Origin of the sequence: Endoryza foliicola (assembly GCF_050589245.1) — a bacterium.
In the GTDB taxonomy this organism is placed as follows: domain Bacteria; phylum Bacteroidota; class Bacteroidia; order Chitinophagales; family Chitinophagaceae; genus Endoryza; species Endoryza foliicola.
Window position 1 is genome coordinate 288358 of record NZ_JBOBEW010000005.1, and the last position, 57253, is coordinate 345610.

Below are 57253 nucleotides of genomic sequence, written 5' to 3' on the forward strand. Positions count from 1 at the left end.
TGCACTAATTGCAGCTTCTACGCCACATTCTTTTGCCCAACTTATCAATAAATCTACCGTTTCTTTTGTTATGTGATTTTTAGAAAAATCATAAATGATGTCTCCATGTGTTCTTGAATAATTTTCAAAACGATTAGCTTCACTCTCAAACAAGCTTTTCAAGTGGATGCTTTTCATTTTAGAAAAATGATCATTCAATTTAGACCACGACGCGGTGTTGGTTGGATTGATAGAAGGTAACATAGCTCTTTTATAATTGCTGCGAAATTACGAAAACAAGACCAACATATTATTCTAATATAAGTGCTTTCTTATATTTTGTAGAAATAAACAACTGTTCGCTTGTGCTTCACTTACTAGAAAAAGATTTTGATGCGTTATGAAGGCAACTAACCCTTCAAATATCCAAATCTATGAAGCAAATTCAACTCATTTTAGCTACTTTTTTTCCGCTTCTAATCGTTTTTACCGCAGAAGCAAATCACTCTAGTAGTTTTGGAGTGAACAGTGTTGTAATAAAGAGTTTTGTTGCTTCATCTGATGGGAAGACCACTAAAGTTGCATGGGAACTTGAAGAACTCGACCTTGATGTAACTTGCGCCTTAGAGCGCAGTGTGGATGGGATGAAGTTTTACACAGTAACAAGCTATGAGTTACAAAAAGGCTTTTCTGGCGCTATGAAAGCGACAGATGAGAACGTTAAACCTGGTACTTATTTTTATCGCTTATTCGTTTCGAAAAATGGATATCTCCCATTTGTATCAAACGTTGTAACGATCAAAATTGAAGGCAATCCTTTTTCAGAACAACATTTTAAAGTGCAGAATCCATTTCAAAGCAGTATTCAAATTTCCGGTGTTTGGCCCACAGCAAATACCATTGTAGAAATAGCCGATATGTTTGGTCATGTGCGCCAAGTAAGTACATTTCAATCGGCAGGTGGCGACAATCAAGCTACCATTACAACTTCGGGTTTAGGTAACGGTATTTATATTCTTCGCGTTAAAGAAGCCACTATTAACGGAAGAACGTTGTTTACAAAACGAGTTATGAAACAGGCATCCAGCGCCGCTTTCTAAATTTTTCTCAGTAAACTGAACGTATAAGGGCGTACCTATGGGGCGCCCTTTACGATTTTTTAATCTGTTCAAGTGTATAGTCAACCATCTCCTTTGTAACATCTAAATGCAATACCAATCGAACTTGCATAGGAGCCATAGCAATAGCTAGAATTCCTTTCTCCTTCAAAGACGCCACTACTGAAGCTCCCGAATGAGGCGCTGCCACTTCAAAAATGATGATATTGGTTTTTACCGGATACACTTCTTTGCAATATTGTTTGTGACTAATTGCGTCGGCAATTAATTGCGCGTGCGCATGGTCGTCAGCCAATCGATCAATATGATGATCCAGTGCATAAACACCGGCTGCTGCCATATACCCGGCTTGCCTCAAACCACCTCCCATCACTTTTCGAATCCTTCTCGATTTTTTAATATAAGCTGCTGAGCCCATCAAAATACTTCCCATTGGGCATCCCAATCCTTTGTTCAAGCAAATTGAAATGCTGTCGAATTTCTCTCCAATTTCATGCGGGAGTTGCCCTGCAGCAACCATCGCGTTGAACAATCGAGCTCCGTCTAAATGAAGTTTTAAATCATGTTTTTCGCACACCGCTTTTATTTCGGCTAAACTGTTTAGATCATAATAATTTCCGCCACCTCTGTTGGTACTGTTTTCTAAACTTACCAAACGAGAAATGGGACGGTGAATATCATCGGGGTTTATCGCTTCTTCAATTTGATGCGCTTTTAGCTTCCCTTGAACGCCTTCCAAAAGTTTGACCTGACAACCGGCGTTTACAGCAATACCTCCTCCTTCATATAAATATACATGCGATGTTTTCTCACATATTACTTCGTCGCCCGGATTGGTATGAGCACGAATTCCAATTTGATTACTCATGGTGCCACTGGGGCAGTACAAAGCAGCTTCCATCCTAAAGAGTTCTGCAGCTTTTTTTTCTAAAGCATTTACAGTGGGGTCTTCACCAAATACATCATCACCAACGGAAGCTTTTACAATGGATTCCATCATAGCAGGGGTTGGCTTGGTAAAAGTGTCGGAACGAAAATCAACAATCATTTTCATTTTTTTTAAGTACATAAACAGCACCCTAAATGTATTGAAAATCACGGATATAGGTTTTGGTTGGCAGCCCCCTTGTCAAAAAAAAGTAAAAATTTTCCATCTGTACGGTTAAACTTTCAAGCATGGTTCCATTCCTAGGAACGTTGATTTTTTCCAGAAAACACAAAAAAATTAAAGCCATGAAATCAAAAATGTCAGTACTCTTTAGCGCATCTGTAGCGCTGCTATTAATGTTCAGTTCTTGTAAAAAGGAAAACAGTGCTACAAGCGCTTCTGTAACAGATGAAGAAGCTCAAGTAATGTCGTCTGAAAACGCCGAAGCAGACGGCTACGTTGAAGATGCCGATGAAATGGGCTTTTCAATGAATTCAGATGTTGAAACAATTACCAATTCAGAGTCAAAAGTAATTGATGCAACACCTGGACAACTAGGTTGGAGAATAGACCTGTTCACTGATCTTCAATTCAAAATAGGATTGTGTACGACTATCGAAGCAAGTTCTTATGATTCCGTATACCCTAAAACAATTACTGTAAATTATGGGTCAGGCTGTATTTGCAAAGATGGAAAATTTAGAAAAGGAAGTATAAGTTTTGAATTCTCTGCACCGCTGCGCAAACCTGGATCAGTTCTGAAGATTACCTTCAACGACTATTTCGTAAATCGTGTAAGTGTAAAAGGAACAAGAACCATTACCAATCTCAGCTCAAATGGTGTAGTTAAATTTAGTACTTCTATTGAAGGTGGGTCTTTAACTTGGCCAAGCGGAAGAACCATCACTTACGAATCAAGCAAAACCTTCACACAAACTGTAGGAATGGATACGCGTACTGTACGTGATGACGTATATTCTATCGACATCTATACAAAAACAGTATACGCAAACGGAAAAACGGTGATCAAAACAAGTGAGTCTCCTATTATCAAGCCAATTGCATGTGATTGGAGAGTGAAAGGGGTATTGAAAATTCAAATCAATGATCGGACCTTGTTTTTAGACTATGGTAACGGTGATTGCGATAACAAAGCAGTCTTATCATGGGGCACTAATTCAAAAGAAATCACACTCCCTTAATCAATACAGTTGATACTTCAGCAAGCAGGCTTTCGAGCCTGCTTTTTTTGTGAATTTATACTACGGATTCTACGATTCTACCCAAATACATTAGGCTTATAACAGGAAAAAACTGTCAAAAAAAGCCTTTGATTTATGTCAAATTTAGAAGTTTTCATTTAGGCTCAACCCTAGAGAGTCCTTTAAAGATGCCCGAATTTGCTTCAGAAAAGTGCAAAAGCTATGACCGTATATTTACTTGGCTGTATAAACCTATATTATGAAAGCAGCAAACTTACTCTTAACACTGATCATAATATCCTATTCCAATAAAACCATTCTGGCGCAATGTTCAACAGCCGGACCTCGAACAGCTGGTACCGTTACAAACAACTCTTCTATTGGCACAATTGCTTGGAGTGGTTCCGGTAATATTTCCACTTCTAACAATAGCTATGCATCTGCATCTATTGCGCTTGGAGTTTTTTCTTCAGCCACTTCAAATTACATGTGGGCCAACAATTTCGGTTTTACGATACCAACGGGAGCAGTAATCTGTGGAGTGGTAGTTCAAGTGGAACGGAGCGCCGGAGGTTTGGGACTTGGCTCCTCTATTTCGGATCAAAATGTGCGCTTGGTTCAAGGTGGCTCCATTGTAGGAAATAACAAAGCCATTGGTACTGCCTGGGGCGGTTCTGACGCCACAGTTTCTTATGGAGCTTCAAATGATCTGTGGGGCAGTACATGGACGGCTTCAGACTTCAATGCTTCCAATTTTGGGCTGGTAATTGCGACCCAATTTTCGACGGGTATTGCAGCACTAACTCTTTCAAGTAATATTGATTATGTTGCCGTTACAGTGCATTACCAAGTGCTAACACCGGTAGGGTACAAGAACCTGTCTGCAACGGCGATTAGCGGAGGGCGAGTATCAATTAAGTGGGAGACTAGTTTTGAAAAAGACAATGACTTTTTCGTTGTGGAAAAGAACAATGCCGGTTCATGGCAAAAGTTGACCCAAATAATGCCTTCGAAGTTGAATACCAATGGAGCAAAGTATGAGGTTATTGATCCACTCCCCTCTGTAATGAATGAATATCGTATCAAACAGGTGGATGTCAATGGCCGCTTTGTTATAAGCAATGTTGTAACCGCAAGGGTTGATCAACCTTCATTTCAATTTAGTATCGCTCCAAATCCCGTTGCTGAAATTTTAACGATGAAATGGAATGCTCCTTTGAAATTTATTCAGATTCATAATGAAGCGGGTTTACTGATTCAAACAATTCCTATAAATTCCAATTCAAGAAACATGATGGTATCTACAGCCAATCTAAAGAAAGGGATTTACTATTTGAGGTTTACAGGAGATGGGTATAGCTATAACAAGTCATTTGTTAGGTTGTAGTTTGGGTAACTTGTTTTAATTCTTGGTGCATCATTATGGCAACTACTATAAACAGTAGGTTTTTTACAATGTATTGCCCAACAATTGTAAAAACAAATGGTGCGTTTTTAAAACATATTTCTGGGAATAGAAAGAGTGGAACAAAAGTTCCGATAATATGAATAGTAAACGCATAAAATAGCAGTCTACCAGGTCTCAATAAAAAGAAGGAAAGTCCGATGGCTGTTTCAAAAACAGCGAGCAATTTAACGGCAAAAGAGGCCGGAATGATATGGCAACAAATTGTTTCTATTGTCATTCCGGCTAATTGTTCGGCAGGGCTTAATCCGGGAAAAAACTTCAATACGCCAAACCAGCAATACATTATTCCTAAACTCCACTTCAATAATTTTAACGGCTCCTTCATCTGTTTTGTTTAATAGTTTCAAATCTATCAGAAGCATAGATTAACAAAAGTAAGTATTATCAATTTGTGACCTGATTGTTATCATACTCTGATCAAATACTTGGCTTAGTAAAAGAAGGACTTTGCTCCGTCTTTTTTCTTAATTTTCGGTTGAAATTGAAAACCAATGGATTCACGTCGATCTTTTTTGAAGAAAACCGCTGTTATGAGCTCCGGAACAGCACTTCTCAACAGCCTACCTCCCGGATTGAAAAATGCGCTGGCAATTAACGCCCCTGAAGGCTCAACATACTTAGACGCAGAACATGTAGTTTTCTTGATGCAAGAAAATCGATCATTCGATCATTGCTTTGGCACGTTGAAAGGCGTTAGAGGGTTCAATGATCCGAGAACGGTTACATTACCCAATAAGCTGCCTGTTTGGTTTCAACCGCTAAATTCGAATACGGTACAAGTTCCTTTTCGTCTCGACATGGTGAATTCAAAAGCTACTTGGATGAATTCCCTTCCTCATTCCTGGTCGAATCAGGTAGATGCTCGAAACAATGGGAAATACGATGGTTGGTTAACTGCGAAAAAACACGGCAATAAAGACTATAATGATATTCCGGTTACCCTTGGCTACTTTAATAGGCAAGACATTCCTTTCTATTATGCATTAGCAGACTCGTTTACGGTTTGTGATCATAATTTTTGCTCTTCTCTCACAGGCACTACTCCCAATCGTTTGTATTTCTGGTCGGGAACCATTCGAAAATCCATCGATCCTAAAAGCATGGCACATGTTTGGAATGGCGACTCAGATTATGGTAAGGAGGTGGAATGGGAAACTTATCCGGAGAAACTGGAAAAGGCAGGAGTGTCGTGGAAAGTATATCAGAACGAAATAAGTGTAGGAGTAGGGTTCAATGGAGAAGAAGATGCTTGGTTGGGAAATTTCACTGATAATCCTTTAGAGTTTTTTAAACAATACAATACCTACTACTCTGCAGAACATCAGAAAGAAATTCAACGTGCATTGCCCAAAATTGAACAAGAACTTAAAGATATTGAAGCCAAACTCAATACAGATATAACTGAGTCTGAAAGAAAAAAGTTGACGGCAGCTTACAAAAGTAAAGTTGAGTGGATTGATGCATACAAGAAGCGACAATTACAGTTCAAAGAAAAAGGTTTCGAATCGGAATTTGCAAAAGCAATTCACGATAAAGCATTTACAACAAACAAAAGCGACATCAACTATCACTCGCTCGAAGATTTAGTGTTTGAAGACGGCGGCGAAAAGCGTAGTATGAAAATTCCCAAAGGGGACATTCTTCATCAATTCAGACAGGATGTAAAAACAGGCAACCTGCCTACTGTTTCATGGTTGGTAGCACCCGAGCGTTTCTCAGATCATCCGGATAGCCCATGGTATGGAGCCTGGTACATTAGCGAAGTATTCAATATCCTCACAGAAAATCCGGAAATATGGAAGAAGACCATTTTTGTAATTACATATGATGAAAATGATGGTCAGTTCGATCACCTCGCCCCATTTACTCCACCAAACCCTTATCGCCCCAATTCAGGCAAAACATCCGAAGGAATAGATGTAAAAAATGAATACGTTACTCACGAACAACAATCCGACTATCGAAATTCACGAGAAAGCCCAATAGGACTTGGATTTAGAGTGCCATTAATTATTTGCTCGCCCTGGTCAAAGGGTGGCTGGGTGAATTCACAAGTATTCGATCATACTTCATCCATACAGTTTTTGGAACATTTTCTCGACAAGAAATGGGGAAAGAAAGTGGTAGAAACGAATATCACAGATTGGAGAAGAACCATTTCCGGAAACTTGACTTCGGCGTTTCGACCGATTGCTGTTGATTCTACAAAGAATCCAAACCCAGTTGAAAAAGATCCTTTTTTGCAATCAATTTTTAATGCTCAATTTAAAAAGGTGCCTGATGGTTATCAAACAATTACAACTACGGAGCTGATCAACAAAACCGCAGTTGAATTAAAATCGTATTTGCCCGAGCAAGAAAAAGGGATAAAGCCCGCTAATGCATTGAAATACGAAATGATTGCTGATGCCTGGTACGACAATTCAAACAATGAATTAATTCTCTCGTTAGGTTCAGGAACAGATTTGTTTGGAAAGGAAAGTTTAGGTGTGCCATTCACTGCCTACGCAAAAAATTCATTTCGGAATGAAGCAAGATACAATCGATCTTATGCTGTTAGATCGGGAGATACCATCAGAGACCGATGGATGCTCGCCGGTTTCCCAAATGAACAATATCAAGTAGAACTTTTGGGACCTGATGGATTTTACAGAGAATTTGAAGGGTCGGCGGCCGATCCTAAATTGAAAATAAAATCAGGGTATCGTACCGACGGTAAATCGAAATGGTTAGTTTTAGAATGTACCAACAATACTGAGGAAATTCTGAGTTTACTGATTGTTGATCCGGTATATAAAAAGAATGCCACCAAATTTAGAATCGTGCCCGCTACTACCAGAAAGCCATTTACTGAATTGCTGATAAATACCGACGCATACAATGGTTGGTATGATATTACCATAACATTAAAGGGATATAATGGCTACTTAAGACGGTATGCCGGAAAAGTTGAGAATGGTAAGGAGTCGACAACCGATCCATTGATGGGTAAGGAAGTTTAAACTAAAAAGAGGCGGTTAACACCGCCTCTTTTTATCATCAGATAGAATCCGATTTATTTTTTTAGTACTCTTTCAAAGAGTTTAAAGATTCGTTTGTATTCGTCCGTCCAACTACTTGGTTCAACAAAACCGTGATCTTCCATAGGGTAGGAGGCTAATTCCCAATTATCTTTCCCTAATTCAATCAATCTTTGGGCAAGCTTTACCGCATCTTGGTAATGCACATTTACATCAACCATTCCGTGGCAAATAAGCAAGTCGCCTTTCAATCCATTCGCAAAATAGAGCGGACTGCTTCTTTTGTAGGCGATGCTATCATTGGCGGGTTCATTCAAAATATTAGCGGTATAGCCATAATTGTATTGAGCCCAATCCGTTACCGGTCTTAATGCAGCACCGGCGCTGAATACATTGGGTTCAGTAAACAAGGCCATAAGAGAGATAAAACCACCATAAGACCCTCCGTATACCCCAATATGGGCAGGATTTACACCATAATTTTTTACCAAATAAGAAACGGCATCTACATGATCTGATAGGTCTTTTCCTCCCATATGACGATAGATTCCGGTTCTCCAATCGCGCCCGTAACCTGCACTTCCGCGATAGTCAATGTCCATAACAGTGTAGCCATTATCTGCCAACATGTTATTGAACATATACTCTCTGAAATAAGAACTCCACCATTTATGGGCATTTTGCAAGTATCCTGCACCGTGTACAAACAATACTGCCGGCTTGTTGGGGTGCGGATTCTGTGGCGTATAAATTCTAGCATACACCATCTTCCCGTCAGCTGCAGGGAAGCTTATTACTTCCGGATCTCTCCAGGCATAAGACTTAAACAAGTCCGATTGTGCTTTATTTGTAATTTGTTTCGCTACTGCGCCCGGTTTGTTTTCTTGCAAATACAGTTCCCAAGGCTTGTTCGTATACGAATAAAGAATGGCCAACCATTTTTCATCGGGAGACAGTGTAACTTGGTTAGCTCCTGTCATAGTTGTCAGTTTCTCTTTCTTTCCATCAACAATGCTTAAACGATAATAATGTTGTTCGCCTGGATGTACTTCGTTAGTGGTGATATAAAAATATTTTCTGTCTTTGGACAAAAGTGCAGACTGAATTTCAAAATTGCCACTACTAAGCGCAGTTGTTTGCTTGGTTGCGAAATTGTAGGTGTATAAGTGAGAATAGCCGGTTTTTTCGGATTGAAACCAAAAAATTTGGTCATCAATCCACCCAATATTAGCACCAAATCCGATACCGGGGCCGGCAACCCAGGCTTCATCTCTTTGGCGATCCAATAGACTAAGGGTTGCAGTTGCGGTATCCCATTTTAATAGCCATCTGTCTTTGTTGTCACTTGCTCTTACATCCAATACACAATTTCCTCCTTTCAATGACCAACTAAAACTTCCTGAAGAGAGGGTTCTCACAGTTGCAGCCTTTTGCTTTCTCTCTAATTCTTTAGGATAGTCTTTTAGGTAGTCTGGTAAATCTTTGCTCCCCTCAATATTGTCGATTTTCAAGTTATAAACAGTGTCTTTCACTCGGTCATAAATGAAAAATTCAAAACTTGCTTGAGCTCCCCCAACTTTTGTTCTTGCATTAAGATCAGTTGTATATCCTGATTCTGTTACATAGCTAGGTACAATTGTTGAATGCTGATTTGCGGCTTGCTTCATCAAACGGTAACTCACAAAACGTCCGTCTGGGCTAATTCCAAGACCTGACATGAATTTGTCATCGATTGAAATGGAACGTAACGATTCTGTTTTGAAGGATCTATTGTATTTATCTGTGGCTTCTCTTTTGTCTTTGCGTTCTTTTAAAATATCGAATACTTGCAATTGGTCGTTTTTTAACCAATTGTCTTGACTGTTTGCATTCGAACTCCCCGATTCCCCTCTGCCACCTCTCTGACCTTGAAAAACTGCAGGTGCATCAGATGCCCCAGAGGATCTGATATTGGTGAGTTGCTCTGTTTCTCCGGTAGCAATCGTCCATGCATACATATTTTGATTGCGGATATAAACCACCCTGCTATCATTAAAGGAAAACTGGGCACCTAGTTCAACTTCAACCGTTTTAGTAATATAGATTTTCTTTCCGGTTTTGATTTCTTCATAAACAACATCACCATTTTTTTGATATACCATTGCAGTTCTGGCGGCATTGTAGGTGATTCTAGAAATTTGATTCTTTTCGAATACTTCCTTACCACTTAGTTGACTTGGAGATAAATTGGTAGTACTGATAAAATAAACGGAATCTGCAGGACCACTAGTAGGGTTCCAATTAAAATAAAGGGTTTTACTGTCGTTACTCCATTCTGGCGCACTAGGTTGAGTGCCCATCCATTGAGGATTTTTCATGATTTTCTCAACTGAAAGTGGGCCCAATTGCGCGAAGCTAGATCCGGCAATCAATAAACTGGCAAGTCCGAAAAGCAGTTTTCTCATAAATTTTAGTTTGGACTACAAATCTAAGTTTTACGAATGCAAACCGCTCACCGTTATCCGATTATTCAACCGTTGGCATAAAATAATGTGAACAAGAGCGTTGTCTTGGAATTGTGCTGTTCCGAGTAGTATCCCTAATAAAAAGGTGGGGCCCCATTTGAAAATGGGGCCCGTGTCCTTGATTTATCAAACAAAAAACTAACTATTTAAATCTGAGATTGAGTGAAAGATTGTATGCTTCTAATCCGGTAGTTTGCTGGTACATCCCTGTTCGTAGTTCCAGCATGTTCCAGTTTTTGATTCCAAACACCCCTTTCGGAGGTGCAATACGAACATTGATACCGGCATACTGACTGTTCATTGCCGCATAGTCGTAGTTGCTTGTGTAGTATGTTTCAGTTAAAGCATGTTCGGAATAGGGTCTGAAATAATTGGATGCGGTTTGAGTGTAGAACCGGTAAAAAGGACTCACTGATACAAACTGCGTTAATTTAACCGGCAACTCTAAACTAGCACTGTGCGAAGTTACCCCCCAGTTGTCGGTGTAAAATCGATAAAAGGAGCGGAGTATAAAGCGATCACTCAAATAGTAATTGGCTCTCACGCCAATCGGTAATTTAAATCTGCTGCTCGGCAAGTTTTCAACTTTTACAGTTCCATCTGTAAAGTAAACCCGGTGGAAAGGAAGCCCTAAATAGCCATTTTGGCCAACAAAGTCGCCTACCAACGCAACCTGCAATTTCTTATTGATAACCTGACTTACCGAGTAAGAAAGATCGAACGTATTTCTAGATTCACTAGGAATTCCGCTGCTGGCTTCACTTGATGAATTCACTCTAATTGTTCTACCACTGGCCGTGGTAATAGTACTATAAGTAGGAGTACTCGATTCTGTTGGAGCGAATTCGGATGGTTGAATCATTTTTACACGATCGAAATAGACTTGTGCCTTTAATGAAACTTCTCGGTTCTCATCAAAGGAGCGCTTCGCAAAACTTACATTGGCCCCATACGACTTGTAGTTGTATTCATTTGAATAGGTCAGCCCGAAACCGGTTTCCTGCCTTTTGGCATCATTGATGATTTTCCAAGTTACAGAGGGATAAATTCGTGTTCCCCCTGTTGCCGAAGCTCCTGTTTTCGAAACATAGGCTGAGGAAGCGGCGGTATGATGATCAATTCCTAGTTCCCAATCAACCGTCTTCTTTCTACCGTACAAATCATAACGGGCTAACTTTAGTTGCACTATATTCGAAACATCGGTTAATCGCTGCGTTCCGATACCTCCTGTAATAGCACTGTGGTTACCGGTTTGAGAGTAGTAACTTGATAGTATATTGACTTCTTCCACATGCAAATCCATGCGTTTGTAAGTAGTGTCGGATGAGTTTTGCCCAAATCCTACAAAAAAAGCTAGAATAATGCCGACTAATGAGAGACAGATTTTCTTCATGTATTCGATTTAAGGAGATAACTACTAGTTACAGCCGCAACCGCCGCCGGCTTTGCCACCATTAGCACCTGAGGAACCTTCGCGGTAGGTTTGAAAACTCATATCGCCACGTTCAATTTTTCTGGCAGCCAATTCCATTTCGGCATCATTTAGTTTATTCTTTTGATATGGTCGAACGGTTGCGCAAGAAGTACCTACTAAAATGATGATCATTCCTGCAATTGAAAAGAACCTGATTTTCTTCATTGTTTACGATTAAGAGAGGTTAATATTATTTGAATGATAAAGTCTGTTATGATCATCGATAATCACGCATGATACTCCCCCAAGTTGATTAACGAAATGCAATCCCGCATCAAGTCCCATGATAGTAACAGGAGTAGCCAAGGCATCGCAGAGCTCTGCATTTGGAGACATGATGGTTACGCTTTTAATTCCTGTAATAGGGTATCCTGTTTTTGGATCAATAGTGTGCGAATACTTTTGCCCTTTTATCAATACAAATTTTTCGTAGTTGCCGGATGTGGCAACGGCACCATCCTTCAATTCGAAATAAGAAAAGGGCCATTGTTTTGCATCAGGGTGTGCAATACCAATTGTCCAAGCACTTCCGTTCGGTTGTGTGCCCCATACCGTGAGGTCTCCCGATGCATTTACAATTCCACTTTCAATTCCTAATTCTTTTAATACTTGCTTGGCCCTCTCTGCCGCATATCCTTTCCCGATACCTCCAAAGCCAATACGCATTCCTACTTCTTTTAGAAATACAGTAGATGCTTCTTGGTTTGTCTCGATATTTCTATAGTTGATCAAGCGAACCAATGACTTTGCTGTAGCCTTGTCTGGCAAACAATCCATACTTCGATCAAAATTCCACAATCGCTTATCAATGGAACCATAGCTTAAATCAAAAGCGCCTTGCGTAATTTTAGAAATGTGATTAGCCCGAATTATTAATGCTAGTGTCTCCGCACTTACTTTTACAGCAGCAATACCTGCATTGCGGTTTATGGCATTGGTTTCACTGGTTTCTTTGTATGTACTTAGTAATTCTTCGATACGTTTAATTTCTGCCACAGCCTTACCAATGCAGTAATTGGCCTCCGCTTGAGATGCGGTTACTACCGTTACCTCAAATCGGTTGCCCATTAAAAGCATTTCTTGTCTGTAGGCTTCTTTCATCTATCTCGATTTATATGAGTAGATATCATCTCTAATTCTTCCCAAAAATGACGCAACCCCTTCACCGGCATACCCGTCATAAATTTTGATCACTTCTCCCTTTTCATTCATCAAAACAGTTAAAGGAAATTTCCCTTGAGTATTGTAGCGCTCTGCCAATGCGTCGTTGATCTTTTGTTGTGCTGCCGACAATTGATTCTTTTTCAATCTTGGGAAATCGGCATTCACCAAAATCAGATTGTCTTTCACTAGTTCATCAAAACCTGGATCAGAAAACACTTCTTTATGAAGTCGAATACAGGGCACGCACCAGTCTGAGCCAGAAAAGTTCAATAAAATCAATTTGCCCTCTTGTTTGGCTTTAAATTGCGCTTCCTGCCAATTGGTGAGCCAATCCGTTTTAGAATGGAAAAGGGATATAATTAGGAGAAAACTTAGAAATTTCATGAGTAGTCATTTCTAAGGTGGATGGGTAGAAAGCTTTGTTTAGTTGGGTAGGAGAGATATTATTTTTTGTTAATGCGTTGTGAACGGTTTTTTTTAAAAAAAATGAGAATTCGTGGTTACATCCTAGTTTCTTGCTTTTACCAATAAGAAATAGTTCTTAAAACATCTAAAAAGTAAAAGTATGAAACATCAAATCCTATCAGCAATCGCCGCGATCGTTTTATTCGCTTCTTGCTCAAAAACCGCTTCAGATACCACAATGTCTAGCGATGTAATTGTTCCCAGTTCTTCAGTTCCCTCTTCAATTGTATCTGGCTTTACCGCCGACAATTCAAAAGCTTCTGAGTTAGAATGGAGAAAAGGAACGGACGATAAATTCAAAGTACATTTCAATGCCGACGATAAAAGAGTGGAATCAAAATTGGATGACAATGGACGTACCACAGCAAGTCGTGTTGTAAGCGACAAAGCAGTGCCAAAAGCTGTGCTTGATGCATTTGCTGCAAACTTTCCCGGTGAAACAGTTTATGAGTGGAAACATCGCTCTGATGGAACATGGAGAGCGCATTTCAATAGATCTGGTGTAAAATGGGAGGCAACATTTAGCGCTTCTGGAACTTTACTCAAAGCCGAGAAATCTGCATAATATTTACCATAAAACCGATTGAAAGTTCAATCGGTTTTATTTCTTTTCTAGAGTTTGTATAAGATCCAATATCCTCTTTGATTTTCCATCTTCTGTTTTTGCATCCTCAATTTTCTTGATCCAGGCCCTCTGGAAGGCCGTAGTTTGAGCTTCGAATTCTTTCCATAATACAGGCTCGAATGATAAACTGTCTTTTAAATAATCAGGTATCGCAGGTATTCCTTCATCCTCAAACAAAGTAATACTTACACGGTCGCCAACCGTTTTTTTGATTTTCTTTCGAACTGCAGCGTTAATTGGCAAGAATAGCGATCCATTTCCCATCGGCATCAGGTGATATTGTTCGAAATTGTAGTTATCTATACTGCCTTTTACAATTCGCCACCCAAATGGCTGATTTTGGGCTGTTTTTATCCCAGGCAAGGCCACGTAATACCATCCCCCCTTTCCCGGAAACCTTTCAATTATGAATTCTCCCTTTATAAAGGCATTTTCTGAATAAGAAGCTTGCATAGATACTAACAAGTGTTATCTTTGAAAGATAAAGTCAAATCTAATCGATTCATATGAAAGAAGTTGTTATCGTTTCTGCAGTGAGAACGCCCATGGGTTCATTTGGTGGTTCGTTAAAAGGTTTTAGCGCTACTCAACTTGGAGCCGTTGCTATTAAAGGTGCGGTAGAGCGTGCCGGAATTCAACCCGATCAAATTACCGATGTTTACATGGGTTGTGTGATCCAAGCCAATTTAGGTCAGGCCCCTGCTCGCCAAGCAGCCAAGTTTGCAGGTCTTCCTAATCATGTGAATTGTACCACTGTCAATAAAGTGTGTGCTAGTGGGATGAAAGCGATTGCGCAAGCTGCACAAGCGATTGCTTTAGGCGATGCTGAAATTGTGGTTGCAGGAGGTATGGAAAGCATGAGTAATGTTCCGTTTTACTTAGATTCGATGCGTTGGGGAAATAAATACGGCAATGTGAATGCCATCGATGGTTTGGCAAAAGACGGATTGACCGATGTTTATGACGGAAAAGCAATGGGAATAGCCGCTGAACTGTGCGCAAGAGAATGCAATATTTCTCGAAATGATCAAGATGAATTTGCTATCGAAAGTTACAAAAGAAGTCAAGCCGCTTGGGAAAATGGATCTTTTAAAAACGAGATTGTTCCTGTGTTGATTCCTCAGAAAAAAGGTGATCCCTTAGTTTTTGATAAAGATGAGGAACCCTTTAATGTGAAGTTTGATAAGATTCCTAGTTTGAATCCTGCGTTTATAAAAGATGGCACCGTTACAGCCGCCAATGCGTCTACCATGAACGATGGAGCAGCTGCATTGGTACTTATGAGTGCAGAGAAAGCAAAAGAACTCGGATTGAAACCACTTGCTACCGTTGTATCGCATGCCGATGCTGAACAGGCTCCTGAATGGTTCACCACTACGCCTGCACTGGCCTTGCCAAAGGCGCTGAAAAAAGCGGGATTGTCAAATGATGAAGTCGATTTTTGGGAACTCAACGAAGCTTTCAGTGTGGTAGGTATTGAAAATACCAAACGCCTCGGTATTGACCCTTCAAAAGTAAATGTTCACGGTGGAGCAGTTTCGCTTGGGCATCCTTTGGGTTGCAGCGGTGCTCGCATCATCGTTACTTTGATCAATGTTTTGGCAAAAAACAATAAGTCAATTGGTGCTGCCGGAATTTGTAATGGAGGAGGTGGTGCTTCTGCAATGGTGATAAGATTGCATAAATAATTCACATTGTCAAGAGTCTAAAATCATCTTTCTATTTGATAGGCTTCATAAAGGATTTTTAAAACCAAGTGTAGTTTTGTTCTGACAATATGGAAACAGTTGTCAACCGTCGTTTTAAAATCCTATATCAATTATTTGATCGTACCCCGCAAACTTTGCGGGGTATTTTTTTGAGCAACAAAGAACCAATCGAAGGGGTAGGGTGCTCCCAAATGCTTTGGGGGATTAAAAAACTCTGTGCTCCAATCGTATTCAATTTTTTCTCTCTTAATGATCGTAAAGCCTAATTCATGTAATGTATAGTCTAATTCTTGTTCTAAGAAGTGTTTGGTTGGTTCTTCATCAATATCCCAAACACCTTGACGAATATTATTGGCAATTTTCTCGGCTTCTTGACCTTGATAAGTGATGCTTCGAAAACGATCAATGTTCAATTGGAATCCCAATTGTTCAGCCCATAACTTCGACTCTAATGACGGTACGACTAGTAGTAAATAGCCATTTTCGGATACTGTTGATGCTATGTTTTTGAAGAAAATTGAACGCTTCTGATGGTCGGCTATCAAAACGGCATTTACACAAAGCGCTAAGTTGTAGGTGTGTTCAACAATGTTAGGGATACAAAAGTCGATTCGCTTATAATGTACTGGTAAGTTTGTGTAGGTAGATTGACAGATGTCAAGATTTTTTTGTGAAATATCAACTCCGGTGACTTCTAAACTCAATTGTGAAAGAAATGAGAGCCATTTCCCTACACCACAACCGATATCGATGATCGACTTTGCATTTGCACTGTATTTCTTTAATGCCTTTTCAATCTTCTTCTTTTTATCATGCTTCCTAACATCAAATATCTCTTCTTCATACTTCGGCGCTATGTCTTCCCAGTACGATCTTTTCATGTTTTCTGTTTTGGTGAGCTAAAGAATTAAAACGAATTTAGTGAAATGAGTTTTGATATTATTAAATTAAATCACGACAGTGCTTTAGACCTGGCTCATCTTAGCCGAGAAACTTTTAAAGAAGCTTATTCAGAATTCAATACTGAAGAAGACATGGCTTTGTTTCTTAGCACCCGTTTTGCTATTGAAAAACTTATAGATGAATTCAACAACCCCGATTTTGAGTTCTATGGCGCTGTTGACTCTAATGGTATATTAAAAGGCTATTTAAAATTAGCGATTTTAGATAAGTACGGAAGAAGAGGCGACTGTATAGAACTGGCTAGAATTTATATTCTTCGTGAAGCATACGGTACCCGTTTAGGACATCAATTGATGCAAAAAGCACACGACAGAGCAGCTGAATTCGATGCCTCAGAAATTTACTTGATTGTTTGGCAAGAGAATGAAAAAGCGATTCGGTTCTACAAAAAATGGGGCTTTGAAATTACAGGAACACAAACTTTTCTGTTAGGAACAGATCTGCAAGATGATTTTGTTATGACCAAGGTTCTGAAAAATAAATTAACTTCCAACAAATAATTCAAAATGAAAAAAGTCATTTTACTTGGTTTGCTGGGCCTATCAATTTGTGTTCGTGCACAAGTGAAGCTGCCTTATCAGATATTCAATTCTAATGGCAAGAAAACCAATTATGGTAAAATGATCAAAGCCATCTCCGGTGCAGATATCGTAATGTTTGGTGAATTGCACAACAATTCCATTGCACACTGGTTAGAGCTAGAAGTAGCAAAGGACTTGGCAGCCAAACGATCTCTTGTTTTTGGCGCTGAAATGTTTGAGACCGACAATCAAGAAGCACTTACAGCGTATGTGCAAGGAAAGATCAGTGCAAAAGGACTAGACTCATCGGCGCGTTTGTGGAAGAATTATCCAACAGACTATGCACCAATCGTGAATTTTGCTAAGCAACAAAATTTGTTCTTTGCTGCTACCAATGTTCCACGTAGATACGCTTCATTAGTAGCCAAGGGTGGTTTTGCCGCTTTGGATACACTCCCCAACATCCAAAAAGCATGGATGCCACCACTTCCAATCGCTTACGATTCTACATTGCCCGGCTATACCAAAATGATCGAAATGATGAAAGGGCATGGAGGATCGAATCTTCCAAAAGCGCAAGCCCTGAAAGATGCCACGATGGCCTACAATATTTTAAAATACAGAACGGAAGGCTCCTTGTTTTTGCATTACAACGGGTCATTTCATTCCGAAAACCATGACGGTATTTGTTGGTACCTCTGGCAAAAGCAACCAACGCTCAAAATCTTGACCATCACAATTGTAACTCAAAAAGAGCTCGATAAAATGGAAGCCGAACACAGGAATACAGCTGACTTTATCATTGTGGTGGATGAAGACATGACGAATACTTATTAAGAGGAAAGAGGAGACGAGGAAAAGAGGAACGAGGAAGGTGCCTTTTAAGAGGAAAGAGGAGACGAGGAAAGGAGGAACGAGGAAGGTGCCTTTTAAGAGGAAAGAGGAGACGAGGAAAAGAGGAGCGATAAATAAAAAAAGCGCGGCAGATTCAGGAAAAAAAGGATGCGAAGACAAACACATCTTTGTTATCAATAATGGTAATAGGTGCCTAATTTTTAATTATTTAACTCTTAATTCTTAATTACTCCTGTCTGCAGGTTTTCTTCTTGATTTTCTAATATGCTTTAGGATCATCTCCGCATGCACTCTTGAGTTCTCAATAAACAATCGGTGAGTGTTCATTCCACCGCATATTACCCCTGCTAAATACAAATGGGGGACATTTGTTTCATGAGTCTTTTCGTTATACGTGGGCTTCTTCACTTCATCTTTCGACAGCTCTATACCTATTTTCTTTAAAAAACTCAAATCGGGTTGATAACCGGTTAAAGCGATAACCCAATCATTGGGTATGGAAACCTTCCCTTCTGGGGTTTTGATAGTAACACTGGTTTCATCAATCGCCGATACTTCACTATTGAAAAAAGCTTTGATGCTCCCTTCCTTGATCCGGTTGTCAATATCGGGTCTAACCCAATATTTCACTCTTTGCCCAATTTCTTCCTTTCTAACCACCATGGTCACATCGGCACCTTTTCGCCAAGTCTCCAAAGCTGCATCTACTGCAGAATTACTGGCTCCAACCACTAATACTTTTTGCATGGCGTAAAAATGCGGGTCTTTATAATAATGGGTCACTTTTGGCAAATGCTCACCAGGGACGTCTAATAAATAGGGGATATCATAAAAACCGGTTGCAATCACAACATGATCGCAGGTATAAATGCCTTTTTCACTATTTATTCGAAAGCGCGCTTTTTGATCTTTCAAACGCTGTATTTTGACCACTGGTTCAAAAAGACGGATATTCAAATTACTGCCTACGGCTACTCTCCGGTAATATTCCAGTGCTTCGGCGCGGGTTGGCTTCGGGTTATTACTTACAAAGGGTACACCTCCAATTTCCAATCGCTCCGAAGTGGAAAAAAAAGTCATGTTTGCCGGGTAATTGTACAAGGAGTTTACCAAACACCCTTTCTCCAAGATTACATAATCGATCTTCGATTTTTGTGCTTCCAAACCACAGGTGAGCCCAATGGGACCGCCACCTACAATAACGATACTGAAATGTTGCGTTTTTGCCATAGCCTTGCAAAGATACCAAGGATGCCTCAATAAGTGATTTTCAGCGGAATAATGATCATTTTTGGGCTAAATTTGTATTGTTTTTAAACAGAAACACGGTTTAAAAACAATATTTGCCCCATTGCCGTGCAAACAATATTTTTGCGTTCGCAAACCCAAATTGAGTTGGGGGCAACTTAAAAACTGAAACGTTCGCTAATATGGCAAGAATTATTACTATTAGAGAAGCACTTCGCGAAGGAATGAGTGAAGAGATGAGAAGAGACCCTAATGTATTTTTGATGGGTGAAGAAGTGGCTGAATACAATGGAGCTTATAAAGTAAGTCAGGGTATGTTGGATGAGTTCGGACCCAAAAGGGTGATCGATACGCCGATTGCTGAGTTAGGGTTCGCTGCAATTGGGGTAGGTGCTGCTCAAAATGGTTTGCGTCCAATTGTTGAATTCATGACTTGGAACTTCGCCGTATTGGCGTTGGATCAAATTTTGAATACAGCTTCTAAGATGTTAGCAATGAGTGGTGGTCAAGTGAGCTGCCCAATCGTTTTTAGAGGCCCGAACGGTTCTGCCGGTCAGTTGGGAGCACAACACTCTACTGCATTTGAAAGCTATTATGCGAATATTCCCGGTATTAAAGTTATTTCAATCTCTAATGCATACGATGCCAAAGGGTTGATGAAAGCCGCAATTCGCGATAATGACCCGGTTATGTTTATGGAAAGTGAATTGATGTACGGCGATAAGGGAGAAGTGCCTGAAGAAGAGTACATCATTCCAATCGGAAAAGCCGATGTTAAGAAGCAAGGACGCGATGTTACCATCGTTTCTTATAACAAGATGATGAAAGTAGCCTTGGGTGCTGCTGCAGAATTAGAAAAAGAAGGAATCAGTGCAGAGGTAATTGACTTGAGAACCATCCGTCCACTCGACTGGATGACAATTTTGGAAAGTGTGAAGAAAACCAATCGTTTGGTAATTGTAGACGAACAATGGCCTATGTGTTCTGTATCATCTGAAATTGCTTACAGAATTCAAAAAGAAGGATTCGATTATTTAGACGCTCCAATTCGTCGTATCACAGCCGCAGATGCTCCTTTACACTATGCTCCTAATTTAGTGGCTGCTGCTTTACCAGACGTTCCAAAAACAGTAAATCTGGTGAAAGAAGTTATGTACATGAAAAAGTAATTCCCTTATAACGGATAAAAAAAAGCCCCGGACTACAATCCGGGGTCTTTTTTATTGACCATTGTAACTTAAAATGATTGAGTGATTCGGGCGAACAGCAACACAAAAACATACATTGCGCCGATCGTCATACCGCCTAAAAAAGCGAGTTTCATAATCACGTTACCTACATGAGGAACGGGTTGCAGTTTTACGGTCGATTTCATAGATAATTGTATTGGATGAATAATGAGGCTAAAATACAAGCCAAATCGAGGAAATGCAAGCCCTGAGCTTTCCTAATGCAGAAATTTACAAGAGAACCCTTACCATTCCATTAACTGATTTTCGTAAAAAACCCATTCCGGTAGCTCAAATCTGGGTTTCTGACGAATTGAGTACCATGGACTTAATGTGCTGCTACTTGGGTTTTTTACGATGTGCATGTCCTGTGCAGGCATATAGCTGTTCATTAATAAAAAAATTTTATCACCTGCATTGTTTTCAGCAACATCCATTACCATCGCGGCATGGCCGGGGCTCCCTCCCTTTATAAATACATCTCCCGGGCGAATTGCTTCCAAACTCTTCTTGGCTTTCAATTGACTAGCTAAACTCAATGTTCCGCACCAACTGAAAACATGTTCTAGGTATTTGTTGAATTCGGTACGACTACCCGTAACCGAGAATCGGTACTCTTTCCTATTGTTGTCGAAGAAAAGGATCGGCCCCTTGGTCTTCTTTTCATACAAATATTCTGCTCTTAACCGCATCACAGCGTCTGCACACTGTTGTAGATCTTTATTTCCCGTACTGATATTAAGAACTGCAAATGAAGGCCATTGATTTCGTTTACGATCACCATTGTACAAATAAACGGTTGGATCGGATTTTAAAGCGAATTGTTGCAACCAATAGCTAAAACTGGCACTGTCGTAAACAACCCTCGAATATCCGGCCGGAAGAGGAATCTCACAAACTTTTTGGATCGCCTTTGCAGAAAATTTTATGGTGGTACTATTCCCGTTGGTACACGCAACCAATGGAAGCCCCAAAAAAAGTGGCAAACTTATTGCCTTAATAAGGTTCCGAAACATAGTTGTATTTTTGTAACGCATCCTTGATGCGGCCTCGCACTAAATCCATAGAAAAATTTTGTTAAACATGAGTTCGATTTTGATTATTGACGACGAGAAAGCGATCAGAAAAACCCTTTCGGAAATTCTGAGCTACGAAGGATATAAAATTGAAGAAGCCGGTGACGGCGAAGAAGGGTTGAAGAAATTCAAAGAGAAAACCTTTGATGTAGTCTTGTGTGACATCAAAATGCCCAAACTCGATGGAATTGAGTTTCTTGATAAGAGCCGCGAAGTAAATCCGGATGTACCGGTAATTATGATTTCCGGCCACGGAACCATAGAAACCGCTGTAGAAGCAGTTAAAAAGGGTGCCTACGACTACATTTCCAAGCCACCGGATCTCAACCGCTTGTTGATCACGATCCGAAACGCCATGGACAAAACCAATTTGGTGGCTGAAACCAAAGTGCTCAAACGCAAGGTGAGTAAAGTGGAAGAAATGATTGGTCAATCGGGGCCTATTTTAAAAATAAAAGATACCATCGAGAAAGTTGGACCAACCGATGCAAGGATTCTCGTGACCGGTGAAAATGGAGTAGGAAAGGAGTTAGTGGCTCGATGGGTTCACGAAAAAAGCAATCGAAATACAGGACCGCTTATTGAAGTAAACTGTGCAGCCATTCCAAGTGAACTAATCGAAAGTGAATTGTTTGGCCACGAAAAAGGATCCTTTACATCTGCTGTAAAACAGCGCATTGGAAAATTCGAACAAGCCAGTGGTGGTACGCTCTTTCTTGACGAAATTGGAGATATGAGCCTTAGTGCGCAAGCAAAAGTGTTGCGTGCCCTTCAAGAAGGAAAGATAACGCGCGTTGGAGGTGATAAGGACATTAGTGTGGATGTGCGAGTTGTAGCCGCAACAAATAAAAATCTATTGGAAGAAGTAGATGCGAAAAATTTCCGTCTCGACCTATATCACCGCCTGAGCGTGATTTTGATTCATGTTCCTTCTTTAAACGATCGAAGAGACGATATTCCGCTTTTGGTTGAAAAATTCCTTGGGGATATCTGTACAGACTATGGGATCGCCAAAAAACAAATTGAACCCGCGGCGGTGGAGGGATTGCAACAACACAATTGGACTGGTAATATTCGAGAATTAAGAAACGTTGTAGAGCGTTTGATTATTCTCTCGGGTAAAACCATTTCACGTGACGATGTAGAGTCGTACGTTCTTCCTAAGAAATAATGGTTTCAATATAAGCATCTATATCCGCCGGGCTTTTCAAGTAATGGAAATTCGACGGATTTTTTATGCCTTCTAGAAGATAACTGTTCGCGGAAAAATAGAATTCTACGTCTGCGTTTTTAGCTGAAAGTTCGTCAAACAGTTCTTGAATGGGAGGTTTACAAGAATTTGTAATTAAATTAAAGTAACATTCTTTAACTCCCTTGTAATTAATTAAATAATTCAATGTTTTTGTATCAACTTGTACTCCAGCATACAGTATTCTAACCCCGGCCTGCTTCAGCATTCCTTGAATAAGAAGCAGCGGTAATTCATGTGTTTCTCCAACAGGAGTAAAGAGTAAAACCAATCGGCCTTTACCAGTTCTCACCGGCGTTAACTTATCGATTGCAACAATTAGCTTTCGCATAATGGTGTAGCTCGCAAAATGTTCTTGGGCCGGAGTAATATGCCCGGTGAGCCAAAACAGACCAACTTTATTCAAGAAAGGAAAGAAAACATCTAACATTGCTTTTTTAAACCCATAGGATAGAACTACCGAATCGGCTACCTCACTAAATGCAATTTCATCTAGGTCGATAGAAGCCTCCAAGAGCTGATTCACCAATTGGCTGTTCTCTAAATTGTTTTGATCAACTCCCAATGCCTTTGTTCTCTGTTCGTCTTCCGATAGCGACATGATTTCGGAGATCTTACATCCATTATGGTACAACCAGGCGATCCTTAACAATTGCTTCAAATCATCGCTGGAATAAACGCGATGTCCTGAAGGACGTCGCGTTTGCTTGAAAACAGGATACCTCTGTTCCCAAATTCGAAGCGTGTGTGCTTTGATATTTGTTAGGTTTTCTATATCGGCGATGCTGAATTGTACCATCTTTCCTGTAATATTATCCCAAATGATGCAACAAATATATTGTTAACCTGCCCCAAATGGGCAAAAAATCAATATTCTGCCTGCTGAGTGCCAATTTAATATGGTATTTTTGACAGGATTTATAAAATTACTTGCATGAGTTCCAACGATTTAATGACCGTAATTCTAATTACCCTACTGTTAAACATGCTCCCCGCATTTGGAGCTTCTGGTATGTTTAAAAAGGCAGGCGTGGCTTCTTGGAAAGCTTGGGTGCCCTTTTACAATACGTTTACGATGATCCAAATTGCGAAACGACCCAAACATTGGTTCTTTTGGCAGTTCATCCCCGTTGTAGGTTGGTTTATTACACTAGGTATATATATAGAATTTGTTAAGCCATTTGGGAAGTTTACGTTTTTGGAACATACCATGGCCTCCCTTTTAGCACCTATCTATTTTGCATACATTGGAACAAACAAAAAAGACCGTTTTGTTGGAGTAGAGGCAGTAAAGGCTTATAAAAAGTCTTCTGCTCGTGAATGGCTCGATGCGGCAGTTTTTGCCATTGTAGCTGCCACCCTTATCAGAACATTTGTTTTTGAGGCTTACACAATCCCAACCGGATCAATGGAAAAAACATTGCTCGTGAATGATTTCTTATTCGTGAGTAAGTCGAGTTATGGTGCAAGAATCCCAAACACTCCTTTGTCAATACCTTTTGTTCACCACACATTACCGATACTAAATACCAAATCTTACAGCGAACTGATTTATATTCCCTATACAAGATGGTTCGGCTCTCCTGTTAAAAGAAATGATGTAGTAGTGTTTAATTTCCCTGCCGGCGATACGCTTACTTTAGAAGAAGATTCTAAAATTCCATATTACGATATGATTGATGCACGTGTTACTCAATTAATGGGTACTGCTGCCTTTGTTAAGCAATTCCCGGATGCGAAGCAAAGGGCGGCTCAAGCCTATGAAATTGCTCGTAATGACGTGTGGGATCAATATACCGTTAGAACAAGACCGGTAGATAAAAGAGAGAACTATATAAAACGTTGTGTTGGTATCCCCGGTGATACGTTGGAAATAAAAGAAGGGATCCTTTATGTAAATGGGGAAAAAGCTTTCTTAGCCCCCGGATCAGCAAAAAACTATTTGGTTCAAACGAATACTCAAATTGACGGGGAAATGCTCAGGAAAGCCGGAATCCAAATCAAAGAAACGGCAGATGAGTCTGATTTTATGAGTGTTTCTGCCAATCAGTATGAAGTTAATCTTACGCTTTCCGAGTTAGAATTGATTAAAAAAGTTCCAGGTGTAGTATCTGTTACTCCTGAAATCAATCCGGCCAATTACCTTATTTTCCCTCGTGATACTTCTGTTGCTAATTGGTCAATTGATAATTTTGGACCGTTGGGCGTACCTAAAAAAGGAGCTATTATTGAACTTTCCAAGAAAAACATTGCGTTCTATAAACGTGCAATCACTGTTTACGAACAAAACAAATGGGAAGAAAGAGACGGTAAAATTTTCATCAATGGCAAAGAAGCATCAACCTATACTTTTAAGATGGACTATTATTGGATGATGGGAGACAACCGCCATCGTTCGCAGGACAGTCGCTTCTGGGGGTTTGTACCTGAAGATCATATCGTTGGTAAAGCCTCTTTAATTTGGTTGAGCCTCGACAATGGTATTCGCTGGAAACGATTGTTCAACATCATACGATAAATAAAATTAACTAACTTTAATCCTCTCTAAACAGAGGATTTTTTTATGTCTATACAAAGCATTCATTTTAGTTGGCAAGTTTTCGAAAGTTTGGAACAAGTTCCTGCAAACCTTCAGCCCTTAATTATTCAGGCGCGCGAACAAACGAAGATATCATATGCGCCCTACTCTCATTTTCATGTAGGTGCAGTTGCCCTATTGAATAATGGGGAGATCATTAAAGGCACCAACCAAGAAAATGCTTCTTACCCAATTGGTATTTGTGCAGAGCGAACCTTATTGTCTGCAGCGGCAACAGTGTTCCCGGAAGTAGGAATTAAGGTGATGGCTATTTCCTATTTCAATCACCGCCCAAATGAACGTTCTGATACACCTATTTCGCCATGTGGAATGTGCCGCCAAGCGATGTTTGAGTTCGAAGAGCGCACTTCAACTCCAATTCAAATATTGCTCACAGGCCAAAGTGGGCAAATATATTTGATCAATCGCGCAGCTGATTTACTCCCATTGGCATTTTCGGGCGCTGTTCTGAAAGACTAAGACTGGTGGGCATGTTTCACAACTACTCTTCCCATGATTTCTCCTCGAAGAATTTTATCAATATAAATATCTGATAGCTCTTCTAAGCTAACTACTTTGGAAATTGCTTGAAACTTATCTGAGATATTCCATTCACCGGCAAGTAATTGCCACAACTGTTCTTTTGTTTCGTGAGGTGTTTCGGCAGAGCCTACGCCCAGTAAACTTACTCCATTGAGAATAAATGGGAAAACCGTTGTTTTCAATTCCGGCGACTGAACCAATCCGGTACTTACAACAACTCCTTCTAAGCCACAACCTTTTAAAAGTGTTGCCAACACATTTCCACCAACTGTGTCAAATGCACCGGCCCATTTTGGCTTTATTAAAGCTTTTCCGCTGCTATCATCTACAAAGCTCCTTGGGGCAATTTCTTTGGCTCCAAGAAAATGTAAGTATTCTGCCGCATTCTCTTTTCCACTAACGGCTTTCACAGCATAACCCAGTTTTGAGAGGAGCGCCACTGCCATGCTGCCAACGCCACCGGTAGACCCTGTTACAACAACAGTACCTTGATTAGGTGAAAATCCTAATGAGCGCATTTTGAAAAGGCCAATAGCAGCAGTTATGCCTGCTGTTCCCAAAACCATCGAGTCTTGTAAGCTCAATCCATTCGGATTGTGAACCACCCACTGAGCCGGAACACGAATGTATTCACCATAACCACCGGCTGTATTCATTCCGAGGTCATATCCGGTTACGATCACTTCATCTCCACTAATAAAATCGGAATGGGTACTCAATTCAACAATTCCTGCCGCATCGATACCTGGCGTATGAGGGTAAACTTTTGTGATTCCTTTATTACCGCTTGCGCTTAATGCATCTTTGTAATTCAATGAAGAATACAGTACCTTAATCAATACCTCGCCTTTAGGCAAGTCCTCCAAATTCCGCTCCTTAATTTCTCTTACGAATGCGGGTATGCTTCCTGCATTTTCTTGAATCATCAATGCTCTAAACTTCATATTAGAATAGGGTTTGAACTCCGTGAGTGAATTTTTGTTCGTGCTCTAACAACCACCGCTTTCGCCACAAACCTCCGGCATATCCCACCAAATCATTCTTCGATCCAATTACTCTGTGGCAGGGCACTACTATCGCTAGGTGATTTTTGCCGTTTGCTGAGGCTGCGGCTCGTATAACTTTTGTATCGCCTAATTGTTTCGCTAAGTCCAAATAACTAATGGTTTTACCGAATGGAATTTGAACTAAACGACTCCAAACCTCTTTTTGAAAAACGGTTCCATTTTGATCGAAAGGTGTTTCAAAAACCAATCGTCTTCCTGAAAAGTAAGCATCTAACTCTTTCAAAATCTGTTCCAAAACAACCGGATACTTTTCAGGAACTTTCGCTTCAGGAGGGTGCTCAATGCCATCAAGAAAGTTGATGCCATGTACAACATCGTCGTTGGCCTCTATGCATAAGTAGCCAATGGGTGTTTTGTAAAAATAGGTGTAGAGGGCTTCCATTCTAGTTTAGCCAATCTTCCATCCGTTTGCAACAGGTTGGTCGGGCTGCAATAAAACTACGTTTTTTTCTTCTGTGTACACTCCGAGTACCAAACACTCACTAATAAAATTTGCGATTTGTTTGGGTGGAAAATTTACAACGGCAATGATTTGTCGACCCACTAACGCTTCCCGATTATAAAAAAATGTAATCTGTGCAGAGGATCGCTTCAAGCCCAATTCCCCAAAATCTATTAACAATTGATAAGCGGGCTTTTTTGCTTTCGGAAATTCGTTAACTTCCAGAATCGTTCCAACTCGGATGTCGATTTTTTCAAAATCACTCCAGGTAATACTCATTCTTAAATTTATTATAACTGCAAATTATGAAACGTTCCGCAACTGCTATTTGGAAAGGTGCCGGTAAAGACGGCAAAGGTCATTTGACTACTCAAAGTAAAGTAATGGATGGACAAGCCTATGATTTTAAATCAAGGTTTGAAGATGGTACTTATACAAATCCTGAAGAACTGATCGCTGCAGCGCATGCCGGATGCTTTGCGATGAAGTTAAGTTTTGTATTGGGTGCAGCAGGATTCACAGCCGATGAATTAGATGCAACTGCTACAGTAACCTTAGATAATGGTGCGGTTACAAGTTCTGCACTTGTTCTAAAAGCTAAAATACCCGGAATTGATGAAGCGAAATTTCAAGAATGTGCTGCTGATGCAAAAGCAAATTGCCCTATCAGCAAACTCTTGAATGCCGAAATTTCACTCGACGCGAGTTTGATCTAACTATAAATTGCCATATGAATCAAAACAGAAGAAAGTTTCTTAGAAACACAGGCCTTGCCGCCGGTAGTTTTTTTATTGTTCCTCGACATGTGCTGGGCAGAGGCCATATCGCTCCAAGTGATAAGTTGAATATTGCCGGAATAGGTGCCGGAGGTAAGGCAGAAGTTAACCTTCCTTACGCTTGGAATAACGGTGCCGAAAATATTGTAGCGCTTTGTGATGTAGATGATCGTATGGCAGTAAATGCTCGGAAACGCTGGTCAAAAGCTCCTTATTACCGCGACTATCGTGAAATGCTCGACAAAGAACATAAAAACATTGACGCAGTAATTGTGACTACTCCCGATCATATGCACGCAGTTCAAGCGCTTGCAGCAATGCAGCTCGGCAAACATGTATATGTTGAAAAGCCACTGACCCACGATATTCATGAAGCCCGCATTCTTACACAAGCCGCAGAACGTTATAGAGTGGTAACCCAAATGGGAAATCAGGGTAGTAGTGGCGACGATACTCGCAAAGTAGAAACCTGGATCCAAGAAGGAGTTATTGGTGAAGTTACCAGAGTTCACGTTTGGACCAACAGACCAACTTGGCCGCAAGGTATCGACAAACCTCAGGGTAAATTTGATATTCCGAAAGAAGTAGATTGGGATCTTTGGTTAGGAACAGCTCCTTATCGCGACTTCAATCCAACCTACCTTCCTGCTATTTGGAGAGGATGGGTTGATTTTGGTACCGGATCTTTAGGTGATATGGGTTGCCACTTCATCGATGTCCCTTTCCGAGCTTTAAAACTCGGATACCCAACGGCTGTTGAATGCAGTGTTACAAGAACCTATACAGGCTTCTTCCAAGAAGTTTTTTACAATGATAGTTATCCGCTTTCTTCTAAAATTCACATTCAATTCCCGGCCCGTGATTCTATGCCGGCCGTAGAAATGATTTGGTACGATGGTGGCATTACTCCTTCTCGACCACCGGAATTATTACCTGATGAGGAATTAGGTGAATGGGATGGAGGTATCCTCTTTGAAGGAACCAAAGGAAAATTGATGGCAGGTTTGTTTGGAAGAAATCCAACTTTATTGCCTACTAGAAAAATGAAAGAGGTGAATTTGCCTGCTCCTAAACAAGCTTTGGTTCCCGGTGGTGTAGAGGGTCATCAAAAACAATGGACCGATGCTTGTAAAAAAGGATACGGTACGTTTACCAGTTCTCATTTTGGAATTGCAGGACCTTTGACAGAAACAGTTTTAATGGGAAATCTTGCAATCAGAAGCTTCAATTTCAAAGAAGGAGAGAAATTCAATGGCAGAAAAAAATTGCTGTGGGATGGACCAAACATGCGCATAACAAATTTTGATGCCGCTAATCAATTTGTGAAGCGTGAATATCGTGGAAATTATAAATTACAGTTCTAAAATCAACGATCTCAATACAAGTAACCAACAAACACACATTAATCAATGAAACAAAAAAAGCAAAACTCCAGAAGAACCTTTATCAGGAATTCTTCTTTAGCCGCAGCCGGTTTCTTTATCGTACCTCGACACGTACTCGGTCGTGGTTATGTTGCACCTAGTGACAAATTACGTTTGGCCGGAATCGGAGTAGGAGGGATGGGTGAATCTGGATTAAATGAATTCGCAAAACATTCAAAAGTGGCCATTACAGCGCTTTGTGATGTTAGTGATAAAGCAGCAGCAGGCTCTAGAAAAAAATGGGATAAAGCTGCGTATTACAAGGACTTCCGTGAAATGTTGGAGAAAGAAAAGAATAATATTGATGCTTGCTATATCGCCACCCCCGACAATACGCACGCCGTAGCCACTTTGGCTGCCATGCAACTCGGCAAGCACGTATACACACAAAAGCCACTTACCCACGATATTTATGAAGCGCGCATTCTTACAGAAGCGGCAAAGAAATATAAAGTTGTTACCCAAATGGGAAACCAGGGTGGAAGTGGCGACGGTGTGCGCAGAACAAAAGAATTGATTGACGCAGGAATGATTGGCGAAATTACGAAAGTAGAATGTTGGACAAACAGACCGGTTTGGCCGCAGGGTATTCCAACTCCTACCGGTAAATTTGATGTGCCCTCTGAATTGAATTGGGATCTATGGGTAGGACCGGCTAAATGGGTTGATTACAATCCTGCATACTTGCCTTTCAATTGGAGAGGTTGGTGGGCTTTCGGTACAGGTTCTTTGGGCGATATGGCTTGCCACATCATGGACCCTGTTTTCCGTTGTTTGCCAATTCTGTATCCTGAAAGTGTTGAAGCAAGTGTTGCCACTATTTGGAAAGAAATGTGGAATGATACTCCAAATGAAGATGCTTGCCCACCTTCAACTATCATCCATTTGAGTTATCCTAGAACCGATAATAAAGGAACCATTAAAGTGTCTTGGTACGATGGTGGATTACTACCCATTCGTCCGGATGAATTACTACCGGAAGAAAAATTCGGTAACTGGGATGGCGGTGTCCTTTTCATTGGAACAAAAGGTAAATTGTTAGCCGATTGTTACGGTGCCAATCCACGTTTATTGCCTACCGTGAAAATGAAGGAAACACTTCCTCCAATCACCATTCCTCGTGTAACAGAAGGTCACTACCATCAATGGATCAATGCTTGTATCGCTGGATATGGTAATGCTACTACTAGTTCACCTTTTGAATATGCAGGACCCTTCACAGAAAGCATTTTGATCGGCAATTTGGCGCTTAGAAGCTTTATGATGAAGAACCCCAAATTGAAAGGATGGGATGATAAGTATCTCGGAAGAAAGAAACTCTTGTGGGATGCGAAGAACATGAAGATTACCAACTTCGACGAAGCCAACCAATTTGTAAAACGCGATTACCGCGACGGCTGGTCTCTAACAATGTAGTCTTACTAATCTTTTCTATACGAAAGTCACGCCTTGGCGTGACTTTTTTTATGTAATGCTTATTACAGTTAAATTCAGTAGAAGATTGTTTCAAACAAAAAAGAGGTTGCCCTGTGACCAGCAACCTCTTCAAATAAACCCCTGCACTTAAAATTTATTCCGAGATCAATTTCGATAGCTGTTTCAATTCGTCAGCTTTGAATTGATGTTTCGGATTTTGAAAACATTTTTGGAAGGAATCCAATAAAATTTGAATAATGGCTCGATTGTTTAAGGCTTTGTAATAATTAGGATTAGGCGTGGCGTTGATTCGTTTTAGGTATTCCTCTACGTCTTTGTGAGTAAAAACATGCCCGCTCAAAGGATCAATAAAGAACTCTGCTTTGTATGTCGGTTCTTCATGATAATTTGTAAAATCATATTCTGTTTTATAATAGCCAAGAATAAATTGTCTCGGCAAATTAACAGCACGAATAGGCACATCTAATAATTCAGCTAAGATCAAATATAATATCCCATTTGAAATATTATTTCCTCTCTTCGTCTCCAATACCTTGTGAATCAGAAACTCATCTGTATTTTGATGATTCAGATCACTGCCTTTTAAGTTGAAATAGTTATAGATGATACTCGTAAGTACGTTCACTTGTTCAAGCGGCGTAAGATAACTGTTCAACTCTAGCCAAATATTCCTTCTAAGTTTTTCTACATCTTGAAAAACTTGTGCGGTCGACAGTTCCGGGTATTGAAAGCGCGCAACAAGCAATGCTCCGGTGAGAAGATCTTGGTAAGCATTCTTATTCCATTCTACCACATCGTCCCACAAATCACGATAATGAAGTTTGTGAATCAAGTTTTCAATACGCTCTTGCGTTTGTTCACTAACGGTATTTTCCCATAGATGTTCGAGGTTGGGGATGATACGAGTGCCGTAATCGATCAGGCGGGTAGATACTGCTCCGAACACTTCCTCATCAGGATCATCGAGTAAATGAAACAAAGCATGAATTTCCTTATTCTCTTCCATGGGATCTTGAATTTTCTACGTTGGTTGGTTTTCGAAGTGTAATTTCGGATATTGGAAAAAACTTAATCATATAATATTTTCCACATATCCACAATTTATTGATCCAGAACCTCTGTGCTGAGTGGCAAATGCCTATCAATAAATTGCTTCAACTCCTTTAATTGCTTGGTTTCCGAAACTACTCTATTCGGTAAAACGATCGCTTGAAGAGAATTAGTATATAGGTAAACGGCTTGTTTGGTATAACTAATTTTTTGTATGGCTTCCCACTTGTAGCTTGTTTCACTCAATCGATCCCGATCAACGATACCTGATTCACCGATGGTTAAAATGGTCTCGTCTTCAAAAAAGCTCGTCTTGTTTTCTTTCACCATTCGATCTACCTTTTTACGGATGGTGCGTTTAACCGAGAAGGGGGTTAAAAAAGCGTATAGCCCCGATATTAGGGCTATAACGATATAATAAAGAAAGTGGAGGTTAGAGATTTTATCAGCTAAGATCAAGTACATCACTTGAGCCGTTGTCATGAAAAACCATGCCCGAAACAAATAGTACAACCGAAACTTCCTTTTATCTGGGGAACTCCAGGCGGTATAATAGTTGTACGCTAGATACTCTTCCTGGGTTAATATGTACCGAAATTCAAACATCCCTATTTCTTCTTGGCGGCTTTCTTAGGCGCTGCTTTTTTAGCGGCAGCTTTCTTGGGTGCCGCTTTTTTCTTGGCATCTTTCTTAGTAAATGCTCCTGGCACTTGAGCTTCAATAATAGCTTTGATCACATCCAATTCAACATCCGCTAATTCTTCTGCAGTATATTTCGATTCATCAGCTTTTCTTCCCAACTTCAACATCTTCTTCTGGAATCGGATAAATGGACCCCATCTACCATTTTCAATTGAAATTTTCTCTTCCGGCCATTGCTTAATATATCGATTGCCTTCTTTTTCAATTTTAGCAGCGATCAACTCATCAATATCGGCCTTCGATAGATTCTCAAAATCAAATCTCTTTGGAACATTGATGAACATATCGTTCCACTTAATGAAAGGCCCAAAACGCCCTTTTCCTTTTGTTACCGGTAATCCATTATACAATGAAATAGGGGCATCCGCAGCTTGTTTCTCTTTGATCAACTCAATAGCACGATCCATTGTTACATCTAAAGGCTCTTCACCTTTAGGAATCGAAATAAACTGCTCGCCGTATTTTACGTATGGACCAAAACGACCAATATTCACACTTACTTCCTGAGAATTGTATTCACCCAGCGTTCTCGGTAGTTGGAACAATTGTAATGCATCTTCGAATTGAATCGTTTCAATACTCTGATCTTTTTTCAAAGCTGCAAAACGAGGCTTTTCTTCATCACTTACATCTCCAATTTGAACCATTGGGCCATAGCGTCCCATCCTTGCCACTATCTTCTTCCCGCTTGCCGGATCAATGCCTAACTCTCGTTCTCCCTTGATTCGTTCTGCTGTTTCAATGGTATTGTCTACGTCTTTTTTGAAAGGAACATAAAACTCGTCAATCATATTGTTCCACTTCATTTTGCCTTCAGCCACAAGGTCAAACTCTCCCTCAATTCTGGCCGTGAAGCCATAGTCCATGATATCATCAAAGTACTGTTTCAAGAAGTCCGTAACAACCAATCCCAAATCACTTGGGAAAAGCTTCGATTTCTCAGCTCCCGTATTCTCTGACAGCACTTGTTTGGCAATCTTATCATTGGTCAACGTCAAAACTCTGTATTCACGTTTAACCCCTTCTTTGTCTCTTTTTTCAATATAACCACGCTTCAAAATTGTAGAAATAGTAGGAGCGTAAGTAGAAGGTCGACCAATACCTAATTCTTCCAATTTCTTCACCAGCGATGCTTCTGTGTAACGAGGCTGAGGTCTTGAAAAACGTTCAGTAGCAACCAATTCCTTTAGAGGAACTTGCTGACCCACACTCAAAGGAGGCAACATGCCTTCGTTATCTTCATTTTCATCTACCTCGTCTTCATCTCTGTCTTCTCTGTATACTTTCAAAAACCCTTCAAATTTCAATACTTCACCGGTAGCACTGAGTTCTTCGTTATTAGTTGAAATACTAATTTTTGCAGTCGTTTTTTCTAATTCAGCGTCCGACATCTGACATGCCATCGTACGCTTCCAAATCAATTCGTACAAACGCTTGCAATCGGCATCGTCTACCGTAGTTTCTTCCATATAAGTAGGACGAATGGCCTCGTGCGCTTCCTGTGCACTTTCGTTTTTATTCTTAAACTTTCTGAATTGATGGTATTCTTCACCGTACATGCCTTTTACTGTGTTGGTGATGTCACCCAAAGCAGTATCACTTAAGTTCACACTGTCGGTACGCATATACGTGATCTTACCACTTTCATATAACTTTTGAGCTAATAACATGGTTCTACTCACGCCATAGCCGAGTTTTCTACTAGCTTCTTGTTGTAATGTTGATGTGGTAAAAGGTGGAGCAGGAGAGCGTTTCCCCGGACGAACTTGAATATCGGTGACTTTATAATTGGCACCTACACAAGACTGTAAGAAACTTTGTGCATCACCTTCATTTGTGTATTTTTTACCTTCTGCTTTGAATGTAACAGATCGACCGGAAACATCTTTCGCAGTAAATAATCCGTCAATCTTGAATGTACTCACCGATTGAAAGGCATTGATTTCGCGTTCTCTTTCAGCAATAATCCGAACCGCTACGCTTTGAACACGACCCGCACTCAAGTTGTTGCGCATGCTCATTTTACGCCATAAAACCGGACTTAATTCAAAACCTACAATTCTATCTAATATACGTCTGGCTTGCTGTGCATTTACCAGATCCATATTTACTGTTCTGGGATTCTCAACCGCTTTTTTAATGGCCGGTTTTGTAATCTCGTGGAAAACAATTCGTTTGGTTGTTCTAGGATCCAAACCCAACACTTCACACAAATGCCAACTAATGGCTTCCCCTTCACGATCCTCATCCGTTGCCAACCAAACTTCTTCCGATTTCTTGGCAAGACTTTTTAAATCTCTTACAACACGTTCCTTTTCGTCCGGGATAATATATCGAGGTTGATATTTATTCTTAACATCAATGCCCATTTCGTCTTTTTCCAAATCCCGGATATGTCCAAAACAACTCTTCACTTCAAAATCCTTCCCTAGGATTTTTTCGATGGTTTTGGCCTTCGCAGGAGACTCCACTATCAATAAATTCTTAGCCATACTTTAGAATTACAACGGTTTTTATAGGCCTGTTGGCGTGCAATTTTAGTGTATAACGGTGAAATCAACAAATTGGTGCCCGATAACATTTGTAAATAACAATACCTAATTTGCCTGTTTTTCAATATTTTACGCAAACTTAAACTTATTTTTAAACGCCTCAGCCGCGCCAAACTCCCTTTTTGCACTTTTAAGGGTAACTTTAGAAACAGTTTTAATAGATCTTATGCCGGGCCCCTACAAACTTTATACACTTGGTGATGCCGCTCTTACTATTGAAGTAGGAACGGATTTTAGCGTGGGCCAATTACAAGAAATTATTCATTTGAAAAACCGACTATTGGATGCACAACTAGTTGGTATTAAAGAAATTATATCGGCATATAATAGCTTGACCCTGTATATAGACGCCTATCAAATTTACAAGCAGCCTAATTTCCAAGGCTCACCTATTGAATGGATACAATTGCAAATCAGAAGTATCCTCGATCATCCTTGTTCAAATAAAGATGTACCGGGTAGTTTGCATCAGATTCCGGTTTGTTATCATGAGAGCTTGGGAACAGATCTACAAAGGCTTGCTGAAAAGAAAAATCTACCCATCCCTAAACTAATCGACTTGCATTCTGCGGCTGTATATAATATATATATGATCGGGTTTACACCTGGTTTTGCCTACATGGGAACGGTATCGGGTGATTTGTTTACAAAGAGAAAAGACAGACCCGAAAACATTGAAGCCGGATCAGTAGCTGTTGCCGGGTGGCAAACCGGTATCTATCCTTTTAAAAGTCCGGGTGGCTGGCATGTTCTGGGAAGAACTCCCATAACCATTTTTGATCCTACAAAAACGTATCCCGTTTTTTGGAAACCTGGAGATCAGGTAAAGTTTGTTCCAATAAGTTTAGAAGAATATCATCACTTGAATTCCTTAAAGCATGTCGATACTCATCATTAAACCAGGAATACTCGACAGTTTTCAAGATCTGGGCCGATTCGGCTATAGCCACTGGGGTATTAATCCCGGTGGAGCTGCCGATCCAATCGCATTTCAACTCGCCAATGCCTTAGTTGGAAACCCGCAGGAAGCGGCCGTCTTAGAGTGCCATTTTCCGGCTCCCCAAATATTAATTGAAAAAGATTGTTTGATCAGCATTACAGGGGCAAATTTTACCCCAAATGTTGACGGTACTCCCATTTCAATGAACAAACCCGTTTTTTTGAGAGCAAGGCAGGTATTACATTTCGAATCGCCGGTTTTTGGAGCTCGCACCTATGTTGCAGTACATGGGGGCTTTAAACTCGAAAAATGGTTGGATAGTTATTCCACTTTGTTGAAAGCCAAAGTTGGAGGCTTTCAAGGAAGATCACTTGTAAAAATGGATCGAATAGAGTTTAAAGAATCGGTACTCAATTGTCCTGAAATGGATTGCCATCATCCAATCAAAGAGTTAGCATGGAAAGTGGATGATGTATCTTTTTATAAAGAATCAAATGTACTATCAATAGTTGCGGGAAAGGAAGCAAACAAAGTCTTGGACTTTCAAACTAAAATTTCGCAACCTTATAAAATAAAAACGAATTCTGATCGAATGGCCCTTAATTTGGAAGGAGATGCCTTACAATTGACTGAACCAGTGGAAATGCTTTCCACCGGTGTTCAGCGTGGCACGCTGCAACTTTTACCAAATGGGGCCTTACTCATATTGAATGCCGATCATCAAACAACAGGTGGCTATCCGCGCGTTGGCCATGTAATAAAGGCTCACTGGAATAAACTTGGGCAAATAACTCCTAGATCAACTTTGCACTTCAAGTTGGTTTCACTTTATGAAGCAGAAAATAGTTACATTGAACAACAAAAGGAACTAAAGGGGATTGTAGATCAATGCATAGAACGTATCAATCAATGGATAAAAAAGTAATCGATATCAACTGCGATATGGGAGAGTCCACTCATTTGTGGAACTACTCATTGGAGCAAGATCTTCGACTGTTGGATTATGTAAGTTCCATAAATCTAGCCTGTGGCGCACATGCAGGTGATCCAATTGTAGCATCAACTATTATAGAATCGGCTTATCATAAAAACCTTGCAATAGGAGCACACCCTTCTTTTTTCGATCGTGAAAATTTCGGTAGATCTAATTGTGCGCCTGCCCCCAATCAATTGTTTCAGGAACTGATTTTTCAAATTGCAGGCTTAAAAGCGTTGGTGAATTGGAGTGGTGCAATTTTGCATCATGTAAAACCTCATGGGGCACTTTACAACATGGCAGCTAACGATAAGATATTAGCTGGAGTAATCATCGATGCTGTAAAAGAAGTTGCTCCGGAAGCTCAATTGTATTGTCTTTCAGGGTCGGGAATGGCAATATGGGCAAGAGAGGCAGGTATTCAAGTTAGATCAGAATGCTTTTCTGATCGAACGTATCAAATCGATGGAACACTCACGTCTAGAAAAAGCCCAAATGCGCTTATTGAAAACAAAGAAGAGATGCTAAAACAGGTTGCCCGATTGGCCACTACCGGTACCGTTGTGTGTGTTGATGGATCACAAATTGCACTGCCGGTTGATACTATTTGCATTCATGGAGATGGCAAATTTGCTTTGGATTATGCAATAGCAATAAAGAAAGATTTGACCGAACATGGCATTGCAATTCAATGGAACTAGAAATAAAATCCAACAGATGAAATTATTCAAGTCTTCTGCTTTTCTAGGTGCTGCGTTTTTAATGGCAACATCAGCAATAGGCCCAGGTTTTATTACACAAACAACTGTATTTACGCAGCAACTCACTACAAGTTTTGGGTTCGTTATTCTAATGTCGATTCTATTAGATATTGCCGCACAAATGAATATTTGGCGGATCATTACGATCGCTGAAAAGCCAGCACCTTTCATCGCAAACGATGTTTTCAAAGGTTCAGGATATGTTTTAACTGTATTAGTGATGTTTGGCGGCCTTGCCTTCAATATTGGAAATATTGCAGGAGCAGGTTTGGGGATCAATGTATTAACCAGTATCGACAGTGATTTAGCCCATCCAACTTTTGGTGTGTTGATTAGCATGGTAATTGCCTTGATTGTTTTTTGGGTAAAAGAAATTGGTAAAGCAATTGATTGGTTTTCCAAAATAATGGGATTGCTCATGATCGTTTTAACGGCATGGATTGCCAAGAAGAGCAACCCTCCCGTATTTGAAGCAATTAAACACAGTGTTTTTCCGGATGCAATTGATGCAAGGGCGATCATTACTTTAGTAGGGGGCACGGTTGGTGGTTATATAAGCTTCGCTGGTGCACACAGACTTTTAGATGCCGGCATCAAAGGAACAGATTCAATAAAACAAGTTACCAATGCAAGTATTAAAGGAATTGCATTGGCTGGCGTCATGCGCATTCTATTGTTCCTTGCTGCCTTGGGGGTGGTAAGTCATGGAGTTGTCTTAAGCGCTGCTAATCCAGCTGCAAGCGTATTTCAATCGGCGGCAGGCTCTTTAGGTCAGTTCTTTTTCGGTTTGGTACTTTGGGCCGCTGCAATTACCTCTGTTGTAGGAGCAGCTTACACTTCTGTTAGTTTTCTAAAAGTGATTCACCCATTCAGCTTAAAGCAAGAACGGGTGCTTATCAGTACTTTTATAGTGTTCTCGACTGGGATTTTTCTACTCATTGGTCAACCCGTGCGCGTACTTGTGGCAGTTGGAGCCCTCAATGGGGTGATTCTTCCTTTTGCATTGGCTTTAATGCTTCTGGCAGCCAATAAGAAGAACTATTTGCAACATTACCAACACCCCCGCTGGCTGTCGGTTATTGGCTGGTTGGTAGTGGCGGTTATGACTTGGCTCTCCATTCTTTTGTTCATATCTGAAATTCCCAAACTTTGGAGGTAACCTCCACTCGATCTTAAACATATCCCATTTTTCATTTTGTGAAAGGATTCACAGTTCTTTTACACTTTATTTCTTTTTTTTGTGTTGTTCTTACTCCAACTTCTTCCGTAAAAATTTACGTTAACCTAATTATTGACTACCATGCACACTTCTTCTAATGAGGGAGATAATGGCTTGTACCATTATGACTCCTTTACGGGAACAACGAGTAAACCTAAATCTTCTTTTCTATGGTGGTGCGCCGGTGCCCACACCGAAAAATTAAGAGCCTTTCCATCTGAACATTCCAAATACGCGGGATTAGGGGGCGTATTATTAGCCACTTTTGTGTTGGCCGCACTTTCAGCAGGATATGCTTTCTACACCATTTTCAATTCTTGGGAGTGGAGCCTCTTGTTTGCGATCATATGGGGACTGATTATTTTCAATTTCGATCGGTTTTTGGTTTCCACCATTCGTAAATATGGAGTGAGTAAATCGAAGCAATGGTCAATGGTAATACCGAGAATTGTATTGGCACTTTTGATCGGGTTTACGATTGCCCGTCCTCTTGAACTGAAATTATTTGAAAAAGAGATCGAGGGACAAATGAAATACAATCAACACGAAAAAATTCGCATTAATGATAGTCTTTTGCAACAGGAGTTTGCACTCCAGTACCAAACGGCTCTCAGTGATAAAGAAAAACTCATAACACAACAGCGAGCAATTGAGGATTCTCTATACCAGTTGCAACAAGCCTATATTCGTGAAGCCGACGGAACGGGTGGCTCCGGCCAAAGAGGCATCGAAGCACTGACGCTTTTGAAACAACAAGCCTATGTTCAAACAGTAGCAGCCAAACAGCCGGAATTAGCTTCAATTCGCGCTGCAATACAAACAAAGGATTCAATTCTTACTAACAATAGATCGAGTCTAGAATCGAAAAGAAAGGCCTTTGAGACTTCATTAGCCAATACCAATGGCTTTTTGGAACGTAACAAAGCATTGAGTGATTTGAGTGAAAAGGAATCGAGTGTATTTTATTCAGTGCTGCTGATTTCATTACTCATTATTATCATTGAAACAGCACCTATCATTTCGAAAATGATCATGCCTGTGGGCCCTTATGACTTAGCAATAGCGAAGGAAGAATTAATCGCGATGGCTGAGGAACAAGATGCTATGAGATTTGACAAAGAATCGCGATCAGGATTGAGAGAGCATTTCAAAATGAATCAAAAACAAAATCGAGAAGAACTGCTCAAGCAAATGAATCAATTGCAAAAGAAATACATCGATGAAGAACTCGATAAATGGGAGAGAGGGGAATGGAATCCGAAAGACCATCGTCCTTCAATGGACGAGGTAATGCGAAAAATTAAGGAACGATATACTATTGATGAAAGAAATATTTTATGACAGAAACAGAGACGCCGCCAATATTCCTGATAGTATCAATACGGCCAGCCATTGTGCTGGCCCTATTTTGTAATAGGTTCTAACATCTTTGAAAAGAAATACTCCGGTTGCAAGAATGATTAAAAACAAAAATACAAATCCAAGGTAAGTAACCAATTCAAACATTCCCATTTGTATAGGTAGGTATAAAAGTCCTCCCATTACAATGATCATATAAAGTAAGAAGCCGAAGGAAAGAATCCAGCCAATCTTTTTCGATCTTAAGAGTTGTATTCCACCAATTATTGCAATAAGTATATACGTATAAGATCTAAGTTCCTGAAGAATTTCGCCAAAGGAAAAGCGAACTTGGCCTTCGCTTATCTTAAACAGAATACTTTTGTTTGAGAGAATACTTGAGATCTGCGCCACTATATAACTACATCCCAAGAATAAAACGAGCGTTGCAGGAAAATAGATCTTTTTGGGCTTGGCTATTTGCAATTGCTTTTCTTCTTCCAACAATATATTCATATTATAATTTTAGTGAACTGAAATAAGCAGCGATTTTTGCTGCCCATTTGTGGTATTCCTTCCCTGAGGGGTGCAAGCCATCTCCCGCAACCAATGTAGCATCTTTACTCACCTCTCTTGAACCCTGGGTAATTTCAATATAAGATATCCCGAAACGATCGGCTACTTCTTTGTTGATAGCGTTGAATGCATCAATCTCTTTTCCAATTTGAATTCGATCTCTGCCTTCAGCAAATGGAGTTTGACCCCAATCAGGAATCGAAACCACCACCACATGTGATTTTACCCCACCTGCAAATACAATGGCATTGTTCAAAAGCTCGGTAAACTCTTTTCTGTAGGTGTCTTTCGACCAGCCTCTGTATTGATTGTTGACTCCAATTAAAAGACTTACCAGGTTGTATTTAGGCAGAAGAGTAGCATTTTCAATCCCCTTCATCAATTCATCTGTTGTCCATCCTGTTTTGGCTACCACCGTTGGAGTAATTTCGATTCCTTTTTCAGCAAGCATTGATTTTACTTGATAAGGAAAACTCTGCTCTTGGGAAACAGACTCCCCAATTGTATATGAGTCGCCCAAAGCTAGGTAAGTAAGTTGCTTTTCCAACTTCGTCGTGAATCCCATGGTTAATAGAATTATTAGTAAAATGGCAAGTTCAACACTTCTCTTCATAAGAACAAATATCCGAAAATGACAGGTATTATGAGTTGATGTTATCGCTTTCTTTTGAGACCCACTTCAAAAATGATATAAAAAAGGGGACTTCTTTCGAAATCCCCTGTATAATTAAAGCAAGAACAAAAACTATTGCTGTACCCCTTGCATGCCATTTTGCATACCCTCCATTTCGCCTTTCATGTTTTTGCGTTTAAACAAGCTCATGTCCATTTTACCGAATCTCCAACTAAAATTCAATCGGAAAAACTGAGGATCTCTTCTTCTAAAGCTGTTCTGAATAAAGAAGGCTGACTCAGAATACACATCGTTTCTTCTGGTTCTGAACACATCACTAAAGTTCAACGTAAGCGATGCTCTCTTCTCTTTTAAGAAATCGTAGCGAACTGCTATATCCATACCATAGTTAGGGCGAATGTAACCTTGGGATGCACTTTGAGCGCCTCCGAACATCATCATACCACCGCCACCACCACGGCCGCCACCGCCGCCGCTGCCGCCAGAACCGCCTGGAGGAAGGATGGTTTTCGATTGGTAATCGCCACTCACTTGAACTGAGAAGTTTTTAGGTAGTTTAAAACTATTATTCACCTTTAAGAACCAACTGTATACATTGTCCTGCTGTTTCAATGAAGGATCAGATACATTGATCTTAGAAGTAAATAAGTTTAAATTTGAAGTGAGATCCCACCATTTGGTTACTACCTGTCGGTTTATGAACTCTAATCCTGTTACATAGCTCGAATTAGCATTGATATAAGTATTGATCAACACTGAATCCGACGGATTCAAGGCACTTGGTTCAGCAACTTGAAAACGCGTAATCAATTTGTCTGTATACTTACCATATGCTGAAATGATCAAAGAGTTGTTTCCTCCATAAGTTTTACTGTACGATAATTCTCCTGAGTAAGTAAACTCGGGAACCAGGTTAGCATTTCCTCTGGAAAGATTCAATGTGTCTGAATAATCAGTGAATGGGAAAAGTTGAAAGAAGTTTGGACGATTGATTCTTCTTGAAACATTGAATTGTAGTTCCTGGTCATTTTTCAACTTTTGACTCAAGAAGATACTGGGAAACAAACTTATCGGAAAACTATTTGAATAATTTAGAACGGTATCTTTCTGATTCGAATTCACTGTGTTTACTTCTCCATTGTATTCTGAACTCTCGGCTCTCAAACCAATTTGATAGCCAAAGTTTTTTATTTTGTTTTGAAAAGTCACATAACCGGCGTAAACATTGTCACTGTTTTTGTATTTGGAAGACAACTGTGGAACTTTAACGGGGTTCCCTTGGTTGTCCACAAAACTGATAATGTTTTCACTATTAATGCTTCTCAGTTGAGCTCTTGCGCCAAATTCAATTTTACTGTTTGCAGTGATCGGATCGGCATAGTCAGTCTGCATCGTAATTGTTTGGTTATCGCCACCGCCTGCAATTAATTGCTGGAATGGGAATAAATTCGGACCGCTGGGGCTCGTTCTTTTACTTGTTGTAATGGAGTTACTATTACTGTTATTACTCTTATTATAATTCAAATCGGCAGTCCATTCCTTGCCTGCTTTTGCAAAGTTATGCTTGAAACTTAGCAAGCCTCCTTTGTTCTTAAATTCACCTGTGCTTTTATTGAATCGATTGCTGAAAGAACTTGTTGTTGTAGCACCAAGTGTATCAACGCGAATATCACTGTTCGATTCCGGTTGGAACTTACCATTTACATAGGTTCCTGAAATGGTAAGCGTATTTCTATTGTCGATCAAATAATCGAAACCGGCACGCATAAAGGCAAAATATCCCAAACTGATATTCTTGTCATTTTGTAAGAGAAAAGTATTGGGGGCATTTACCAAGGTCAAACGATCTGTAGTACCGGTACTAATGGACTTTCTTTGGTTATAGTTTGCACTGGCAAAGGCATTGATTTTACCTTGACGAACATTGATATCACCTCCCAAATTGAATCGACCTCTTTGATCAATTCCGGCTCTAAGATTACCATTGTAGCCGGCTTTTCTGTTCTTTTTTAAGACGATGTTCAAAATACCTGATGTACCACCCGACGCGTCGAATTTAGCAGATGGGTTGGTAATTACTTCCACACTTTGAATAGCGTCAGCCGGAATTTGATCCAAAGTTAAGGTTGTAGGGCGGCCATCAACAAAGATTTGGGGAGCGTTGTTTCGAAGTGTTACGTTACCATCGATATCAACGTTCAATGAGGGAACATTTTTCATTACATCTACTGCTGTTCCACCTACCGACGTAATGTTCTTTTCAACATTAAACACTTTGCGGTCAATGCTGCTGGTTACTAAAGGCTTGGTTCCGGTTACCGTTACCGATTCCAGTACTTTGGCATCTTCTTCAATCTTAATATTACCAAGGTCTTTATCGATGCCGGCGATCGCCTGAGTCATATCCGTACCTTGTCCAAATTTCATTTCAAATGCAACTTTCTGCTCCAAGGTCTTATAACCTATCGCCGTTATCTTAAGTTTGAAATTGCCCATGATTGGCAAGTTTTCCAAACTGAATTCGCCGTTCTTATTGGTAAACATCCCACCAATAACAACATCGTTTCTTTTCTTTGAAACAGTGTCGAATTTGCTTTGTATCAGTTGAACTGAAACTGCTTCTATACCTTTATTAGTTTTAGAATCAACAATTTTGCCGTAAAATCGACCCATATTCATATTCTGTCCTCCGCCCATTCCCGGACGACCACCGCCACCGGGTATTTGAGCCCATAAATTGGTGGCCAAAAAACACATAAGGATAACTGGTAATAATTTCTTCATAATCTTAAAAATAGAGTTGAGAGTGTGCAAAGTTGGACGTCACATAATTGTAAAACCTGTATTAAAGTGATGAGTGGTAACCACACCCTAACAAATGGCAGGTGAAAAGGTTTACGGCCTTGTAAATGAATGCTTTGTGAGCAGCCTTATCCAATAAACAGTGTGAGTAACACCTGAAGTAATCCGATAACAAATCCCAAAACCCCACCAATGATCTCTACAAAGCGAAATTCTTTCGACATCACTTGTAGCAGAATTTGCTCAAGTTTATCGGAAGAAAATCCGGCCACTTTTTCAGTCACTATTTTCTCGAGATCCAATTCTTGTTGGAGATTACCCATATATGACTTCAGCGTTTTAGGAAGAATTACTTTTAACTCCTGCATGAAAACGCCCTTCAATTCTGCAATCGTTTTCTCCCCAATAAACATAGAAATAATAGGGAATGCCTCACTTAGTTTATGACGCAAAAAGTGATCTACCTGATCCTCTACAAAAGGCATGATTTTCTCGATGTTTTGGGGCGAAGTGATCTTAGCCTCAATATCACTAAAGGAAAGCAATTCCTGACTCACTAACTTGCCCAATTTTTCTGCAAATTGCTGTTGTCTTTTAGGAAAAATACCATGAAAAGTCATTCCCAAAACTTTCTTCGGTAAGCGAGGATGAAACAACATTTTAATTGCGATCCAATTGGTGAACCAACCAATAAATGCTGAAATCAACGGAATGAGAATAAACTTCAACCAAATCATGGACTTTTCTTTTAGATGCGCAAAGAACGACCAAAATATCGTGACCCGTAAATTTTCAGCCCAGTTTTTTGAGTAGTTTAAATTTTCTCCCTACATTTGCAGCCCAAATGGTGGCTATAGCTCAGTTGGTTAGAGCATCAGATTGTGGTTCTGAGGGTCGCCGGTTCGAACCCGGTTAGCCACCCAACAATCCCGCAAATATTGCGGGATTTTTATTTCCCCTTGTTTTCGTACGTAATTTTTCGTTTTTTACACAATCACTTGTTAATATTCGTTTTAGGCAGCAACATCTGATGCCTTTTATCGTTATTTTTGGTATCATGTTAAAAGTCCTTAATTATATGTTTAGTAAAAGAACCTTGCCAGTACTCGTGTTGTTTTTAGGAGCCGGTTTAATCGTCGCTTTTAAAACATTCGGTTGGGGTGGAGCACCCACAGGTAAATATGAAAAGATTCTTCATAATGTGGGAGACATGCTTCAGCAGGTTCACTACAGTCCTAAGAAAATTGACGACGAATATTCTAAGTACATTTTCAAAAAGTTCTTAGCTGATAAATATGTTGATGAAAAAAAATCAATCCTTCTTCAATCAGATATCCAAACGCTCAAGAAATTTGAAACTCGTTTAGACGATGAGATTCTTGGAGGCAATGTACTTTTTGTACCGGCAGTTGATGAAGTAATGCGAAAGCGTTTACCGGAGATCGTCGCTATTTACAGAGACATCCTAAGCAAACCTTTCGATTTTACAAAATCGGAATCAGCAAACTTCAATTCCGACGAATATGATTTCCCGAAAAATGAGGCCGAACGAAAGGAGTATTGGAGAAAATATTTGAAGTATGCTGTATTGGATCGATATTCAGACCTTCTTGAAAACCGCGAGAAAAGTAAAAACACTGCCGGGTTTGTCGCAAAATCAGATGGCGACTTAGAAAAAGAGGCGCGCGAACGAGTTTTGAAAATCATGGAACGCTATTATAGCGAGCGCTTGTTGAGTAAAATATCTCTAGATGATCGTTTCAATTCCTATATCAACGTGATTACGGAGAGTATGGATCCTCATACCACCTTTTTTCCACCGGTAGACAAACGTTACTTCGACGAACAAATGAGTGGCCGCTTCTTCGGAATTGGAGCTTCTTTGAGAGAAGAAGACGGGAATATTAAAATTGCTACATTATTGGCAGGTAGCCCCGCTTGGAAATCTCAACAAGTACAAGTAGGAGACATTGTTTTGAAAGTTGCTCAAGGTGCCGGAGAACCTGTTGACCTAACGGGTTTCTTTGTAGAAGACGCTGTTAAGATAATTAGAGGTACAAAAGGTACTGAAGTGCGCTTAACGCTTAAAAAATCAGACGGAACTACCAAAACTGTTAGTCTCATTCGTGATGAAATTGTACAAGACGAAACCTTTGCAAAAAGCGCGGTGATAAACACACCAAAAGGTAAAATTGGATTCATATACCTTCCTGAATTCTATGCTGATTTCTCTGACGCAAAAGGAGCCAGATGTTCTGAAGATGTGAAAAAGGAAATTATCAAATTGAAAGAGCAGAAAGTGGACGGTATCGTAATGGACCTCCGAAACAATGGCGGAGGCTCATTGTACGATGTAGTTCAAATGGTTGGCTTCTTTATCGAAAGCGGCCCAATAGTGCAAGTGAAAGATCGTGAAGGCAATCCGCAAGTTTTTTATGATCGTGATAAATCAGTTCTATACGATGGCCCACTTGCAGTAATGGTTAATGAATTCAGCGCCTCTGCTTCGGAAATATTTGCAGCCGCAATTCAAGATTATAACCGGGGCGTTATCATCGGTAGCACAACCACATTTGGTAAAGGAACTGTGCAACGCAACATCGGACTGGATAAAATTTTAGGTATGGTAGATCCCAATAGCGACCTAGGTACCATCAAACTTACTTTGCAAAAATTCTACCGCATCAACGGAGGTTCTACTCAATTGAAAGGGGTTGCTTCAGACATTAACCTCCCTGATATCTATGAGTATACAAAATTGAGAGAGAAAGATGATCCATCTTCTTTGCCATGGGATGAAATTAAAAAAGCAGAGTATTCTAACTGGAAATATCAGTTGGACTTAAGCTCAGTAAAGAAATCTAGTGAAACTAGAATAGCTGCCAGCAACGCTTTTCGTCTTATCCAAAAGAACGCGTCTTGGATCGCAACTCAAAACGATAAAGATGTTACACTGAATTTGAAAAAATATCAAGAAGAACAGAAGCAAATTCGCGAAGCGGTGAAAGAGATTGAGTCTGCATCTAAACTTCCGGCTGAAGTAGATGTAACGGCTTTGAATGAAGATTTGAAAAAATATGAATATGACAATGGTAAGCTAGAACGTTTCAAAGCTTGGATTAACGCACTCAGAAAAGACATCTACCTCGACGAAGCAGTCAATGTAATTTCTGATATGGTTACTCAGAATAATCTGGTTTACAACAAAAAATAGTAGCTATTTGAAGTTTTTAAACCGTTGAAACTTGCTTTCAACGGTTTTTTTATGCCTGTTCCGAATTACGGAATCATTTTTAAACCATCTCGATTCTCAGGTGTTTTTGTCCTATTTTTGCACCGATTTATAGAAACTATGTATAATATAACTTTCAAATTCGAACAAAAAGGACTGGAGCCTATCACGTTGAACAATGTGGAGGCAGATCAAAGCATTCTGGAATTGGCTCTTGGGAACGAAATTGAACTTCATCACAATTGCGGAGGTGTTTGTGCTTGCAGCACCTGCCATCTTTATGTAGAAAAAGGAGAGCAGTTCATTGAAGAGCTTTCCGATAAAGAAGAAGACTTTATCGACCGAGCAATTAATCCGCGATTAAATTCACGTCTGGGCTGCCAGTGCGTGCTTTTACCCGGTTCAGGCGACATAACTGTATTATTACCAGACCAAACTCAATTCTTAGGAGAATAACATATGGCACATTTTGAACCACCCATTAAATGGAGCGATTACGAAGACATCGCATTGAAATTATACGAACGTTTCGGGGACGAGTTCTCTGAAGCAAAAATCTATCGAATTCGATTCACAGATCTTCTGGAATGGGTACTGGAAATTCCTAACTTTGTTGGAACGCGAGAAGAAAGTAACGAAGGACACTTGGAAATGATCCAAAGTAGCTGGGTGTACGAATGGCGCGATAACCAAAAATAAACATTCATGAGTGTGACGCTGCTTGACGATTTTAAACAGATAAACACCTTCGTTTTTGATATGGACGGCGTACTTACAGATGGTACGCTGTTTGTTTTTGAAAACAATGAGTTCATTCGTAGAATGAATATCAAAGACGGGTACGCTTTGCAGTTGGCTGTAAAACGGGGCTATCATGTTCTTGTAATTTCCGGTGCCGTTTCGGAACCTGTTAAAACAAGATTGAATGGTTTGGGTATTTCCAACGTTTATATGAAAGTTAAAGATAAAACACGCGTTCTGCATGAATTCGTTGAATCTAATAACATTTCATTGAAACAATGTTTGTATATGGGAGATGATATTCCCGATCTTGAAGTAATGAAAATGGTTGGTTTGGCTACCGCCCCATCCGATGCAGTAGAAGAGATAAAATCAGTCTCGCATTATATCTCCCCTTATAAAGGTGGGATGGGTTGTGTAAGAGATGTAATTGAAAAAGTGATGAAGCTGAATAACGATTGGTACGCTGAATCTGAAGTAACCAGCAGATAATAACTGATTGCATGAAACTAGTAATGGCATTCTTCAAATTGATTCGATCGATGAACTTATTCTTCATCGTAATAACACAATGCCTTTTCTACTATGCTATTTTAGTGCCTACCTATCATCATTATGATCGACCCATCGGACTGCAACCCAATCTTTTTTATCTTCTTGTTTTTGCCTCAGTTCTAATTGCTGCAGGTGGCTATATAATAAACGATTACTTCGATATCAATATCGATCGGATAAATAAACCTGATAAATTGGTGGTCGACAAAATCATTCGCCGTAGATGGGCTATAATATGGCATTGGCTCATGTCTACTGCAGGAATCTTAATTAGTTTCTTCGTAGGTTGGAAACTAAGTCATACCATTTTTCTTGGCTTATTCAATATCGGCTGTGTAGTGTTGCTGTGGTTTTATTCTACTACGTTTAAAAAAAAGCTGCTTTCGGGAAACATCATTATTTCCATCCTTACTGCCTGGGTAGTATTTGTATTGTATGCAGCTGAATTCGGCTATAGCGTAACATATGGTGGATTGGAAAGCATTGACGCACTTGCCAAAGTTTTTAAATTGGCTGTTGTTTACGCAGGATTTGCATTCATCATTTCCCTTATTCGGGAAGTAGTCAAAGATATTGAAGACATGGCCGGCGATTCAAAATATGGTTGTAAAACGATGCCGGTAGTTTGGGGAGTACGTGTGTCGAAAGTTTTTATAGCAACCTGGCTGATCGTATTGATGGCCAGTATTACTATTTTACAGCTTTATGTCATCCGATTTGGATGGTGGCTGTCCATCAGTTATGCTGCCATACTTATAATTGCACCACTGCTTCTGATTTTTTTAAAATTAAGCAAAGCCAAATCAACCCAAGACTTTCACCAACTTAGTAATTGGATTAAAGCGGTAATGATGACCGGTATTTTATCAATGTTTTTCTTCTGGTTTTATGCATAATTCTATCGTACTAGCTTCACAGTCGCCACGCAGAAAACAACTCCTTGAATGGGCTGAAATTCCATTTGAAATAATTGTAAAAGAAACCGATGAGCAATATCCCGATGGTCTTGAAGTTGAGCAGATTCCGGTATTCATTGCTCGGAATAAAGCATTAGAAGTTCAGAAATTCTTCTCCGCTCAAATTGCCGGTCGACCCATTCTTGCTGCCGATACAGTGGTGGTTTTAAATAATGAAATTATTGGAAAACCTACCAGCGTTGAACATGCAATTGATACTATTGGCAGATTGGCTAATACAAAACATGAAGTTATTACGGGAGTAGTAATTCTTTTTAAAGAGAAAGAATACAGCTTTTTCAATAAAACAGAGGTTTGGTTTCATCCACTTACGAAAGAACAAATTGAGTTCTACGTTCATAAATACAAACCGTTTGATAAGGCAGGGGCTTATGCTATACAAGAATGGATTGGAGTAACCGGGATCAAACAAATTAACGGTGATTTTTACAATGTAATGGGGCTACCCATCAGTAGAGTAGTTCAACAACTCGCTCTTTTAAAGTAAAGTTGTAAAAAGTATAATTCAATTCATAGTGCAACTAGTTTTACAAAAAACCTAGTGCCATGAATGAACAACTATTTCAATTCATTTGGAACAAACAGTACTTCAATAATACAAACCTTTACCTGTTTTCGGGAGAATCAATAAGTATTGTTGATCCTGGTATTCTCAACTCCAATCAAGGCCCCGATTTCTTGAATGCATTGATCAGAATCGATTCCCTTTTGTTGGCAGGAAACATCGAGCTGCACCTAAAAACCTCAGACTGGCTAGCACATCAGCATTCAAATGATCCCATGTATAACAATATCATTCTTCATGTAGTGTTGGAAAATGATCTTGCTACAAGTCCTAACAACTTGCCATTGCTTGAGCTAAAACCGTTGTTAAACAAATCGCTACTCGATTTGTATCTTGCTTGGAATCGTTCCGAACATTTTATTCCTTGTGGAGAAGGCATCCGCAAAATTTCAGACGAAATTAAAAGCAACTTAGCGCACAAACTGATCGAGGAAAGATTGATTCAGAAATCCAATGAACTCATAACCCAATTGGAACTGCTCAATTTTCACTGGGATGAATTGACTTGGCAAACCCTCAGTAGATCTTTTGGGGCAAAACTCAATTCAGATGCATTTCAACGAATTGCTGAAAATTTACCGTTAGCCTTACTGAACCGTCATCGAACAAATTTGATTCAATTGGAATCGTTGGTATTGGGAAGAGCAGGATTGCTAACTATCGTTTCTACAGATCCCTATATCGTTCTATTACAACAAGAATACAAATTTCTAAAAAAGAAGTATCAATGGAAGGACGCATTCATTCCAATTGTACGGCTCCGAATGCGTCCCGAGAATTTTCCTGAAATTCGATTAGCCCAATTAGCGAAGTTCCTTCATGAGCATGAACTTGGCTTACATCAACTTATTTCGGATTCAAGTTTAGGTCAAATTCAAGAAATGCTGAAGGTTACAGCCAATGATTTTTGGCATTACCATTACACGCTGTTGGAGTCGTCAAAATACAGTCCTAAACAAACAGGTGCCACTTTTATTAATACTATTGTATTGAATGCAATCATTCCTTTAATGTATGCTTATGGAGTAGTGATGAAAAATGAGAAATATCTTCAAAAGGCTCTTAAATGGCTCGCCGAGTTCCCTCCAGAATCAAACCGGATCATTACGGAATTTTCAACGCTAGATTGGTTGCCAGAAAATGCGCTCGATTCTCAAGCTTTGCTCCACTTGAAGAAATCCTATTGCGATCGAAGACGATGCCTTGATTGCCAAATTGGACAATTTCTTTTGAAAGAAAGTATTACGGAGTATTCGGCACCCAACTTTCAATAGAATCTAAGTCCACACAATTTATAGTTCTCGAACTATTAGTTCTTGATTCTTAATTATTAATTAATAAGTATCTTGTTTTATGCTTAAACGGAATCAAGTACTGCTTGTATTGGCAGTTTTGTCAATGATTACTTTCCTAGATCGGATTGCCATTTCTACAGCCAGTAAATCAATCATGAACGAACTCGGTTTAACTCCGGTTCAATGGGGGTGGATTTTGGGTGTCTTTACTATTGCTTATGCGGCTTTTGAGGTTCCAACCGGTTTTCTTGGTGATAAACACGGTGCAAAAAAAACATTGGCCCGCGTAGTAATTTGGTGGTCTGTTTTTACGATATTGACAGGCACCGCCTCTACGTTTGCTGTTATGCTTATAGTGCGTTTTTTGTTTGGAGTAGGAGAGGCAGGCGCATATCCCAATAGTTCAATAGTACTCTCCAAATGGTTTCCAGCCATCGAGCGCGGAAGAGCACAAGCTGTAATTTGGGGGGCTTCTAGAATAGGCGCTGCACTTACACCATTCGTTGTAATTCCTATTCAATCAAGATATGGCTGGCAGTCTTCCTTCTATTTCTTAGGCGCCTTGGGTTTTATTTGGGTGGTTTTCTGGATCATTTGGCACAAAGAACGACCTGAAGACGATCCTAAAATCAGTGCCGAGGAACTTACAATTATCAAAGAACACCGCTCAATCGAGTCCCATTCTGAAGGCAAATCATATTGGAAGATATTCAAGGACTCCAACTTGCTTTTTCTGTTATCTATGTATTTCTGCTATGCTATTGGAGCCTACTTTTTTCAAAGCTGGTTTCATACCTACTTAACAAAAGGCAGAAATATCTCAGAACAAAACCTCCTGTGGGCGGCTTCCGTTCCCTATCTGTTAGCTGCTATGGGATGTTTTTTTGGCGGCTTCCTAAGCGATAAGGCCGTTTTACGATATGGCAAAACAAAAGGACGCAGATTGGTGCCAATGATCGGTTTGGCCATTTCCGGACTCTCCATAATTGCTGCTGCACTTACCGAAAACAACACTTTGTCAATTGTCTTATTGGGGCTTGGTATGGCAGCCATGGATGTTACAGCTCCTGTTGCTTGGGCCGTTTCTATGGATATTGGCGGGCATCGCAGTGGTACTATATCAGGAACGATGAATACAGCAGGGCTTACTGGAGCTTATTTTAGTACCGTCGCATTCGGATACCTCGCCACAGCGTATGGTTACCATATTCCTGTTATGTTAGTAGGGGGGATTGTATTCATGGGTTCCCTTATATGGTTCAAAATAGATGCTTCCAAAAGCATTTCTTGGAACTAACAATCCATTCATCCTTTTTAAGGACCTAGGTCATGAATTTTGTTTTAGTTTCCAACACCAAAACAACTAATTCATGAGAAAAATCTTTTTGTCATTGGCACTCCTCACTGCCATGATTTCCTTAGAAGCACAAGAGGTTGATCAGGCACTGGTCGAAAAAATCAAGTTGGAGGGAATGCAAAATTCCAAAGTAATGGAGCATGCATTCTATTTAACAGACGTGAACGGGCCTCGTTTGAACAACTCCCCCAATTATTTAAAAGCTGCTAATTGGGCCAAAGCAAAACTTCAAGAATGGGGTCTTGAGGCAAATCTGGAATCCTGGGGTGAATGGGGTAAAGGATGGGAGTTGAAAAAGTCATATTTGGCAATTACAGCCCCTTATTACAAACCTATTATTGCATTTCCAAAAGCATGGTGCAGCGGCACAAAAGGATTAAAGAAGGCAGAAGTAATAGTAGTGGATGCAAAAGACTCTATTCAATTACAAGCGTATGCAGGTAAATTGAAAGGTAAAATCATAATTGTTCCTAGAACAGATTCTTTAAAGCAAAGCTTTAAGCCCGATGCGGACCGCTTTACAGAGGAAGCGCTTTCAAAAATGGCCGGGTTTACACCACCTGCCTCAACCGGTGGAAACGGTCAAAGAGGAAATTTTAATGGACGCCCTCCAATGTTTAACGTTAATAAGATAAAAGAATTCGCAAAAGCTGAGGGGGCCATTGCCATCTTGAGCGCAGCTCCCAATGGAAAAGACGGAACCTTGTTCGTTTCTGGCGGAGGTGCTTACACAGCAAATGCCCCAGAGAATTTTCTGGACATTGCCATTGCGTATGAAGATTATATGACCATATACCGTTTGGCTTCTAGAAACATTCCGGTTAAACTAGAAACAGAAGTGGCAGTAGCCTTTCATACTGAAGATACACAAGGTTACAATGTTGTTGCTGAAATAAAAGGCACAGATCCTAAGTTGAAAGATGAATTGGTGATCATTGGTGGTCACCTCGATTCATGGCATGCAGCAACAGGAGCAACAGACAATGCTGCAGGATGTGCTGTAATGATGGAAGTCATTCGTATTGTAAAAGCAATTGGATTGCAACCTAAGAGAACCATCAGGATCTGCTTATGGGGAGGAGAGGAGCAAGGTTTACATGGTTCAAGAAATTATGTAAAAAACCATTTTACCGATACCACAACCAAAAAATTCAATGCACTTGGAGACAAGATCAGTGCCTACTACAACCTCGACAATGGAACAGGTAAAATAAGAGGAATCTATACTCAAGGAAATACCGCCGTGAAGGCTTTGTTTTCACAATGGCTGCAACCATTTGCGTCGTTGGGTGCAAGTACTGTTACGGCCCAAAATACAGGAGGAACCGATCACCTTGCTTTCGACGCGATCGGAGTTCCTGGTTTCCAATTCATTCAAGATCGTATTGAATACGACACCAGAACCCACCATACGAATATGGATACTTATGATCACCTAATTCCGGAAGATCTGAAACAGGCCGCCACTATTATTGCAGCTTTTGTAGTTAATACGGCACAGCAAACAGAGAAACTTCCAAGAAAATAGTTCAAATGATTTGAAATAAAAAAGAGTGGTTAGTAATTAACCACTCTTTTTTATTTCGTATTTGAATTTGACGACTGCCGATTTAGATTCACTCGAAGATATTCGCATTTCATATCTCTTCTTTCCTGCAGTAATGATCATTAAAGAAGTATTGGGCGGTATCCTTCCTAAATTCTCAGCATACATCATTACTTCATATTCCATGTTAGGAAATGCAGTAAAACTGAGTTTCAGGGGCCGATCGGTCAACATTTTTTTGTGAAGTAACATGGTGTTGTTTACAAAAACAGTAACCGTATCTCCATCAATTTCGGCATTGTCGTAGAGCTCAATTGTTACTTCATTGGTGTCAATTACTATAGTTTGAACAATCTCCTTTTCCCGGTTCTTAAATTGTGCTTGCTTCTGTAGTTGAGCTAAAGTATCATTCTGAAATACATCAACCGGGAAAACGGGAAGGGATTCTTTTTCTAGATGTATTTTCCCGGGAGGGCATATATTTTCATTGCCCATTTCGTGGCCTTTCCATTCGCCGTCAAAACTAGGCTTTCCAATTTCTGAAAAATTGAGGTCATACGTCTTAATACAAGGTATACAGTTATTAGGTACATTGAATTCTACTACCGCATTTTCAATGATCACCAATCTTTTCGAGGCCGGATTGTACCTTCCTGTGAAGTTGATTTTGGTATAATGCTCTTTATCAAAAAAATTGAATGCATTTCCCATGATCTGGTTGTTGTTCACATAATATACATGAAGTTCCAACGAGTACTCCGGATAGCATCCTCCGCTAACCTGGGTTCGCTTTCCTCGCCAAATTCCGGTCAAGTTTTGGGCACTCAACCCGTGCCCCAGTAAAAAAACAATTACAAAGCAAAAAACACGCATAAAACGAATATCTGTTTTTTTATTCATATTCGTTTCTTGCGTGTTTCAAATTATGTGGACGGTTCAGAACTTATTTCTCGTACTTAAAAATGATGACTGCGTTTTTTTGCTCATTAGACGTTACCCTAATTTCGTATTCTTTTGACCCGGCAGTAACTACCATTAAAGACGTGTTTGGTGGAATTTCACCAAGATTTTCAGCAACCATAACCAATTCATGGAAGTCGTTACTGTCATCCAATTCAAGAGTCAATTGAATCGCCTTTTCAGTTAATCGTTGCTTTGAAATTACCAGCTTCTTATCTAGGTAAACTGATATCGTATCGTTGTCAATCGTTCCATTGTCGTAAATCCGAATCGATATTTTATTCGCATTTGTTGTAACAGTCTTAACTACCTCATTTTCCCGAGTGGCAATTACTTTTGGAACAACTACGATCTTTTTACTTTCAATGTTTTTCTTGCCTGAATCAGCCTGTAACAGCTTCGGAGCAGCACTTGGACGAACTTCCAATTTTGGAGGGTCTTGTTTTACAGGTGGTGGGGTACTTTTTTGTGGGGTGTTTTTCTTCTGGGGGGCAGGAGCAGGCTTTTTGGCGACTTCCTTGGGTGCTTCCACCGGTTGCTTTGGTGCTGGGGTTGGACTTACCGAAACCGCCGGAGGTGTTGCTTTTTCATTTTCCCTTCTTGTTAAAAACGGCTCTTTATAAAAGTCGCTAGTGATAACCTTGCGAAGAAAAACATTTCCTTTACCGCAATCAGAGGAGTCTTTTGTATTGTAACTCACATAGGTTCCTTCTAAAAACTCTTCTTCTCCGTTTTTCTTGTAACGCAAGTTGCATTTCATGATACAAGTCTCTTCCAACCCAACCATACGTACTTCAATCAAACGAACTTCATCTAAGCTCACAAAACTGGTTTGCTTGTTGAAACTGCCGGCTGCAGAAGCTTTCCCGTAAAATACAGTTGAAAGGTAGGAATAGGTTACGCCTCCCAAATAAGACCCCTTTTGCTCTACTTGAACTTCAAATTTGTAGCGTTCAGATGGAACAGCCATGCGTTTTCCGTTCTCGTCGCGGGTGTAAATGACTTTTCCAAAATAGCCCCTCCAGATTCCTGTAAGATCCTGGGCTTTCGCACTAAAGGCTGTCAAAAACAGTAAGACAATGATAACTCTTGATTTCATGGTTCAATCACTCAGCGAGCAAATTAACTAATTCCGTTGTAATCAGGGCATTTTCATGTGCTTTGGATGGCAAAACTTCGTTAAATTTGCGCTCTAATTAGTATTTGAATCATCAAGCTCAGAATCAGAATATGAACATTCAATTTCCAGATGGTGCAGTGAGATCCTACGAAGCGGGCTTCTCAGCAATGGATATCGCAAAATCCATTAGCGAAGGGCTGGCTCGTAAAGTTTTGGCTGCCAGTGTTAATGGACAGGTTTGGGATGCCAATCGCCCCATTTATGAAGACAGTACTTTGAAGCTTCTAACAT

At 40.0% G+C, this 57253-nt stretch carries 56 protein-coding genes and 1 tRNA gene (2 of these 57 running past the window's edge); 31 read left to right on the forward strand and 26 right to left on the reverse strand.

Features of this window, described 5'->3' with window-relative positions; all coding sequences use genetic code 11:
• A protein-coding gene (gene pgi, locus ACQ2HE_RS13500) for a glucose-6-phosphate isomerase (RefSeq protein WP_430895998.1) crosses the window boundary here: on the reverse strand, positions 1 to 243 show its beginning. 1416 nt of this gene lie to the left of the window's left edge; only the first 243 of its 1659 coding nucleotides appear in the window; the start codon lies at positions 241 to 243; the stop codon falls past the left edge of the window.
• A 170-nt stretch (positions 244 to 413) separates the two neighbouring features.
• On the opposite strand from pgi, the gene ACQ2HE_RS13505 reads away from it, so the two are divergent.
• Positions 414 to 1079 carry a T9SS type A sorting domain-containing protein gene (locus ACQ2HE_RS13505; RefSeq protein ID WP_430895996.1) on the forward strand — a complete coding sequence of 222 codons (666 nt, stop codon included), beginning with the start codon at positions 414 to 416 and terminating at the stop codon, positions 1077 to 1079.
• A 49-nt stretch (positions 1080 to 1128) separates the two neighbouring features.
• On the opposite strand, the gene ACQ2HE_RS13510 is transcribed toward ACQ2HE_RS13505, so the two are convergent.
• Positions 1129 to 2151 carry a threonine aldolase family protein gene (locus ACQ2HE_RS13510; RefSeq protein ID WP_430895994.1) on the reverse strand — a complete coding sequence of 341 codons (1023 nt, stop codon included), beginning with the start codon at positions 2149 to 2151 and terminating at the stop codon, positions 1129 to 1131.
• Positions 2152 to 2330: 179 nt separating this feature from the next.
• On the opposite strand from ACQ2HE_RS13510, the gene ACQ2HE_RS13515 reads away from it, so the two are divergent.
• Entirely contained in the window at positions 2331 to 3227 is an 897-nt protein-coding gene (locus ACQ2HE_RS13515; protein ID WP_430895992.1) for a hypothetical protein, read from the forward strand.
• Between the two features lie 259 nt (positions 3228 to 3486).
• A complete protein-coding gene (locus ACQ2HE_RS13520; protein ID WP_430895990.1) occupies positions 3487 to 4614 on the forward strand; it encodes a T9SS type A sorting domain-containing protein in 1128 nt (375 codons plus the stop codon).
• On the opposite strand, the gene ACQ2HE_RS13525 is transcribed toward ACQ2HE_RS13520, so the two are convergent.
• The gene (locus ACQ2HE_RS13525; protein ID WP_430895988.1) at positions 4604 to 5020 is read right to left on the reverse strand and encodes a hypothetical protein; all 417 of its coding nucleotides are present in this window, start codon (positions 5018 to 5020) and stop codon (positions 4604 to 4606) included. The genes ACQ2HE_RS13520 and ACQ2HE_RS13525 overlap by 11 nt on opposite strands.
• A 166-nt stretch (positions 5021 to 5186) precedes the next feature.
• Between ACQ2HE_RS13525 and ACQ2HE_RS13530 the strand changes: the two genes are divergently transcribed.
• Positions 5187 to 7697, forward strand: coding sequence for a phosphocholine-specific phospholipase C (locus ACQ2HE_RS13530; protein WP_430895986.1), 2511 nt, complete (start codon positions 5187 to 5189; stop codon positions 7695 to 7697).
• Between the two features lie 53 nt (positions 7698 to 7750).
• Here the strand turns inward: ACQ2HE_RS13530 and ACQ2HE_RS13535 are convergent, their stop codons facing one another.
• From ACQ2HE_RS13535 to ACQ2HE_RS13555, 5 genes are all read right to left on the reverse strand, one after another.
• Complete coding sequence (locus ACQ2HE_RS13535) at positions 7751 to 10159, reverse strand: S9 family peptidase (protein ID WP_430895984.1); 2409 nt, start codon at positions 10157 to 10159, stop codon at positions 7751 to 7753.
• A gap of 202 nt (positions 10160 to 10361) precedes the next feature.
• Complete coding sequence (locus ACQ2HE_RS13540; RefSeq protein WP_430895982.1) at positions 10362 to 11612, reverse strand: DUF3570 domain-containing protein; 1251 nt, start codon at positions 11610 to 11612, stop codon at positions 10362 to 10364.
• Between the two features lie 24 nt (positions 11613 to 11636).
• On the reverse strand, positions 11637 to 11858 hold the full coding sequence (locus tag ACQ2HE_RS13545; RefSeq protein WP_430895980.1) for a DUF4266 domain-containing protein: 222 nt from the start codon (positions 11856 to 11858) through the stop codon (positions 11637 to 11639).
• Positions 11859 to 11867: 9 nt separating this feature from the next.
• On the reverse strand, positions 11868 to 12794 hold the full coding sequence (locus ACQ2HE_RS13550) for an FAD:protein FMN transferase (RefSeq protein ID WP_430895978.1): 927 nt from the start codon (positions 12792 to 12794) through the stop codon (positions 11868 to 11870).
• Positions 12795 to 13241, reverse strand: a complete 447-nt coding sequence (locus ACQ2HE_RS13555; RefSeq protein WP_430895976.1) for a thioredoxin family protein — start codon at positions 13239 to 13241, stop codon at positions 12795 to 12797.
• Between the two features lie 181 nt (positions 13242 to 13422).
• Between ACQ2HE_RS13555 and ACQ2HE_RS13560 the strand changes: the two genes are divergently transcribed.
• Positions 13423 to 13887: a hypothetical protein gene (locus ACQ2HE_RS13560; protein ID WP_430895974.1), complete on the forward strand. Its 465-nt coding sequence runs from the start codon at positions 13423 to 13425 to the stop codon at positions 13885 to 13887.
• A gap of 36 nt (positions 13888 to 13923) precedes the next feature.
• On the opposite strand, the gene ACQ2HE_RS13565 is transcribed toward ACQ2HE_RS13560, so the two are convergent.
• Entirely contained in the window at positions 13924 to 14412 is a 489-nt protein-coding gene (locus tag ACQ2HE_RS13565; protein WP_430895972.1) for a YdeI/OmpD-associated family protein, read from the reverse strand.
• Between the two features lie 41 nt (positions 14413 to 14453).
• On the opposite strand from ACQ2HE_RS13565, the gene ACQ2HE_RS13570 reads away from it, so the two are divergent.
• Positions 14454 to 15635 carry an acetyl-CoA C-acyltransferase gene (locus tag ACQ2HE_RS13570; protein ID WP_430895970.1) on the forward strand — a complete coding sequence of 394 codons (1182 nt, stop codon included), beginning with the start codon at positions 14454 to 14456 and terminating at the stop codon, positions 15633 to 15635.
• A 131-nt stretch (positions 15636 to 15766) separates the two neighbouring features.
• Here the strand turns inward: ACQ2HE_RS13570 and ACQ2HE_RS13575 are convergent, their stop codons facing one another.
• Positions 15767 to 16537 (reverse strand): class I SAM-dependent methyltransferase, encoded by a 771-nt coding sequence (locus ACQ2HE_RS13575; RefSeq protein WP_430895968.1) that lies wholly within the window; start codon positions 16535 to 16537, stop codon positions 15767 to 15769.
• Between the two features lie 45 nt (positions 16538 to 16582).
• Here ACQ2HE_RS13575 and ACQ2HE_RS13580 point away from each other — a divergent pair, with 45 nt between their 5' ends.
• Positions 16583 to 17119 (forward strand): GNAT family N-acetyltransferase, encoded by a 537-nt coding sequence (locus ACQ2HE_RS13580; RefSeq protein ID WP_430895966.1) that lies wholly within the window; start codon positions 16583 to 16585, stop codon positions 17117 to 17119.
• A gap of 6 nt (positions 17120 to 17125) precedes the next feature.
• On the forward strand, positions 17126 to 17977 hold the full coding sequence (locus tag ACQ2HE_RS13585) for a ChaN family lipoprotein (RefSeq protein WP_430895964.1): 852 nt from the start codon (positions 17126 to 17128) through the stop codon (positions 17975 to 17977).
• Between the two features lie 240 nt (positions 17978 to 18217).
• On the opposite strand, the gene ACQ2HE_RS13590 is transcribed toward ACQ2HE_RS13585, so the two are convergent.
• Positions 18218 to 19225 (reverse strand): YpdA family putative bacillithiol disulfide reductase, encoded by a 1008-nt coding sequence (locus ACQ2HE_RS13590; RefSeq protein WP_430895962.1) that lies wholly within the window; start codon positions 19223 to 19225, stop codon positions 18218 to 18220.
• A gap of 200 nt (positions 19226 to 19425) precedes the next feature.
• Here ACQ2HE_RS13590 and ACQ2HE_RS13595 point away from each other — a divergent pair, with 200 nt between their 5' ends.
• Complete coding sequence (locus ACQ2HE_RS13595) at positions 19426 to 20412, forward strand: pyruvate dehydrogenase complex E1 component subunit beta (RefSeq protein ID WP_430895960.1); 987 nt, start codon at positions 19426 to 19428, stop codon at positions 20410 to 20412.
• A 68-nt stretch (positions 20413 to 20480) separates the two neighbouring features.
• Here the strand turns inward: ACQ2HE_RS13595 and ACQ2HE_RS13600 are convergent, their stop codons facing one another.
• The gene (locus tag ACQ2HE_RS13600) at positions 20481 to 20618 is read right to left on the reverse strand and encodes a hypothetical protein (protein WP_430895958.1); all 138 of its coding nucleotides are present in this window, start codon (positions 20616 to 20618) and stop codon (positions 20481 to 20483) included.
• A 99-nt stretch (positions 20619 to 20717) separates the two neighbouring features.
• Complete coding sequence (locus tag ACQ2HE_RS13605) at positions 20718 to 21488, reverse strand: DUF4846 domain-containing protein (protein WP_430895956.1); 771 nt, start codon at positions 21486 to 21488, stop codon at positions 20718 to 20720.
• Positions 21489 to 21555: 67 nt separating this feature from the next.
• On the opposite strand from ACQ2HE_RS13605, the gene ACQ2HE_RS13610 reads away from it, so the two are divergent.
• Positions 21556 to 22719: a sigma-54-dependent transcriptional regulator gene (locus tag ACQ2HE_RS13610; protein ID WP_430895954.1), complete on the forward strand. Its 1164-nt coding sequence runs from the start codon at positions 21556 to 21558 to the stop codon at positions 22717 to 22719.
• Here ACQ2HE_RS13610 and ACQ2HE_RS13615 read toward each other — a convergent pair.
• Positions 22709 to 23596, reverse strand: a complete 888-nt coding sequence (locus ACQ2HE_RS13615; protein ID WP_430895952.1) for a MerR family transcriptional regulator — start codon at positions 23594 to 23596, stop codon at positions 22709 to 22711. The two genes, ACQ2HE_RS13610 and ACQ2HE_RS13615, sit on opposite strands and share 11 nt — an antisense overlap.
• Positions 23597 to 23731: 135 nt before the next feature.
• Between ACQ2HE_RS13615 and ACQ2HE_RS13620 the strand changes: the two genes are divergently transcribed.
• Both ACQ2HE_RS13620 and ACQ2HE_RS13625 read left to right on the forward strand, forming a co-directional pair.
• Complete coding sequence (locus ACQ2HE_RS13620) at positions 23732 to 25315, forward strand: S26 family signal peptidase (protein ID WP_430895950.1); 1584 nt, start codon at positions 23732 to 23734, stop codon at positions 25313 to 25315.
• Between the two features lie 45 nt (positions 25316 to 25360).
• The gene (locus tag ACQ2HE_RS13625) at positions 25361 to 25855 is read left to right on the forward strand and encodes a cytidine deaminase (protein WP_430895949.1); all 495 of its coding nucleotides are present in this window, start codon (positions 25361 to 25363) and stop codon (positions 25853 to 25855) included.
• Here ACQ2HE_RS13625 and ACQ2HE_RS13630 read toward each other — a convergent pair.
• The 3 genes from ACQ2HE_RS13630 to ACQ2HE_RS13640 are packed head-to-tail and all read right to left on the reverse strand — an operon-like array spanning position 25852 to position 27706.
• A complete protein-coding gene (locus tag ACQ2HE_RS13630; RefSeq protein ID WP_430895947.1) occupies positions 25852 to 26862 on the reverse strand; it encodes a YhdH/YhfP family quinone oxidoreductase in 1011 nt (336 codons plus the stop codon). The two genes, ACQ2HE_RS13625 and ACQ2HE_RS13630, sit on opposite strands and share 4 nt — an antisense overlap.
• A gap of 1 nt (position 26863) precedes the next feature.
• Entirely contained in the window at positions 26864 to 27367 is a 504-nt protein-coding gene (locus ACQ2HE_RS13635) for a methylated-DNA--[protein]-cysteine S-methyltransferase (RefSeq protein ID WP_430895945.1), read from the reverse strand.
• A gap of 6 nt (positions 27368 to 27373) precedes the next feature.
• Entirely contained in the window at positions 27374 to 27706 is a 333-nt protein-coding gene (locus tag ACQ2HE_RS13640) for a tRNA-binding protein (RefSeq protein WP_430895943.1), read from the reverse strand.
• Between the two features lie 26 nt (positions 27707 to 27732).
• Between ACQ2HE_RS13640 and ACQ2HE_RS13645 the strand changes: the two genes are divergently transcribed.
• Genes ACQ2HE_RS13645 through ACQ2HE_RS13655 form a run of 3 tightly spaced genes read left to right on the forward strand, consistent with a single transcriptional unit; the run spans position 27733 to position 31043 of the window.
• A complete protein-coding gene (locus tag ACQ2HE_RS13645) occupies positions 27733 to 28143 on the forward strand; it encodes an OsmC family protein (RefSeq protein ID WP_430895941.1) in 411 nt (136 codons plus the stop codon).
• 14 nt (positions 28144 to 28157) lie between these two features.
• The gene (locus ACQ2HE_RS13650) at positions 28158 to 29567 is read left to right on the forward strand and encodes a Gfo/Idh/MocA family protein (protein WP_430895939.1); all 1410 of its coding nucleotides are present in this window, start codon (positions 28158 to 28160) and stop codon (positions 29565 to 29567) included.
• 45 nt (positions 29568 to 29612) lie between these two features.
• Entirely contained in the window at positions 29613 to 31043 is a 1431-nt protein-coding gene (locus ACQ2HE_RS13655; RefSeq protein ID WP_430895937.1) for a Gfo/Idh/MocA family protein, read from the forward strand.
• A gap of 154 nt (positions 31044 to 31197) precedes the next feature.
• Here the strand turns inward: ACQ2HE_RS13655 and ACQ2HE_RS13660 are convergent, their stop codons facing one another.
• From ACQ2HE_RS13660 to topA, 3 genes are all read right to left on the reverse strand, one after another.
• A complete protein-coding gene (locus ACQ2HE_RS13660; protein WP_430895935.1) occupies positions 31198 to 32070 on the reverse strand; it encodes a transglutaminase-like domain-containing protein in 873 nt (290 codons plus the stop codon).
• A 95-nt stretch (positions 32071 to 32165) separates the two neighbouring features.
• The gene (locus ACQ2HE_RS13665; RefSeq protein WP_430895933.1) at positions 32166 to 32597 is read right to left on the reverse strand and encodes a YcxB family protein; all 432 of its coding nucleotides are present in this window, start codon (positions 32595 to 32597) and stop codon (positions 32166 to 32168) included.
• 125 nt (positions 32598 to 32722) lie between these two features.
• Positions 32723 to 35308 carry a type I DNA topoisomerase gene (topA, locus tag ACQ2HE_RS13670; RefSeq protein WP_430895931.1) on the reverse strand — a complete coding sequence of 862 codons (2586 nt, stop codon included), beginning with the start codon at positions 35306 to 35308 and terminating at the stop codon, positions 32723 to 32725.
• 226 nt (positions 35309 to 35534) lie between these two features.
• Between topA and pxpB the strand changes: the two genes are divergently transcribed.
• The 5 genes from pxpB (at position 35535) to ACQ2HE_RS13695 (ending at position 40605) form a co-directional block, all read left to right on the forward strand.
• Entirely contained in the window at positions 35535 to 36266 is a 732-nt protein-coding gene (pxpB, locus tag ACQ2HE_RS13675) for a 5-oxoprolinase subunit PxpB (protein WP_430895929.1), read from the forward strand.
• On the forward strand, positions 36247 to 37233 hold the full coding sequence (locus ACQ2HE_RS13680) for a 5-oxoprolinase subunit C family protein (RefSeq protein ID WP_430895927.1): 987 nt from the start codon (positions 36247 to 36249) through the stop codon (positions 37231 to 37233). The genes pxpB and ACQ2HE_RS13680 overlap by 20 nt, the downstream gene beginning before the upstream one ends.
• On the forward strand, positions 37218 to 37985 hold the full coding sequence (locus tag ACQ2HE_RS13685; RefSeq protein WP_430895925.1) for a 5-oxoprolinase subunit PxpA: 768 nt from the start codon (positions 37218 to 37220) through the stop codon (positions 37983 to 37985). The genes ACQ2HE_RS13680 and ACQ2HE_RS13685 overlap by 16 nt, the downstream gene beginning before the upstream one ends.
• Before the next feature lie 16 nt (positions 37986 to 38001).
• Positions 38002 to 39204, forward strand: coding sequence for an NRAMP family divalent metal transporter (locus ACQ2HE_RS13690; RefSeq protein ID WP_430895923.1), 1203 nt, complete (start codon positions 38002 to 38004; stop codon positions 39202 to 39204).
• Between the two features lie 141 nt (positions 39205 to 39345).
• On the forward strand, positions 39346 to 40605 hold the full coding sequence (locus ACQ2HE_RS13695) for a DUF4407 domain-containing protein (RefSeq protein ID WP_430895921.1): 1260 nt from the start codon (positions 39346 to 39348) through the stop codon (positions 40603 to 40605).
• On the opposite strand, the gene ACQ2HE_RS13700 is transcribed toward ACQ2HE_RS13695, so the two are convergent.
• The 4 genes from ACQ2HE_RS13700 to ACQ2HE_RS13715 all read right to left on the reverse strand — a co-directional run bounded on the left by ACQ2HE_RS13700 (position 40600) and on the right by ACQ2HE_RS13715 (position 45351).
• Complete coding sequence (locus ACQ2HE_RS13700) at positions 40600 to 41118, reverse strand: hypothetical protein (RefSeq protein WP_430895919.1); 519 nt, start codon at positions 41116 to 41118, stop codon at positions 40600 to 40602. The two genes, ACQ2HE_RS13695 and ACQ2HE_RS13700, sit on opposite strands and share 6 nt — an antisense overlap.
• Position 41119: 1 nt before the next feature.
• The gene (locus tag ACQ2HE_RS13705; RefSeq protein ID WP_430895917.1) at positions 41120 to 41791 is read right to left on the reverse strand and encodes an SGNH/GDSL hydrolase family protein; all 672 of its coding nucleotides are present in this window, start codon (positions 41789 to 41791) and stop codon (positions 41120 to 41122) included.
• 132 nt (positions 41792 to 41923) lie between these two features.
• Positions 41924 to 44596, reverse strand: coding sequence for a TonB-dependent receptor (locus ACQ2HE_RS13710; RefSeq protein ID WP_430895916.1), 2673 nt, complete (start codon positions 44594 to 44596; stop codon positions 41924 to 41926).
• 146 nt (positions 44597 to 44742) lie between these two features.
• Positions 44743 to 45351: a DUF445 domain-containing protein gene (locus ACQ2HE_RS13715; protein WP_430895914.1), complete on the reverse strand. Its 609-nt coding sequence runs from the start codon at positions 45349 to 45351 to the stop codon at positions 44743 to 44745.
• 110 nt (positions 45352 to 45461) lie between these two features.
• On the opposite strand from ACQ2HE_RS13715, the gene ACQ2HE_RS13720 reads away from it, so the two are divergent.
• The 10 genes from ACQ2HE_RS13720 to ACQ2HE_RS13765 all read left to right on the forward strand — a co-directional run bounded on the left by ACQ2HE_RS13720 (position 45462) and on the right by ACQ2HE_RS13765 (position 54864).
• A tRNA-His gene (locus ACQ2HE_RS13720) sits at positions 45462 to 45535 on the forward strand.
• 136 nt (positions 45536 to 45671) lie between these two features.
• Positions 45672 to 47828 (forward strand): carboxy terminal-processing peptidase, encoded by a 2157-nt coding sequence (locus ACQ2HE_RS13725; RefSeq protein ID WP_430895912.1) that lies wholly within the window; start codon positions 45672 to 45674, stop codon positions 47826 to 47828.
• 138 nt (positions 47829 to 47966) lie between these two features.
• The gene (locus tag ACQ2HE_RS13730; RefSeq protein ID WP_430895910.1) at positions 47967 to 48302 is read left to right on the forward strand and encodes a 2Fe-2S iron-sulfur cluster-binding protein; all 336 of its coding nucleotides are present in this window, start codon (positions 47967 to 47969) and stop codon (positions 48300 to 48302) included.
• 3 nt (positions 48303 to 48305) lie between these two features.
• Positions 48306 to 48545: a Fe-S cluster assembly protein IscX gene (iscX, locus tag ACQ2HE_RS13735; protein ID WP_430895908.1), complete on the forward strand. Its 240-nt coding sequence runs from the start codon at positions 48306 to 48308 to the stop codon at positions 48543 to 48545.
• Positions 48546 to 48551: 6 nt separating this feature from the next.
• Positions 48552 to 49079, forward strand: a complete 528-nt coding sequence (locus tag ACQ2HE_RS13740; RefSeq protein WP_430895906.1) for a KdsC family phosphatase — start codon at positions 48552 to 48554, stop codon at positions 49077 to 49079.
• 11 nt (positions 49080 to 49090) lie between these two features.
• Positions 49091 to 50038, forward strand: a complete 948-nt coding sequence (locus ACQ2HE_RS13745; protein ID WP_430895904.1) for a geranylgeranylglycerol-phosphate geranylgeranyltransferase — start codon at positions 49091 to 49093, stop codon at positions 50036 to 50038.
• Entirely contained in the window at positions 50031 to 50606 is a 576-nt protein-coding gene (locus tag ACQ2HE_RS13750) for a Maf family protein (protein ID WP_430895902.1), read from the forward strand. Before ACQ2HE_RS13745 ends, ACQ2HE_RS13750 begins: the two co-directional genes overlap by 8 nt.
• 59 nt (positions 50607 to 50665) lie before the next feature.
• Positions 50666 to 51958, forward strand: coding sequence for a DUF2851 family protein (locus tag ACQ2HE_RS13755; RefSeq protein ID WP_430895901.1), 1293 nt, complete (start codon positions 50666 to 50668; stop codon positions 51956 to 51958).
• 79 nt (positions 51959 to 52037) lie between these two features.
• Positions 52038 to 53276 (forward strand): MFS transporter, encoded by a 1239-nt coding sequence (locus ACQ2HE_RS13760; protein ID WP_430895899.1) that lies wholly within the window; start codon positions 52038 to 52040, stop codon positions 53274 to 53276.
• A gap of 73 nt (positions 53277 to 53349) precedes the next feature.
• A complete protein-coding gene (locus tag ACQ2HE_RS13765) occupies positions 53350 to 54864 on the forward strand; it encodes a M20/M25/M40 family metallo-hydrolase (protein ID WP_430895897.1) in 1515 nt (504 codons plus the stop codon).
• A 36-nt stretch (positions 54865 to 54900) separates the two neighbouring features.
• Here the strand turns inward: ACQ2HE_RS13765 and ACQ2HE_RS13770 are convergent, their stop codons facing one another.
• Both ACQ2HE_RS13770 and ACQ2HE_RS13775 read right to left on the reverse strand, forming a co-directional pair.
• The gene (locus tag ACQ2HE_RS13770) at positions 54901 to 55782 is read right to left on the reverse strand and encodes a hypothetical protein (RefSeq protein WP_430895895.1); all 882 of its coding nucleotides are present in this window, start codon (positions 55780 to 55782) and stop codon (positions 54901 to 54903) included.
• A 43-nt stretch (positions 55783 to 55825) separates the two neighbouring features.
• Positions 55826 to 56941, reverse strand: coding sequence for a hypothetical protein (locus ACQ2HE_RS13775; RefSeq protein ID WP_430895893.1), 1116 nt, complete (start codon positions 56939 to 56941; stop codon positions 55826 to 55828).
• Positions 56942 to 57072: 131 nt separating this feature from the next.
• On the opposite strand from ACQ2HE_RS13775, the gene thrS reads away from it, so the two are divergent.
• Positions 57073 to 57253, forward strand: the start of a protein-coding gene (gene thrS, locus ACQ2HE_RS13780; RefSeq protein ID WP_430895891.1) for a threonine--tRNA ligase. Its footprint extends 1751 nt past the window's final position; the window shows 181 of its 1932 coding nt (coding positions 1–181); its start codon is at positions 57073 to 57075; its stop codon lies off the right edge, out of view.

Coding starts and splice junctions, on each gene's coding strand:
- ACQ2HE_RS13580 (WP_430895966.1), top strand. CDS start 16,583: ATGAGTTTTGATATTATTAAATTAAATCACGACAGTGCTTTAGACCTG.
- ACQ2HE_RS13680 (WP_430895927.1), top strand. CDS start 36,247: ATGTCGATACTCATCATTAAACCAGGAATACTCGACAGTTTTCAAGAT.
- ACQ2HE_RS13570 (WP_430895970.1), top strand. CDS start 14,454: ATGAAAGAAGTTGTTATCGTTTCTGCAGTGAGAACGCCCATGGGTTCA.
- ACQ2HE_RS13705 (WP_430895917.1), bottom strand. CDS start 41,791: ATGAAGAGAAGTGTTGAACTTGCCATTTTACTAATAATTCTATTAACC.
- ACQ2HE_RS13575 (WP_430895968.1), bottom strand. CDS start 16,537: ATGAAAAGATCGTACTGGGAAGACATAGCGCCGAAGTATGAAGAAGAG.
- ACQ2HE_RS13555 (WP_430895976.1), bottom strand. CDS start 13,241: ATGAAATTTCTAAGTTTTCTCCTAATTATATCCCTTTTCCATTCTAAA.
- ACQ2HE_RS13595 (WP_430895960.1), top strand. CDS start 19,426: ATGGCAAGAATTATTACTATTAGAGAAGCACTTCGCGAAGGAATGAGT.
- ACQ2HE_RS13655 (WP_430895937.1), top strand. CDS start 29,613: ATGAAACAAAAAAAGCAAAACTCCAGAAGAACCTTTATCAGGAATTCT.
- ACQ2HE_RS13700 (WP_430895919.1), bottom strand. CDS start 41,118: ATGAATATATTGTTGGAAGAAGAAAAGCAATTGCAAATAGCCAAGCCC.
- ACQ2HE_RS13745 (WP_430895904.1), top strand. CDS start 49,091: ATGAAACTAGTAATGGCATTCTTCAAATTGATTCGATCGATGAACTTA.
- ACQ2HE_RS13605 (WP_430895956.1), bottom strand. CDS start 21,488: ATGTTTCGGAACCTTATTAAGGCAATAAGTTTGCCACTTTTTTTGGGG.
- ACQ2HE_RS13770 (WP_430895895.1), bottom strand. CDS start 55,782: ATGAATAAAAAAACAGATATTCGTTTTATGCGTGTTTTTTGCTTTGTA.
- ACQ2HE_RS13760 (WP_430895899.1), top strand. CDS start 52,038: ATGCTTAAACGGAATCAAGTACTGCTTGTATTGGCAGTTTTGTCAATG.
- ACQ2HE_RS13620 (WP_430895950.1), top strand. CDS start 23,732: ATGAGTTCCAACGATTTAATGACCGTAATTCTAATTACCCTACTGTTA.
- ACQ2HE_RS13530 (WP_430895986.1), top strand. CDS start 5,187: ATGGATTCACGTCGATCTTTTTTGAAGAAAACCGCTGTTATGAGCTCC.
- ACQ2HE_RS13600 (WP_430895958.1), bottom strand. CDS start 20,618: ATGAAATCGACCGTAAAACTGCAACCCGTTCCTCATGTAGGTAACGTG.
- ACQ2HE_RS13750 (WP_430895902.1), top strand. CDS start 50,031: ATGCATAATTCTATCGTACTAGCTTCACAGTCGCCACGCAGAAAACAA.
- ACQ2HE_RS13515 (WP_430895992.1), top strand. CDS start 2,331: ATGAAATCAAAAATGTCAGTACTCTTTAGCGCATCTGTAGCGCTGCTA.
- ACQ2HE_RS13640 (WP_430895943.1), bottom strand. CDS start 27,706: ATGAGTATTACCTGGAGTGATTTTGAAAAAATCGACATCCGAGTTGGA.
- ACQ2HE_RS13740 (WP_430895906.1), top strand. CDS start 48,552: ATGAGTGTGACGCTGCTTGACGATTTTAAACAGATAAACACCTTCGTT.
- ACQ2HE_RS13685 (WP_430895925.1), top strand. CDS start 37,218: ATGGATAAAAAAGTAATCGATATCAACTGCGATATGGGAGAGTCCACT.
- ACQ2HE_RS13585 (WP_430895964.1), top strand. CDS start 17,126: ATGAAAAAAGTCATTTTACTTGGTTTGCTGGGCCTATCAATTTGTGTT.
- ACQ2HE_RS13505 (WP_430895996.1), top strand. CDS start 414: ATGAAGCAAATTCAACTCATTTTAGCTACTTTTTTTCCGCTTCTAATC.
- ACQ2HE_RS13615 (WP_430895952.1), bottom strand. CDS start 23,596: ATGGTACAATTCAGCATCGCCGATATAGAAAACCTAACAAATATCAAA.
- ACQ2HE_RS13725 (WP_430895912.1), top strand. CDS start 45,672: ATGTTAAAAGTCCTTAATTATATGTTTAGTAAAAGAACCTTGCCAGTA.
- topA (WP_430895931.1), bottom strand. CDS start 35,308: ATGGCTAAGAATTTATTGATAGTGGAGTCTCCTGCGAAGGCCAAAACC.
- ACQ2HE_RS13695 (WP_430895921.1), top strand. CDS start 39,346: ATGCACACTTCTTCTAATGAGGGAGATAATGGCTTGTACCATTATGAC.
- ACQ2HE_RS13665 (WP_430895933.1), bottom strand. CDS start 32,597: ATGACAACGGCTCAAGTGATGTACTTGATCTTAGCTGATAAAATCTCT.
- ACQ2HE_RS13775 (WP_430895893.1), bottom strand. CDS start 56,941: ATGAAATCAAGAGTTATCATTGTCTTACTGTTTTTGACAGCCTTTAGT.
- ACQ2HE_RS13765 (WP_430895897.1), top strand. CDS start 53,350: ATGAGAAAAATCTTTTTGTCATTGGCACTCCTCACTGCCATGATTTCC.
- ACQ2HE_RS13610 (WP_430895954.1), top strand. CDS start 21,556: ATGAGTTCGATTTTGATTATTGACGACGAGAAAGCGATCAGAAAAACC.
- ACQ2HE_RS13550 (WP_430895978.1), bottom strand. CDS start 12,794: ATGAAAGAAGCCTACAGACAAGAAATGCTTTTAATGGGCAACCGATTT.
- ACQ2HE_RS13635 (WP_430895945.1), bottom strand. CDS start 27,367: ATGGAAGCCCTCTACACCTATTTTTACAAAACACCCATTGGCTACTTA.
- ACQ2HE_RS13660 (WP_430895935.1), bottom strand. CDS start 32,070: ATGGAAGAGAATAAGGAAATTCATGCTTTGTTTCATTTACTCGATGAT.
- ACQ2HE_RS13510 (WP_430895994.1), bottom strand. CDS start 2,151: ATGAAAATGATTGTTGATTTTCGTTCCGACACTTTTACCAAGCCAACC.
- ACQ2HE_RS13755 (WP_430895901.1), top strand. CDS start 50,666: ATGAATGAACAACTATTTCAATTCATTTGGAACAAACAGTACTTCAAT.
- ACQ2HE_RS13590 (WP_430895962.1), bottom strand. CDS start 19,225: ATGGCAAAAACGCAACATTTCAGTATCGTTATTGTAGGTGGCGGTCCC.
- ACQ2HE_RS13625 (WP_430895949.1), top strand. CDS start 25,361: ATGTCTATACAAAGCATTCATTTTAGTTGGCAAGTTTTCGAAAGTTTG.
- ACQ2HE_RS13535 (WP_430895984.1), bottom strand. CDS start 10,159: ATGAGAAAACTGCTTTTCGGACTTGCCAGTTTATTGATTGCCGGATCT.
- ACQ2HE_RS13630 (WP_430895947.1), bottom strand. CDS start 26,862: ATGAAGTTTAGAGCATTGATGATTCAAGAAAATGCAGGAAGCATACCC.
- ACQ2HE_RS13645 (WP_430895941.1), top strand. CDS start 27,733: ATGAAACGTTCCGCAACTGCTATTTGGAAAGGTGCCGGTAAAGACGGC.
- ACQ2HE_RS13560 (WP_430895974.1), top strand. CDS start 13,423: ATGAAACATCAAATCCTATCAGCAATCGCCGCGATCGTTTTATTCGCT.
- ACQ2HE_RS13710 (WP_430895916.1), bottom strand. CDS start 44,596: ATGAAGAAATTATTACCAGTTATCCTTATGTGTTTTTTGGCCACCAAT.
- ACQ2HE_RS13730 (WP_430895910.1), top strand. CDS start 47,967: ATGTATAATATAACTTTCAAATTCGAACAAAAAGGACTGGAGCCTATC.
- ACQ2HE_RS13525 (WP_430895988.1), bottom strand. CDS start 5,020: ATGAAGGAGCCGTTAAAATTATTGAAGTGGAGTTTAGGAATAATGTAT.
- ACQ2HE_RS13650 (WP_430895939.1), top strand. CDS start 28,158: ATGAATCAAAACAGAAGAAAGTTTCTTAGAAACACAGGCCTTGCCGCC.
- pxpB (WP_430895929.1), top strand. CDS start 35,535: ATGCCGGGCCCCTACAAACTTTATACACTTGGTGATGCCGCTCTTACT.
- ACQ2HE_RS13520 (WP_430895990.1), top strand. CDS start 3,487: ATGAAAGCAGCAAACTTACTCTTAACACTGATCATAATATCCTATTCC.
- ACQ2HE_RS13715 (WP_430895914.1), bottom strand. CDS start 45,351: ATGATTTGGTTGAAGTTTATTCTCATTCCGTTGATTTCAGCATTTATT.
- iscX (WP_430895908.1), top strand. CDS start 48,306: ATGGCACATTTTGAACCACCCATTAAATGGAGCGATTACGAAGACATC.
- ACQ2HE_RS13540 (WP_430895982.1), bottom strand. CDS start 11,612: ATGAAGAAAATCTGTCTCTCATTAGTCGGCATTATTCTAGCTTTTTTT.
- ACQ2HE_RS13545 (WP_430895980.1), bottom strand. CDS start 11,858: ATGAAGAAAATCAGGTTCTTTTCAATTGCAGGAATGATCATCATTTTA.
- ACQ2HE_RS13690 (WP_430895923.1), top strand. CDS start 38,002: ATGAAATTATTCAAGTCTTCTGCTTTTCTAGGTGCTGCGTTTTTAATG.